Origin of the sequence: Streptomyces sp. NPDC002795, assembly GCF_042888725.1 — a bacterium.
Lineage (GTDB): Bacteria > Actinomycetota > Actinomycetes > Streptomycetales > Streptomycetaceae > Streptomyces.
On sequence record NZ_JBIAQB010000011.1, the window covers coordinates 1 to 56,526 of the forward strand.

General features: G+C 70.8%; 49 protein-coding genes (1 of these 49 only partly in view). 20 read left to right on the top strand and 29 right to left on the bottom strand.

Features of this window, described 5'->3' with window-relative positions; genetic code table 11:
• On the top strand, positions 1–292 hold a 292-nt coding region (locus ACFYWS_RS29900; RefSeq protein WP_389281598.1), incomplete at its 5' end, for a hypothetical protein.
• Positions 293–420: 128 nt separating this feature from the next.
• Here the strand turns inward: ACFYWS_RS29900 and ACFYWS_RS29905 are convergent.
• Complete coding sequence (locus tag ACFYWS_RS29905) at positions 421–1,428, bottom strand: stage II sporulation protein M (RefSeq protein WP_389281600.1); 1,008 nt, start codon at positions 1,426–1,428, stop codon at positions 421–423.
• A gap of 105 nt (positions 1,429–1,533) precedes the next feature.
• On the opposite strand from ACFYWS_RS29905, the gene ACFYWS_RS29910 reads away from it, so the two are divergent.
• Positions 1,534–2,481 carry an RDD family protein gene (locus tag ACFYWS_RS29910; protein ID WP_389281601.1) on the top strand — a complete coding sequence of 316 codons (948 nt, stop codon included), beginning with the start codon at positions 1,534–1,536 and terminating at the stop codon, positions 2,479–2,481.
• Between the two features lie 10 nt (positions 2,482–2,491).
• On the opposite strand, the gene ACFYWS_RS29915 is transcribed toward ACFYWS_RS29910, so the two are convergent.
• A complete protein-coding gene (locus tag ACFYWS_RS29915) occupies positions 2,492–3,106 on the bottom strand; it encodes a hypothetical protein (RefSeq protein ID WP_389281603.1) in 615 nt (204 codons plus the stop codon).
• 225 nt (positions 3,107–3,331) lie between these two features.
• Complete coding sequence (ahcY, locus tag ACFYWS_RS29920; RefSeq protein WP_389281605.1) at positions 3,332–4,795, bottom strand: adenosylhomocysteinase; 1,464 nt, start codon at positions 4,793–4,795, stop codon at positions 3,332–3,334.
• Positions 4,796–5,241: 446 nt separating this feature from the next.
• On the opposite strand from ahcY, the gene ACFYWS_RS29925 reads away from it, so the two are divergent.
• The gene (locus tag ACFYWS_RS29925; protein ID WP_389281607.1) at positions 5,242–7,281 is read left to right on the top strand and encodes a fructose-specific PTS transporter subunit EIIC; all 2,040 of its coding nucleotides are present in this window, start codon (positions 5,242–5,244) and stop codon (positions 7,279–7,281) included.
• A gap of 133 nt (positions 7,282–7,414) precedes the next feature.
• Here the strand turns inward: ACFYWS_RS29925 and ACFYWS_RS29930 are convergent, their stop codons facing one another.
• From ACFYWS_RS29930 to ACFYWS_RS29960, 7 genes are all read right to left on the bottom strand, one after another.
• On the bottom strand, positions 7,415–8,392 hold the full coding sequence (locus ACFYWS_RS29930) for a cation diffusion facilitator family transporter (protein WP_389281609.1): 978 nt from the start codon (positions 8,390–8,392) through the stop codon (positions 7,415–7,417).
• Positions 8,393–8,477: 85 nt separating this feature from the next.
• On the bottom strand, positions 8,478–9,629 hold the full coding sequence (gene manA / locus ACFYWS_RS29935) for a mannose-6-phosphate isomerase, class I (protein ID WP_389281611.1): 1,152 nt from the start codon (positions 9,627–9,629) through the stop codon (positions 8,478–8,480).
• A gap of 78 nt (positions 9,630–9,707) precedes the next feature.
• The gene (locus ACFYWS_RS29940) at positions 9,708–10,835 is read right to left on the bottom strand and encodes an SIS domain-containing protein (protein ID WP_389281612.1); all 1,128 of its coding nucleotides are present in this window, start codon (positions 10,833–10,835) and stop codon (positions 9,708–9,710) included.
• A 38-nt stretch (positions 10,836–10,873) separates the two neighbouring features.
• Positions 10,874–11,044, bottom strand: coding sequence for a Trm112 family protein (locus tag ACFYWS_RS29945; RefSeq protein WP_351343026.1), 171 nt, complete (start codon positions 11,042–11,044; stop codon positions 10,874–10,876).
• 258 nt (positions 11,045–11,302) lie between these two features.
• A complete protein-coding gene (locus tag ACFYWS_RS29950) occupies positions 11,303–12,673 on the bottom strand; it encodes a phosphomannomutase/phosphoglucomutase (protein ID WP_389281614.1) in 1,371 nt (456 codons plus the stop codon).
• Positions 12,674–12,820: 147 nt separating this feature from the next.
• Positions 12,821–14,437: an L-lactate permease gene (locus ACFYWS_RS29955; RefSeq protein WP_389281616.1), complete on the bottom strand. Its 1,617-nt coding sequence runs from the start codon at positions 14,435–14,437 to the stop codon at positions 12,821–12,823.
• Positions 14,438–14,554: 117 nt separating this feature from the next.
• Positions 14,555–14,932: a DUF3499 domain-containing protein gene (locus ACFYWS_RS29960; RefSeq protein ID WP_389281618.1), complete on the bottom strand. Its 378-nt coding sequence runs from the start codon at positions 14,930–14,932 to the stop codon at positions 14,555–14,557.
• A gap of 321 nt (positions 14,933–15,253) precedes the next feature.
• On the opposite strand from ACFYWS_RS29960, the gene ACFYWS_RS29965 reads away from it, so the two are divergent.
• Positions 15,254–15,748: a metallopeptidase family protein gene (locus tag ACFYWS_RS29965; protein ID WP_389282022.1), complete on the top strand. Its 495-nt coding sequence runs from the start codon at positions 15,254–15,256 to the stop codon at positions 15,746–15,748.
• A gap of 21 nt (positions 15,749–15,769) precedes the next feature.
• Here ACFYWS_RS29965 and ACFYWS_RS29970 read toward each other — a convergent pair whose 3' ends face one another.
• The 3 genes from ACFYWS_RS29970 to ACFYWS_RS29980 form a co-directional block, all read right to left on the bottom strand.
• Positions 15,770–17,230 (bottom strand): DUF5719 family protein, encoded by a 1,461-nt coding sequence (locus tag ACFYWS_RS29970; RefSeq protein WP_389281619.1) that lies wholly within the window; start codon positions 17,228–17,230, stop codon positions 15,770–15,772.
• Positions 17,227–20,931: a glycosyltransferase gene (locus ACFYWS_RS29975; RefSeq protein ID WP_389281620.1), complete on the bottom strand. Its 3,705-nt coding sequence runs from the start codon at positions 20,929–20,931 to the stop codon at positions 17,227–17,229. The genes ACFYWS_RS29970 and ACFYWS_RS29975 overlap by 4 nt, the downstream gene beginning before the upstream one ends.
• A 190-nt stretch (positions 20,932–21,121) precedes the next feature.
• Positions 21,122–21,385 carry a WhiB family transcriptional regulator gene (locus tag ACFYWS_RS29980; protein ID WP_127831770.1) on the bottom strand — a complete coding sequence of 88 codons (264 nt, stop codon included), beginning with the start codon at positions 21,383–21,385 and terminating at the stop codon, positions 21,122–21,124.
• A 612-nt stretch (positions 21,386–21,997) separates the two neighbouring features.
• On the opposite strand from ACFYWS_RS29980, the gene ACFYWS_RS29985 reads away from it, so the two are divergent.
• Genes ACFYWS_RS29985 through ACFYWS_RS29995 form a run of 3 tightly spaced genes read left to right on the top strand, consistent with a single transcriptional unit; the run spans position 21,998 to position 24,838 of the window.
• Positions 21,998–22,492: a cysteine dioxygenase gene (locus ACFYWS_RS29985; protein WP_389281621.1), complete on the top strand. Its 495-nt coding sequence runs from the start codon at positions 21,998–22,000 to the stop codon at positions 22,490–22,492.
• Positions 22,493–22,535: 43 nt separating this feature from the next.
• Positions 22,536–23,507: a 2-phospho-L-lactate transferase gene (gene cofD, locus ACFYWS_RS29990; protein WP_389281623.1), complete on the top strand. Its 972-nt coding sequence runs from the start codon at positions 22,536–22,538 to the stop codon at positions 23,505–23,507.
• A complete protein-coding gene (locus ACFYWS_RS29995; RefSeq protein ID WP_389281625.1) occupies positions 23,504–24,838 on the top strand; it encodes a coenzyme F420-0:L-glutamate ligase in 1,335 nt (444 codons plus the stop codon). Before cofD ends, ACFYWS_RS29995 begins: the two co-directional genes overlap by 4 nt.
• Positions 24,839–24,878: 40 nt before the next feature.
• On the opposite strand, the gene ACFYWS_RS30000 is transcribed toward ACFYWS_RS29995, so the two are convergent.
• The 3 genes from ACFYWS_RS30000 to ACFYWS_RS30010 form a co-directional block, all read right to left on the bottom strand.
• A complete protein-coding gene (locus tag ACFYWS_RS30000; RefSeq protein ID WP_389281626.1) occupies positions 24,879–25,793 on the bottom strand; it encodes a DNA-3-methyladenine glycosylase family protein in 915 nt (304 codons plus the stop codon).
• A 170-nt stretch (positions 25,794–25,963) separates the two neighbouring features.
• Entirely contained in the window at positions 25,964–27,046 is a 1,083-nt protein-coding gene (locus tag ACFYWS_RS30005; protein ID WP_389281628.1) for a sugar phosphate nucleotidyltransferase, read from the bottom strand.
• A gap of 91 nt (positions 27,047–27,137) precedes the next feature.
• On the bottom strand, positions 27,138–28,409 hold the full coding sequence (locus tag ACFYWS_RS30010; protein ID WP_389281629.1) for a peptidoglycan recognition protein: 1,272 nt from the start codon (positions 28,407–28,409) through the stop codon (positions 27,138–27,140).
• Between the two features lie 129 nt (positions 28,410–28,538).
• Between ACFYWS_RS30010 and ACFYWS_RS30015 the strand changes: the two genes are divergently transcribed.
• The 4 genes from ACFYWS_RS30015 (at position 28,539) to ACFYWS_RS30030 (ending at position 34,424) form a co-directional block, all read left to right on the top strand.
• A complete protein-coding gene (locus tag ACFYWS_RS30015; RefSeq protein WP_389281630.1) occupies positions 28,539–29,294 on the top strand; it encodes a TIGR03089 family protein in 756 nt (251 codons plus the stop codon).
• A gap of 126 nt (positions 29,295–29,420) precedes the next feature.
• A complete protein-coding gene (locus ACFYWS_RS30020) occupies positions 29,421–30,674 on the top strand; it encodes an LCP family protein (protein WP_389282023.1) in 1,254 nt (417 codons plus the stop codon).
• 277 nt (positions 30,675–30,951) lie between these two features.
• Positions 30,952–32,661 (top strand): LCP family protein, encoded by a 1,710-nt coding sequence (locus ACFYWS_RS30025; protein ID WP_389281632.1) that lies wholly within the window; start codon positions 30,952–30,954, stop codon positions 32,659–32,661.
• Between the two features lie 86 nt (positions 32,662–32,747).
• Positions 32,748–34,424, top strand: a complete 1,677-nt coding sequence (locus tag ACFYWS_RS30030; RefSeq protein WP_389281634.1) for an LCP family protein — start codon at positions 32,748–32,750, stop codon at positions 34,422–34,424.
• Positions 34,425–34,494: 70 nt separating this feature from the next.
• Here the strand turns inward: ACFYWS_RS30030 and ACFYWS_RS30035 are convergent, their stop codons facing one another.
• Positions 34,495–35,541, bottom strand: coding sequence for a glycosyltransferase family 2 protein (locus tag ACFYWS_RS30035; RefSeq protein WP_389281636.1), 1,047 nt, complete (start codon positions 35,539–35,541; stop codon positions 34,495–34,497).
• Positions 35,542–35,865: 324 nt separating this feature from the next.
• On the opposite strand from ACFYWS_RS30035, the gene ACFYWS_RS30040 reads away from it, so the two are divergent.
• Positions 35,866–37,230, top strand: coding sequence for an LCP family protein (locus tag ACFYWS_RS30040; protein ID WP_389281638.1), 1,365 nt, complete (start codon positions 35,866–35,868; stop codon positions 37,228–37,230).
• 47 nt (positions 37,231–37,277) lie between these two features.
• On the opposite strand, the gene ACFYWS_RS30045 is transcribed toward ACFYWS_RS30040, so the two are convergent.
• Positions 37,278–37,817, bottom strand: coding sequence for an acyl-CoA thioesterase (locus ACFYWS_RS30045; RefSeq protein WP_389281640.1), 540 nt, complete (start codon positions 37,815–37,817; stop codon positions 37,278–37,280).
• A gap of 108 nt (positions 37,818–37,925) precedes the next feature.
• On the opposite strand from ACFYWS_RS30045, the gene ACFYWS_RS30050 reads away from it, so the two are divergent.
• The 3 genes from ACFYWS_RS30050 to ACFYWS_RS30060 are packed head-to-tail and all read left to right on the top strand — an operon-like array spanning position 37,926 to position 40,710.
• A complete protein-coding gene (locus ACFYWS_RS30050) occupies positions 37,926–39,197 on the top strand; it encodes an LCP family protein (protein WP_389281641.1) in 1,272 nt (423 codons plus the stop codon).
• Positions 39,198–39,216: 19 nt separating this feature from the next.
• Entirely contained in the window at positions 39,217–39,960 is a 744-nt protein-coding gene (locus ACFYWS_RS30055; RefSeq protein ID WP_389281643.1) for an SDR family NAD(P)-dependent oxidoreductase, read from the top strand.
• 12 nt (positions 39,961–39,972) lie between these two features.
• Positions 39,973–40,710: an SAM-dependent methyltransferase gene (locus ACFYWS_RS30060; protein WP_389281645.1), complete on the top strand. Its 738-nt coding sequence runs from the start codon at positions 39,973–39,975 to the stop codon at positions 40,708–40,710.
• A gap of 5 nt (positions 40,711–40,715) precedes the next feature.
• Here ACFYWS_RS30060 and ACFYWS_RS30065 read toward each other — a convergent pair whose 3' ends face one another.
• Complete coding sequence (locus ACFYWS_RS30065) at positions 40,716–41,255, bottom strand: hypothetical protein (RefSeq protein ID WP_389281647.1); 540 nt, start codon at positions 41,253–41,255, stop codon at positions 40,716–40,718.
• A gap of 83 nt (positions 41,256–41,338) precedes the next feature.
• Positions 41,339–42,496: an acyl-CoA dehydrogenase gene (locus ACFYWS_RS30070; RefSeq protein WP_389281648.1), complete on the bottom strand. Its 1,158-nt coding sequence runs from the start codon at positions 42,494–42,496 to the stop codon at positions 41,339–41,341.
• Positions 42,497–42,688: 192 nt separating this feature from the next.
• Here ACFYWS_RS30070 and ACFYWS_RS30075 point away from each other — a divergent pair, with 192 nt between their 5' ends.
• Positions 42,689–44,014: a UDP-glucose dehydrogenase family protein gene (locus ACFYWS_RS30075; protein ID WP_389281650.1), complete on the top strand. Its 1,326-nt coding sequence runs from the start codon at positions 42,689–42,691 to the stop codon at positions 44,012–44,014.
• Positions 44,015–44,035: 21 nt separating this feature from the next.
• Here ACFYWS_RS30075 and ACFYWS_RS30080 read toward each other — a convergent pair whose 3' ends face one another.
• Entirely contained in the window at positions 44,036–44,539 is a 504-nt protein-coding gene (locus ACFYWS_RS30080) for a CGNR zinc finger domain-containing protein (RefSeq protein ID WP_389281652.1), read from the bottom strand.
• Positions 44,540–44,626: 87 nt separating this feature from the next.
• Here ACFYWS_RS30080 and ACFYWS_RS30085 point away from each other — a divergent pair, with 87 nt between their 5' ends.
• Both ACFYWS_RS30085 and ACFYWS_RS30090 read left to right on the top strand, forming a co-directional pair.
• Positions 44,627–44,989 carry a VOC family protein gene (locus tag ACFYWS_RS30085; protein ID WP_389281654.1) on the top strand — a complete coding sequence of 121 codons (363 nt, stop codon included), beginning with the start codon at positions 44,627–44,629 and terminating at the stop codon, positions 44,987–44,989.
• A 23-nt stretch (positions 44,990–45,012) separates the two neighbouring features.
• Complete coding sequence (locus ACFYWS_RS30090; RefSeq protein WP_389281655.1) at positions 45,013–45,402, top strand: VOC family protein; 390 nt, start codon at positions 45,013–45,015, stop codon at positions 45,400–45,402.
• Here the strand turns inward: ACFYWS_RS30090 and ACFYWS_RS30095 are convergent.
• From ACFYWS_RS30095 to ACFYWS_RS30110, 4 genes are all read right to left on the bottom strand, one after another.
• Positions 45,399–46,499, bottom strand: coding sequence for a dipeptidase (locus ACFYWS_RS30095; protein ID WP_389281657.1), 1,101 nt, complete (start codon positions 46,497–46,499; stop codon positions 45,399–45,401). The two genes, ACFYWS_RS30090 and ACFYWS_RS30095, sit on opposite strands and share 4 nt — an antisense overlap.
• Positions 46,500–46,817: 318 nt before the next feature.
• Positions 46,818–47,993: a dipeptidase gene (locus tag ACFYWS_RS30100; RefSeq protein WP_389282025.1), complete on the bottom strand. Its 1,176-nt coding sequence runs from the start codon at positions 47,991–47,993 to the stop codon at positions 46,818–46,820.
• Positions 47,994–48,013: 20 nt separating this feature from the next.
• Positions 48,014–48,550, bottom strand: coding sequence for a 5-(carboxyamino)imidazole ribonucleotide mutase (gene purE, locus ACFYWS_RS30105; protein WP_389281659.1), 537 nt, complete (start codon positions 48,548–48,550; stop codon positions 48,014–48,016).
• Positions 48,547–49,770, bottom strand: a complete 1,224-nt coding sequence (locus tag ACFYWS_RS30110) for a 5-(carboxyamino)imidazole ribonucleotide synthase (protein WP_389281661.1) — start codon at positions 49,768–49,770, stop codon at positions 48,547–48,549. Before ACFYWS_RS30110 ends, purE begins: the two co-directional genes overlap by 4 nt.
• Before the next feature lie 70 nt (positions 49,771–49,840).
• Here ACFYWS_RS30110 and ACFYWS_RS30115 point away from each other — a divergent pair, with 70 nt between their 5' ends.
• The gene (locus tag ACFYWS_RS30115) at positions 49,841–50,368 is read left to right on the top strand and encodes a GtrA family protein (protein WP_389282026.1); all 528 of its coding nucleotides are present in this window, start codon (positions 49,841–49,843) and stop codon (positions 50,366–50,368) included.
• An 11-nt stretch (positions 50,369–50,379) separates the two neighbouring features.
• Here the strand turns inward: ACFYWS_RS30115 and ACFYWS_RS30120 are convergent, their stop codons facing one another.
• Both ACFYWS_RS30120 and ACFYWS_RS30125 read right to left on the bottom strand, forming a co-directional pair.
• Positions 50,380–51,654, bottom strand: a complete 1,275-nt coding sequence (locus ACFYWS_RS30120) for an ATP-binding protein (protein WP_389281663.1) — start codon at positions 51,652–51,654, stop codon at positions 50,380–50,382.
• Positions 51,655–51,752: 98 nt separating this feature from the next.
• On the bottom strand, positions 51,753–52,430 hold the full coding sequence (locus ACFYWS_RS30125) for a response regulator transcription factor (protein WP_266710971.1): 678 nt from the start codon (positions 52,428–52,430) through the stop codon (positions 51,753–51,755).
• A gap of 458 nt (positions 52,431–52,888) precedes the next feature.
• On the opposite strand from ACFYWS_RS30125, the gene ACFYWS_RS30130 reads away from it, so the two are divergent.
• On the top strand, positions 52,889–54,388 hold the full coding sequence (locus ACFYWS_RS30130; RefSeq protein ID WP_389281664.1) for a peptide MFS transporter: 1,500 nt from the start codon (positions 52,889–52,891) through the stop codon (positions 54,386–54,388).
• A 162-nt stretch (positions 54,389–54,550) separates the two neighbouring features.
• Here the strand turns inward: ACFYWS_RS30130 and ACFYWS_RS30135 are convergent, their stop codons facing one another.
• A complete protein-coding gene (locus ACFYWS_RS30135; RefSeq protein WP_389282028.1) occupies positions 54,551–55,834 on the bottom strand; it encodes a hypothetical protein in 1,284 nt (427 codons plus the stop codon).
• Positions 55,835–55,893: 59 nt separating this feature from the next.
• Positions 55,894–56,526, bottom strand: partial view of a hypothetical protein gene (locus ACFYWS_RS30140; RefSeq protein ID WP_389281665.1) — the 3' portion only. The gene runs 525 nt beyond the window's last position; 633 of the gene's 1,158 nt are visible here — the last part of the coding sequence; its start codon lies beyond the right edge, outside the window; its stop codon occupies positions 55,894–55,896.

Consider the following 56,526-nt stretch of genomic DNA (forward strand, 5'->3'; position numbering starts at 1 on the left):
GGCGTTGATTTTTGGCACGCTGTTGAGTTCTCAAGGAACGGACGCTTCCTTTGTACTCACCCTCTCGGGCTTTCCTCCGGGCGCTTCCCTTCGGTATTTCGTGTTTCCAACCTTACCAGATCCGTTTTCCGTTCCGTTTCCGGTTCGGAATTTCATTTCCGGTGGCCGTTGGAGGGCCTTTGCCTTTCGGCGGTGCCGACTTTATCAGAAGTTTTGGGCCGGGCTGACCGACTCAAGGTTTCCGATTAATCGGGGGGCTTCTCGAAGAATTGGAATTCGTGAAGCGCGCTAGACACTAGCCGTTGCAATCGAACCTGTCTAGTTCGGGGCAACTGTTCGAATCTACCTCCCCGGTCTGTCCGTGTCAACGGTCTTTCCGGGGCGAAGAGGAGACTAGCAGGTCAGCGGGGCGCTCGCACATCAGGCGGCCGTGGGCAGCAGCGCGCTGCGCTCGTCCGTGCCCACGTCTCCCGTTTCACCCTCGCGAACCGCTCGGCGGCCGAGGACATAGACGTACGTCAGGAATGCCAGTTCTGCCGCGATGCCGATGCCGATGCGTGCCCACGTCGGGAGGCCGGAGGGGGTTACGAAGCCCTCGATGGCCCCGGAGATGAAGAGGACCAGAGCCAGTCCGATGGCCATGCCGAGGGCCGCGCGGGCCTCTTCGGCCAGGGCCGTTCTACGTGGGCGAGGGCCCGGGTCGATCACTGTCCATCCGAGGCGGAGTCCGGTCCCGGCCGCTACGAAGACCGCGGTCAGTTCGAGCAAGCCGTGCGGGAGGATCAGCCCCAGGAAGGTGTCGAGACGGCCGACGGAGGCCATCAGGCCGATACCCACACCTACGTTGAGCATGTTCTGGAAGAGGATCCACAGGACCGGCAGGCCCAGGAAGACACCCAGGACAAGGCACATGGCAGCGGCCTGAGCGTTGTTCGTCCAGACCTGGGCGGCGAACGAGGCGGCCGGGTGGCTCGAGTAGTACGTCTCGTACTGGCCACCGGGGCGGGTCATCTCGCGGAGTTCGGAGGGGGCCGCGATGGATGCCTGGACGTCGGGGTGGGTGCCGATCCACCAGCCGATGAGGGCGGCTATCGCGGTGGACAGCAGTGCGGTGGGGACCCACCAGTGGCGCGCCCTGTAGACCGCTGCCGGGAAATCGTGGGTCAAGAAGTGCGTCGCGTCGCGCCATGAAGCCCGGCGGGTGCCTGTCACGGCACTACGCGCGCGGGCCACTAGTTGCGTGAGGCGGCCGACCACCCGGGGGTCCGGTGCGCTCGACTGGATGAGCGAGAGGTGAGTGGCGGTGCGCTGGTACAGGGTCACCAGTTCGTCAGCCTCTGTGCCGGTGAGTCGGCGTCGGCGGCGCAGCAGAGCGTCCAGTCGGTCCCACTCGGCCCGGTGGGCGGACACGAAGACGTCGAGGTCCATCCGGTCTGCTGCTCCTCGCTTTCCGGCACCTGTACGGCGCGATGGTCCTTCAGCTTGGCAGACTGGCGGTTCCTGGGGCAGTCCGTTGAAGGGTGGGTGGCCGGCGTGAGTGAGCTGGTGACGGGTGAGGCGGTGGCGCTGGAGCTGCGGCCCGCGAAGTTGCCGAGTCGGGCGCTTGCCGTGCTCATCGATCTGGCGGTGGCTTTCGCCGTCTATATCGCGGTGACCATGGCGTTCGCGGCTGCGACCGCCTCGCTCGACGACGCGGCGGTCGCGGCCGTCGCGGTGGCGACGTTTCTGTTGGTCCTGGTCGGGATCCCGATCGCCGTGGAGACGTTGAGCCATGGGCGGTCGCTGGGGAAGCTCGCGTGCGGCCTGCGCGTCGTGCGGGACGACGGCGGGCCGATCCGGTTTCGGCACGCGTTGGTGCGGGGGGCCGTCGGGGTCGTGGAGATCCTCATGACCTTTGGGGTCGTGGCGTGCATCGCTTCACTCGTGTCCGCGAGGGGCCGGCGGGTCGGGGATGTGTTCGCCGGGACCCTTGTCGTACGGGAGAGGGTGCCGACCGGGCAGTCGGCGTTCGTGCCGCCTCCCCCGCCGTGGCTGGTCGGAAGGTTCGCCGAGCTGGATCTGTCGGCCGTACCGGAGGGGCTGTGGCTCGCGGTGCGGCAGTACCTGACGCGGATGGGGCAGCTGGATCCGCAGGTGGGGTGGGGGATGGCCGAGCGGCTCGCGGGCGAGCTCGCCGCGCACACCGGGGCGCCGGTGCCGAGTGACATACCGCCCGCCGCGTTCCTGGCTGCCGTGACGCACGAGCGGCAGTCGCGGGAGGCCCAGCGTGCGTTCGGAGCGAGCGCCGCGGGTGGTCAGGCTGCGTCAACCGTGGCTGGTGCCGCTCCGGGGTCGTTCAGCGGATACGGGGAGGCCGCAGGGCCCGTGCCGCCCGTGGTTCCTGCCGCTCCTCCGGCCCCCGCGTCCGGTCCGGCCGGCAATCCCCCGACGGGGTCCGGGAGTTCGGACGGGCCGGCCACCGGGTTCGTGCCTCCGGCCTGAGCGCGCGGCGTCAGCGGAAGGCCGACGGCGGGGTCTCGAGGTTTTCCAGCTCGATGCCGGGGGCCGCGAGGACCACGTCGCCGCTGATGTGGACCGCCTGCTGCTCCCCCGTGTCCAGGGCTGTGACCTGGTATTCGTCCACGGTCAGCGGTCCGTTGTCAGTGGCGTGTGCTTCGCTGTTCAGCAGGGTCCAGGACTGGTCCACCGTGAGTGGTGCGAGGACGGGGTCCGTCAGGGCGACGAGGCAGACGCGGGTCGGAGGGGAAGCGGGGGTGAGACCGAGCAGTCGGGCGGTGGCGATGAGGAACGCGGGGGATGTTCCCGTGAACGCGTGCGCGGGGGCGTTTCCTTCGGAGGCGTGAGTGCCCGTCGGGTCGGTGCGGACCCACGTGACGCCCTCCAGGGCGGCACCTCTCACCTGCCAGCTCGCCGCGTTCAGTTCGAGGCGGAGGGGGCGGCCGAGTTCGTCGAGGGCGAGGTCGATCGAGCCGGCGTGGTCGCCGGAGGGGGTGGTCCGTTGCGCTACATAGCGCCAGCCGGAAGGGCCGGGCGCGCACTGGAAGTGTTCTTCACCGATGGGGGTGTGATCGTGCAGATCGTGAAGCGAATAACGGCCGCGGGGCATGGCGTTCGTGGGGTCCTCTGTCTGGCCTGGTGACGGCCGCCGTCGCGTACGAGGCGGGCGGACGTCGAAGGGCGTGTCCACCGTAGCCAGCGGTGTGCGCGGACACGGGACAGGCCCCCGACACGGGGGTGCGGGGGCCTGTCCTGCGAGGCGGTCAGCCGACGGGCGGCTGGTGCGCGGTGCCGGGTCGAGCGGTCAGGAGACGCGCGATCGGCAGGCGCGTGCTCAGTAGCGGTAGTGGTCCGGCTTGTACGGGCCCTCGACCTCGACGCCGATGTACGAGGCCTGCTCCGGGCGGAGCGTCGTCAGCTTCACGCCGAGCGAGTCCAGGTGCAGGCGGGCGACCTTCTCGTCCAGGTGCTTGGGCAGCACGTACACGCCGGTCGGGTACTCGGTCTGCTTGGTGAAGAGCTCGATCTGGGCCAGCGTCTGGTCCGCGAACGAGTTGGACATCACGAAGGACGGGTGGCCCGTCGCGTTGCCCAGGTTCAGCAGGCGGCCCTCGGAGAGCACGATGAGGACCTTGCCGTCGGGGAACGTCCAGGTGTGGACCTGCGGCTTGACCTCGTCCTTGACGATGCCGTCGATCTTCGCCAGGCCGGCCATGTCGATCTCGTTGTCGAAGTGGCCGATGTTCCCGACGATCGCCTGGTGCTTCATCTTGGCCATGTCGGAGGCCATGATGATGTCCTTGTTGCCGGTCGTCGTGACGAAGATGTCGACCTTGTCGACGACCTCGTCGAGCGTCGTGACCTGGAAACCGTCCATCGCCGCCTGCAGTGCGCAGATCGGGTCGACCTCGGTGACGATCACGCGGGCGCCCTGGCCGCGCAGCGACTCCGCGCAGCCCTTGCCCACGTCGCCGTAGCCGCAGATGAGGGCGGTCTTGCCGCCGATGAGGACGTCCGTGGCGCGGTTGATGCCGTCGACGAGCGAGTGGCGGCAGCCGTACTTGTTGTCGAACTTCGACTTGGTCACGGCGTCGTTCACGTTGATCGCCGGGAACAGGAGGACGCCGTCGCGCTGCATCTCGTACAGGCGGTGGACGCCGGTCGTGGTCTCCTCCGTGACGCCGCGGATCTCGGAGGAGAGCTGGGTCCACTTCTGCGAACCGTTCGAGATCGTGCGGTTCAGGAGCTGGAGGATGACGCGGTGCTCGTCGGACTCGGCGGTGTCGACCGAGGGGACCTTGCCGTCCTTCTCGTACTCGACGCCCTTGTGGACGAGGAGGGTGGCGTCACCGCCGTCGTCGAGGATCATGTTCGGGCCGCCGGTGGGGGTGTTCGGCCAGGTCAGAGCCTGCTCCGTGCACCACCAGTACTCCTCGAGCGTCTCGCCCTTCCAGGCGAAGACCGGGATGCCCTGGGGGTTGTCCGGCGTGCCGTTCGGCCCGACGGCGATGGCCGCGGCGGCGTGGTCCTGCGTGGAGAAGATGTTGCAGGAGGCCCAGCGGACCTCGGCGCCGAGGGCGACGAGGGTCTCGATGAGGACGGCCGTCTGGACCGTCATGTGGAGGGAGCCGGTGACGCGGGCGCCGGCGAGCGGCTGGGCGGCGGCGTACTCCTTGCGGATCGACATCAGGCCGGGCATCTCGTGCTCGGCGAGAGTGATCTCCTTGCGGCCGAAGGCGGCGAGGGAGAGGTCGGCGACCTTGAAGTCCTGGTCCTGTCGGTTGGCGACAGAAGTCATAAGTGAGCTGCTCCTCGGTGCTGTTGCAGTCGGTCGAGGTGGGCTGAGGCGCCTGCCCGCGATACGGGTGGGTGCGCGCATGGCTGACCTGCGGAGTCCTGGGACACAAGTGTCCCCTGGCGTTCGCAGCGCAGTCCGTCGGAGGCCCTCTCTCCCTCGGCCGACCCGGCGTACGGGCCGCCCGACCGCCATCAGCAGCGACGTCTGGCTCGGTACAAAGCTACACCGATCGGCCCAGCTGAACCCACCCCGCCTGTCGATCCGGTCGGGCGCGTTCCGGACCGTCCCTTCGCGGAGGGAAAGAAGGGGGCAGAAATAGGGATACATGACAACGGACCACTGGATCCGGGACCTTTGAACGGTCGGCCCTGGGTACGTGTTGCACCATGCTGGGAGAGCCGCAAAGATTTGCGCGCTCTTGCACGGAACGCTTGAAGGAGAGCCACGTGACCAGTCCGGCCGACCCCCACGCGGGCGGAGGGGCCGTCGAGCAGCAGAAGAAGTTGAAGCTGCTCGCGGTAACCGCATGTCCGACCGGCATCGCGCACACCTACATGGCGGCGGAGAAGCTGCAGCAGGCAGCGGACGCCGCAGGTATCGACATGAAGGTGGAGACGCAAGGGTCCATCGGGGCCGAGAACGTCCTCACCGACAACGATGTCAGAGACGCCGACGGCGTCATCATCGCCGCCGACAAGGACGTCGACCGCGCCCGGTTCGCCGGTAAGCGGGTGCTGTCGGTCGGCGTGTCGGAGGGCATCAGCCACCCCGAGCAGCTGATCGAGCGCGTCCAGAGTGCGCCCGTGGCCGGCTCGGAGGGCGGTGCGGCGCAGGAGGCCGCGGCGTCCGGCGGCAAGGAGCGCAGCGCGGCGTACAAGGCGCTGATGAACGGCGTCAGCTTCATGATCCCGTTCGTCGTGGTCGGCGGTCTGCTGATCGCCGTCTCGCTGGCGATCGGCGGTCACGCGACGCCTGACGGCATCCAGATCCCCAAGGACACGTTCTGGTTCAACGTCAACGCGCTCGGCACGCTCGGCTTCAAGCTGATGCTGCCGATCTTCTCCGGCTATATCGCCTTCGCGCTCGGTGACCGCCCCGCACTCGTGCCCGGCATGATCGGCGGCTTCCTCGCCGCCGACGCCAGCATCTACGGCTCGGACGCCAACGCGGGCTTCCTCGGCGCCATCGTGACCGGTTTCCTCGCGGGCTACATCGTCCTCGCGATCCGGAAGATCAAGGTTCCGAAGGCCATCCAGCCGATCATGCCCATCATCGTGGTCCCCATCGCGTCCACGCTGGCCGTCGGCCTCGCCTTCATCTACATCCTCGGTGGGCCGATCTCCTGGGTGTTCACGCACCTCACCGACTTCCTCGGCGGGATGACCGGGTCGAGCGCGGTACTGCTCGGCGCGCTCATCGGCCTGATGATCGCGTTCGACATGGGCGGCCCGGTCAACAAGACCGCGTTCCTGTTCGCCGTCGGACTGATCGGGACGAACAACGCGGTCATGGGCATGGCCGCCGCGGCCATCCCGGTGATGCCGCTCGGTCAGGGCCTCGCCACGATGATCCGTCGCAGGCTCTATACCGACGCGGAACGCGAAGCCGGCATCGCGGCGTTGTTCATGGGTTGTTTCGGCATTTCCGAAGGTGCCATCCCCTTCGCGGCGGCGCGTCCCGCGCAGGTCATCCCGGCGAACATGCTGGGTGGCGCGGTCGCCGGTGCGATCGCCGGGCTCGCGGGCGTCGAGGACTCGGTGCCGCACGGCGGTCCGATCGTCGCGGTGTTCGGCGCGATCAGCGGTCTCGCCATGTTCTTCGTCGCGATCGTCGCGGGCACGGTGGTCACCGCCGTGACGACGAACGCGCTCGTCGGCGTGAGCAATCGGCGTGCCGCCGCGAAGCAGGCCGGCTCCGCCGAGTCCGAGGCCGGAGCCACCCCGGCCCCTGTGGCCCGCGGCGCGGCCACTGGCGCCACCGCCACGGCCACCACCACCGCCACCGCCACCGCAGTGGCCACCGAAGCTCCCGAGGTCCTCTCCGGATACCTCACCGGCCGGACCGTCAAGGTGCAGCTGGACGCGCAGGACAAGGAAGCGGCCATCCGCGAGTTGGCGGGTCTCGCCGCCGGCACCGGCAAGGTCGCCGACGTGGACGAGCTCGTACGGACCGCGCTGCGCCGTGAGGAGCAGGGCACGACCGGGCTCGGCGAGGAGATCGCCATCCCGCACGCCAAGACGGACGCGGTGACCGCCCCGGTCGTCTGCTTCGCACGGTCCGACGAGGGCATCGAGTGGGGTTCGCTCGACGGCACGAAGGCCAGGCTCGTCTTCATGATCTCGGTGCCGGAGGCCGCCGCGGGCGACGAGCATCTGCGGATTCTGGCGCTGCTGTCGCGCAAGCTGATGGACACGGACTTCCGGGCGCGGCTGCAGGCGGCCCCGGACGACGCGGCGATCCTGCGGGTGCTGGCGGAGGTTCAGTAGGACGGAGCCGATACGGGGGCGGGGCCGGCGAGTACGTACTCGCCGGCCCCGCCCCCGTAGAGCTCCCACCCCGGTACGCAGGTGGGGGCGCGCCAAGAACATCGGCGCGCCCCCACCTGCGTACGAGGATCGCTCAGTGCTCCGGAGCCGGCGTCGGGCCGCCGGGGCGGGCCTCCGGGTCGGAGCCCTTCGTGGCCTCGGTCTCGCTGTAGATGTCGGGTTCGAGGTAGATGACGCGGGCGATCGGGACGGCGGCGCGGATGCGGGCCTCGGCATCGTTTATGGCGCGGGCGATCTCGGCGGCCGTGTCGTCGTGCTGCACGGAGACCTTGGCGGCGACGAGGAGTTCCTCGGGGCCGAGGTGGAGCGTGCGCATGTGGATCAGGCCGGTGACGGTGTCACCGTCGACGACGGCCTTCTCGATCTTGGCGACCTCGTCGGCGCCGGCGGCCTCGCCGAGCAGCAGCGACTTGGTCTCCAGGGCGAGGACGATCGCGATGGCGATCAGCAGGACGCCGATGCAGAGCGTGCCGATGCCGTCCCAGACGGCGTCGCCGGTGGCGAGGGTCAGGCCGACGCCGCACAGCGCGAGGACCAGACCGATGAGCGCGCCGAGGTCCTCCAGGAGGACGACGGGCAGCTCAGGCGCCTTGGCGCGCTTGACGAACTGGCTCCAAGTGAGCTTGCCGCGCAGGGCGTTGGACTCCTTGATGGCCGTACGGAAGGAGAAGCTCTCCGCGATGATCGCGAAGACGAGCACGCCGACCGGCCAGTACCAGTGCTCCAGATCGTGCGGGTGGCTGATCTTTTCGTAGCCTTCGTAGACGGCGAACATGCCGCCTACGGAGAAGAGGACGATCGACACCAAGAAGGCGTAGATATAACGCTCGCGTCCGTACCCGAAGGGGTGTTGCGGAGTCGCCTCACGCTGGGCCTTCTTGCCGCCCACCAGCAGCAGGAACTGGTTGCCCGAGTCCGCGAGCGAGTGGACGGCCTCGGCGAGCATCGACGAGGAGCCGCTGAAGAGGAACGCCACGAATTTCGCTACCGCGATCGCTAGGTTGGCGACCAGCGCCGCCACGATCGCCTTGGCTCCGCCTGAAGCACTCATGTCGTTCCTGGTGTCCTTTCGAGGTTCTACGTTCGTCCCGTGCGCGGTGGGTCATTGTTGCAGCACGGGACGTCGTAGGTGCCTCTCAGGCCACCACGGTCGCGCGGAAGAGCGTGCCGGATCCGGACACATTCACCTTTTCGCCCGCCGGAACGAAGGCCGATTCGCCGGGTGCGAGCGCGAGCGCGCCGGCCCGGACGGTGCCCGCCGTGCACAGCAGGACCTGCGGCGTCGCGGCCGTCAGGTCGTGGTCCGCGCCGCTCTCGGGCAGCACGAAGCGCGAGAGACGGAACTCGTCGATGGGGGTGTCGTAGACCTCTTCGCCGTTGGGCGAGGCCTCCGGGCGCAGCACGCCGGGGTCGGTGGCCTCGAAGCGGACGATGCGCAGCAGCTCGGGCACGTCGACGTGCTTGGGGGTGAGGCCGCAGCGCAGCACGTTGTCCGAGTTGGCCATGATCTCGACGCCGAGGCCGTCGAGGTAGGCGTGCGGGACGCCGGCGCCGAGGAACAGGGCCTCGCCGGGCTGCAGTTGTACGAAGTTGAGCAGCATCGCCGCGATGACACCGGGGTCGCCGGGGTAGTGGTGGGCGATGCCCGCGTACGGCTCGTAGGCGCCGCCGATGCGCTGGGCGGCGGCGGTGGCCTCGGTGACGGTGCGCTCCATGTCGGTGGGGTCCGCGCTCAGTACGGCGGTGAGGACCTCGCGCAGCGCCGCCTCTTCGGGGTGGGCGCGCAGTAGATCGGCGTACGGCTTGAGGCTGTCGACGCCGAGGCCTTCGAGCAGTTGTGCCGCTTCCTCGGGCGCGCGGAATCCGCACAGGCCGTCGAACGGCGTGAGCGCGCAGATCAGTTCGGGCTTGTGGTTGGCGTCCTTGTAGTTGCGGTGCGGGGCGTCGATGGGGACGCCGCGCCGCTCCTCGTCCTCGTAACCCTCCTTCGCCTGCTGGAGGTCGGGGTGCACCTGGAGGGAGAGGGGCGCGCCCGCGGCGAGGAGCTTGAGGAGGAACGGGAGGCGGGGGCCGAACTTGGCGACCGCCTCGGGGCCGAGCTCCGTCTCCGGGTGCGCGTCGACGACCTCGTTCAGCGGGCCGCGCTCGGTGCGCGAGGGGGCGCCCGGGTGCGCGCCCATCCACATCTCCGCCTGCGGTTCACCGGTCGGGCTTGCGCCGATGAGCTGCGGGATGGCGGTGGTCGAGCCCCAGGCGTAGGGGCGGATGGTGTTGGTGAGGCGGTCCATGAGGGGGTTCTTTCGGTACGCGGTCCAGGGCGGGGCGGCCGGGCGCCGTCGGCCGGCCGGGGAAAGGGTCGGTCCGGGTCAGGCCCGCGAGGTGAGGCCCAGGTAAACCGCGGCGAAATCCGTGACGGCGATCAGCTCCGCGAGGGTCTCCAGATCGCTGCCCTCCTCCGGTTCCAGTTCGCTGAGGGCGATGTCGTGCGAGAGCGCGAGTTCGCGGGCCGCGGGCGCGGCGGTGTGGCCGCCCGCGGGCCGGTCGCGCAGCAGGACGACGCGGGCGCGCAGCATCTGGACCTCCTCGACGCGGTCGCGGAAGAAGTCGTCGGGGTCGGCGCCCGCGGCCAGGTCTCCGGTGAGGAGCGCGCCGTGGGCGGGCATCGCCTCGGGCAGGTCGGCTGCGAGCGCGGCGCGTCCGGCGAGCTCGGCGAGGGCGGCGGCGAAGCGGCGGCCCGCCGGGCCCGCGGCGGCGCCCTCCGTCCAGATCAGCGGGAGCGCCTCCGCGAGCTCGGCGGCGAGTGTCTTGGCCGGGTTGCTGTACGTGGCGATGGCCGGGCCGCAGCGCTCCGCGACCTGGTCGAGGCGGTCGGCGACCTTCTCGAGCGTGTCCGGCGCGGCCGACAGGAGGCCCGTGCGGTCGAGCAGCGCGAGGAGGGGCGTGAGCAGTGCCCAGAGTGCGCCCGGCGCGGAGGCGGCCGCGGGCTCGTCCTGCTCGTACGGGGCCGTGGCCATCGGTACGGACAGTCCGTGCGCCCCTGCGACCGACTCGGTGAGCGGGGCGCCCGAGGGGCAGACCGCGACGACCGCGACGCCGCGCCGGTACGCCTGCTCCACGAGGAGCGAGAGGCTCGGCTCCGTGCCGTCCGGGGTGGCGATCAGGAGGAGGTCGACCGAGCCCGCCCAGCCCGGCAGCTCCCAGCGCAGCGCGCCCGGCGCGGGGGCCACGCCGGTGGGGCGCAGGCGGACGACCGGGCAGGCCGCGCCGGCCAGGCGCGTGATGAGGTCGGCGACGCCCACGGCTGCCGTGCCGGGGCCCGCGATCAGGACGGCGCGGGGGCGGCCGTCGGGCTTCAGCTCGGCGATGCCGGCCTCGGCCGCGTGCCGGGCCGCCGTGCGGACTCGGGCGCCGGCCTCGGCGGCGCCGCGCAGCAGGCCGCGGCGGTCGATCCTGGCCAGCGCGTCCGGGTCGTCCAGGAGCGATTCGTCGAACATGGGCGTCGGGCCTCCTGCGAGCGGCGTCTTTTCGGGGGTTACGCGGGGCGGCGCGCCTCGTCGATCAGGAGGACGGGGATGTCGTCGCGGACCGGGTAGGCCAGGCCGCAGTCCTTGCCGGTGCAGATCAGCTCGGCGTCGGCCTCCTTGAGCGGGGCGTGGCAGGCCGGGCAGGCGAGGATCTCCAGGAGGCCGGCTTCGAGCGGCATGGTTCCCTCCGGGGGGGGTGGGTGGGGTTCGGGTGCGCTGCACCGGGGCGCGGTGGCCGGGTGGCCGACCGGGGTGCGACGCTGATCACCAGCCTACCGGCGGGGGCACGAGTTGTGCGGTGGCCTCCGGCGAGAGCGTGCCGAACCGGAGGCCGCCCTTGGCAGCGGACTGCCCGGGGCGACGGGAGGCCAGGTCCACCCGGGCTTGACGCCGCGGGGCTCCGCCCCGGACCCCGCTGCTCAATCGCCGCAGGGGCTTTATGTACCCCGGATGATCGCCAGGGCCTCGTTTCTGACCTTCTCCATCGTTGGCGTGTCCCGCGCCTCCGCGTTCAGGCGCAGCAGCGGTTCGGTGTTGGACGGGCGGACGTTGAACCACCAGTCGGCCGCCGTGATCGTCAGGCCGTCGAGCTCGTCCGTGGTGATGCCTTCGCGGCCCGCGTACGCCGCCTTGATCGCGGCGAGGCGGTCGGTCTGGTCGGCCACCGTGGAGTTGATCTCGCCGGAGGCCGCGTAGCGGTCGTAGGAGGAGACCAGAGCGGAGAGCGGACCGTCCTGGCCGCCGAGCGCCGCGAGGACGTGGAGCGCCGCCAGCATGCCCGTGTCGGCGTTCCAGAAGTCGCGGAAGTAGTAATGCGCGGAGTGCTCGCCGCCGAAGATCGCGCCGGTGGTGGCCATCTCCTGCTTGATGAACGAGTGGCCCACGCGCGTGCGCACGGGCGTGCCGCCGTTCTCCTTCACGACCTCCGGCACGGTCCAGGAGGTGATCAGGTTGTGGATGATCACGCCCGAGCCGCCGTTTCGCGCGAGTTCGCGGACGGCGACCAGGGCGGTGATCGCGGACGGGGACACCGGGTCGCCGTACTCGTCCACCACGAAGCAGCGGTCCGCGTCGCCGTCGAAGGCGAGGCCGAGGTCGGCGCCCTCGGCACGCACGCGTGCCTGGAGGTCCACGATGTTCGCCGGGTCCAGCGGGTTCGCCTCGTGGTTCGGGAACGTGCCGTCCAGCTCGAAGTACATCGGCACGACGTCCAGCGGCAGGCCTTCGAGGACCGTCGGGACCGTGTGCCCACCCATCCCGTTGCCCGCGTCCACCACGACCTTCAGGGGGCGGATCGCCGTCAGGTCGACCAGGCCGCGCAGGTGCGCCGCGTAGTCGTTCAGCGTGTCCCGCCGCGTGACGGTTCCGGGCGTGGCGGCCGGTTCGGGGGCGCCCGACGCGCTCCACTCCTCGGCAAGGCGGCGGATCTCCGCGAGGCCGGTGTCCTGCCCGACCGGCGCGGCGCCCGCGCGGCACATCTTGATGCCGTTGTACCGCGCCGGGTTGTGCGAGGCCGTGAACATGGCGCCGGGCAGGTCGAGCGCGCCCGACGCGTAGTACAGCTGGTCCGTCGAGCACAGGCCGATCTCGGTGACGTCCGCGCCGAGGGCGGCGGCCCCGTGCGCGAACGCTCCCGTGAGGCCGGGCGACGAGGGCCGCATGTCATGACCCACGACGATCGCGTCGGCGCCGGTCACCCGCACGAACGCGGCGCCGAACAGCGCGGCGAGCTCCTCGTCCCACTGGTCCGGGACCACCCCACGCACGTCGTACGCCTTAACGATCTGCGACAGATCAGCAGCAGCCACGGTCTGCCCAGCCCTCCTGGAGTCCTGCACGGACCCACAAAGTACCTGGCCGCACTGACAGTGGATCGTGAACCCCTCGTTCCTCCCTGGAATCCCGCCCGCCCGCATCCTCACTGGTCACAGCAGTACCAAGCGTGCCGACTCTGCTCACGGCAGCATCCACGACAGCACGGACGTGCTCTGCCCCCACACGATCAGACACATCACCAGGAGCAGACCGAGGCTCCACGGCAGCACCTTGCGCAGCAGGTCGCCCTCCCGGCCCGCGAGGCCGACCGCCGCGCAGGCGATCGTCAGGTTCTGCGGCGAGATCATCTTGCCGAGGACGCCGCCCGAACTGTTCGCCGCGGCAAGGAGTTCGGGCGAGAGGCCCGACTGCTGGGCGGCCGTCACCTGGAGGGCGCCGAAGAGTGCGTTGGCCGAGGTGTCGGACCCGGAGACGGCGACGCCGAACCACCCGAGAACGGGCGACAAGAAGGCGAGCCCGGCGCCAGCGGCCGCCACGAAGTGCCCGATGGTGGCGGCCTGTCCGGACAGGTTCATGACGTACGCGAGGGCCAGCACGCTGGTCACCGTCAGGATCGCGAACCGCAGTTCGTGCACGGTGGCGAGCCATTCGCGCACAGCGTCGCGCGCGTGCACCCCGATGACGATCGCTGTGAACAGTCCCGCGATCAGTACGAGCGTGCCGCCGGTGGAGACGATCGGCAGCGTGAAGATGTTGCCGCCCACGGGCTTGCCGCTCGGGTCGGCGACGTTCAGGAAGGGCCAGTCGAAGACCCAGTTGGCCTTGGCGAGGAGGTCCTTGATGGCGGGGATCTGCGCCAGGGAGAAGATCACGACGATGAGCGCGTACGGGGCGTAGGCGCGCAGCACCTCGGGCCGCGTGTCCTCCTCGTCCAGGTCCTCACTGCGTACGCCGGTCAGGACTGCGGCGCGTACGGGTTCGGCGGCCGGCCTGCGCGCGTGCGGCACCGCGACGAGGGCGCCGGCGCCCACCAGGGCGGCGCCGATGTCGGCGAGTTGGGCGGACACGTAGTTGGAGGCCACGAACTGGGCGACGGCGAAGGCGAATCCGCACGCGAGGGCGGGCACCCAGGTCTCGCGCAGGCCCCGCTTGCCGTCCACCAGGCCGACGAGCACGAGCGGCACCACGAGGGCGAGCAGCGGCGTCTGACGCCCCACCACGGAGGCGACGACGTCCAGCGGCAGGCCGGTCACCTGAGCCAGCGTCACGACCGGCGTGCCCATGGCCCCGAAGGCGACGGGCGCCGTGTTGGCGACGAGCGCGACGACCGCGGCCTTCACGGGGTCGAAGCCGAGCGCGACCAGCATCACCGAGCAGATGGCGACCGGCGCACCGAACCCGGCGAGCGCCTCCAGGAGTGCGCCGAAGCAGAACGCGACGACGAGCGCCTGGATGCGCGGGTCGTCGGAGAGTCGCCCGAAGGAGCGGCGCAGGATGTCGAAGTGCCGGGTGCGCACCGTCATCCGGTACACCCACAGGGCGTTGACGACGATCCACATGATGGGGAAGAGCCCGAACACCGCACCCTGTGCGGCGCTGGAGACGGTCTGCCCCAGGGGCATGCCGTACGCGAGCCAGCCGACGGCGGCTGCCACGGCGAGACCGATCAGGCCCGCCCGGTGCGCCTTCATGCGCACGGCGCCGAGCAGGACAAGGACGGTCACGAGCGGCAGGGCCGCGACGAGGGCGGACAGGCCGAGCGAGCCGCCTACGGGCTCCAATTGCTGGACGAACACGTGCGCCTCCCGGAATCCCGGAGTCGGGTGGCGAAATCGTCGTGTCCTCAACAATCACGGGTCAACGCGTACGACTGTGAAGATCCCGTGAAGTGGCCTGATCTACAAGGAAATTGATCAGTTGTCGGGCGAGCGCAGCACACGGAGGTGGCCGCGGCGCGCGACCTCCATGGGGTCCGCGGTGCGCGCCCCCGAGCCACCGGCCCCGGCCGCGCGCTCCTGCGGGCGGGCCGCCTCGCGCACGGCGTTGGCGAGGGCCTCCAGGTCGTCCCCGCTGGGGCGGCTGGGGCCGCTGCCGCCGGAGAGCCGGACGACCTCCCAGCCGCGCGGCGCGGTGAGGCGCTCGGAGTGCTCGGCGCACAGGTCGTAGCAGTGGGGTTCGGCGTAGGTGGCGAGCGGACCGAGGACCGCGGTCGAGTCGGCGTAGACGTACGTCAGCGTCGCGACGGCGGGACGGCCGCAAGCGGTGCGCGAACAGCGACGTACAGGGCTCACAGCGTTGGACGGTACCGCACTCTTGAGCGGGCCGCGACGACTCTCCCCGAGGTCACCCCACCGTGTCGTGGCGCGACACGGCGCACACCACCGCGCGCGGGCGCCCCGGTGACCTGCGCCGACCCCCGGTTGTGCGCCCCCAAGGGCAGTTGAAAGCGGTCACCACTCAGGGCATATAGCGCCAATTGCCGCGAGATCATCGATCCGGGAGAGAAGTTGAATCAGCCCCAAGATTGGCTTGATCGGTCAGGAAGCGACATGGAACGCCCCGTCGGGCGCCGCCCCGCTTCCGGCGCCGCGGAGGACTACGCTGCGTCAGTGATGGAAAGGCCAGTCAACACAGACGACGCGGTTTCGCCGCCCTCCGGGGAGCCGCGCCCGCCGCGCCGGCGCGACCGGCACGGCCGGGGCATGCGCGGGCCCGTGGCGCCCCCGCAGGTGCCGCTGTCCGCGAGCCGCGCCGAGGCCTTCTCCGACCTCGTACAGGACTCCGTGGAGCGCCTGGAGCGGCGCTGGCCGCAGCTCTCCGAGGTCGACTTCCTGATTCTGGACGTGCCCCGGCTGACGGCCGAGGACGAGGCGATGACCGGTGGCACGGTGCCGCTCGGCGGCACGGTCCCCGCTCGGGACGACACCCCCGCGCGCGTGGTCATCTACCGGCGCCCCGTGGAGATCCGCACCAAGGGGCGCGAGGAGCAGGCGGCGCTCGTGCACGAGGTCGTCGTCGAGCAGGTCGCGGAGGTCCTGGGGCTCACCCCGGAGACCGTGGATCCCCGCTATGGGGACTACGGAGACTACGGAGACGGCGAGGACTGACCCCGCCGCCCCCGTAGGCGGCTACTTCTGCACCACCGAGAGGTCCTCGTCGGCCTTCGGCACCGACACCATGCCGCGGTCGTCCGGCAGCGTCTGCACGGTGAACGCGGGGACGGAGCCCTGCTTCTTCTCCAGCATCCGCGAGCCATGGACCGGGCCGCCCGACACCGGCTCCACCGTCAGCGCGTACGAGCCCTTCAGGCCGGACGGGACGGGCGGGGTGACCGAGAGGGTCGTGCCGCCCTTGACCGTGTACTCCTTCGTGGTCGCCGTGCCGCCCTCGGTGCCCGGGGAGGCGGTGACCTTGACCTTGCCGGTCGACCCGGGGGCGGTCAGGGCGAGCGTGGTGCCCTTGGAACGGTTGTCGGCGACCGTGGCGCGCGCGCCGATGCTCCGGGTGGCCGGGATGAACGCGGTCTCCTGGTCGGCGCCCTTGCCGCGCGTGACGCGCAGGGCGGCCACGACCGGCACGGAGCCCTCGGAGGGCGTCAGGATCAGCGAGCCCGCCTCGCCGCGCGTCACGGCGCCGAGGTCGGCGGCCGTGGTCATGCCCGACTTCAGGTGCAGCGTGTCGTGCCCGGCGGGCGCGATCTTGCCGCTGGAGGTCGCGAGCTGGACCTTCAGGTCGGCGTCGTCCTGACCCGGCGCGAAGGCGACCAGGCGCACGTTCTTGGCGTCCTTCGGGATGCCGGGCAGCACCAGGGACGCGGCCGGGTCGGCGGAGGCGGGCAGCCAGTCCCCGCCCTGCTTCTCGTCCGCGTCCGACACGGCCGCCCCGACCCGGCCGCTGCGCGCGGTCACGTGCAGCGTGAGGTTCGTTTCCGCCTTGTCGGTCAGCGTCGAGAGCAGCACCGGGACGCTGGAGTGCGGTCCCACGGTGATGCCCTCGCCGACCTCGGACTTGACGGCCCCTTCGGGGCCGTACATCTGCACGTCCACGACCGCGGCCTCGTCGTCCGGGTTCGTGAGGTGGACGTAGTCGCTGCGGCCCTTGGCGGTGCTGGCGCCGGGGAAGTAGAAGTCCGTGTCGGGCTCCGAGCAGTTCACACCGAGCAGGCCGCGGCCCGAGCCCGCGGTCACGCTGGTGGTCTGCTGGACGGTCCAGCCGGGCGCGAGGGCCCCGTCGGCGGTGCCGGTCAGGGCGGGCGCCTCGGCCCCCGTGGCGTCGCCCGCGACGGGCGTGCCGGGCTTCTTCGGGGTGACGACCGCCTTGCCCTTCTTGCCGCCCTTGGCGGGCGTCAGCTCCGCCGTACCGGCGCCCTCGGTGCCCTTCGTCTCAGGTGTGTACGAGGTGTACGCGGTCTCGGCCAGGTCGGACTGGCTCGGCTGCGGACACAGCAGGCTGGAGCGCTCGACCGGGAGGCGCGCGGCGGCCGCCTTGCCGGAGGTGTCGTCCCCGCCGGGCGTCGTGGCGGCGGCGAAGCCCGTGACGGCGGCCAGGGCGGTCACGGCGGCGATCAGGGACAGGGTCGTGCGGTTCACTGCTGGCTCCCGTCGGGGCGCTCATTGTCGGCGCCGTTGCCGTGGCCGTGCTGCTGCTCGTATGCGGGGTCGTACGTCGGGTCGTACGTGGGGTCGTACTGCTGGGGCTGCTCGTACCCGCCTCCGTAGGCGTACGGGTCGTACTGGCCCGCCTGGTAGGGGGCGGCCTGCTGCGGGTCGTACCCGTAGGCACCGCCCTGGTACTGCTGCTCCCCCGCCGCGTACGTGCCGTACTCGGCGCCCGCGTAGCTGGGCTGGTCCCACTCCGCGTACGTCTGCTGCTGCGGGAAGCCCGCCACTGGGGCCTCCTCCGGAGGAGGAGGCACGGCGGCCCCGGGGACCGGCTGGGGCGCCGGCTCCGGCTGGGCCGCCTGCTCGGCCTCTGCCTGGGCCCGCAGGCGGCGGGCCCTTCGGCCGTCGCCCGCGAGGTCCTGTGCGGTCACCACGGGCTCGTCCGGCAGGTCGTCGTCGACGTCCTGGCGCCGGCCCGGCAGGGCGAGCACCACGAGGACGAGGGCGAGCGCGCCCTGTGCCCACAGCCAGGCGGTGTGCGTGATCGGCGCGTCGTACGTGACGTCCAGCGTGCCGCCCGACGCGGGCAGTTCGAAGCCCTGCGCCCAGCCGTCGACGGTGGTCTTCGTCAGAGGCGCGCCGTCCAGCGTCGCGGTCCAGCCCTCGGCGGACTGGTCGGCGAGGCGCAGGATGCGGCCCTCCTTGCCCTGCGGCACCTTCGTGTGCAGCTCGACGGGGCCCGCCGCGACCGGTACGGCCTCCTCCGCCGTGGAACCGGCGTCGGCCTTCGGCAGGACGACGGCCCGCGCCACCTGCCGGTCGACGCGCCACAGCGCCGTGCCGTCCTGCTGACTGAGCCGGGTCAGGCCGGGCGTCGCGTCGAGGACGCGGCTCATCTCGCGCGGCGCGCCGCCCCGTACGAGGACGTAGCGCACGGCGAAGCCGCCGAGCTGGTCGGCCTGGTCGGCGCCGGAGCCGGCGACCAGGTTGGCGACGACCTTGTCGAGCTTGGAGTTCTCACCGGCGGCCTCGGTCAGCTCGCCGTCACCGAGACGCGCTCCCGCGCCCCGGACCAGCGAGTACGCGACGTCGCCCGTGGAGCCGTCCATGACGAGCGTGCGGGCCTGGTCGCGGGTGCCGGCCTCCTCGGCGACGAACGCGGGCACCTGCACCGGGTCGCGTCGCTCCACGGGCCCGTCGGCGCCGCCGATCATCCAGCCCGCGGCGAGCAGCACTGGGCCCGCCGCCGCGGCGAACGCGATGAGCGCGGCCACCGGCTGACGCCAGCCGAAGCTCTGCTCGGCCACCCGCGAGCGGGCGCCGTCGGCACCGAGCGCGGCAGCGGCCAGGAGCGCGATGCCGTACACGAGGGTGGCGGGTCCGGCCCACGCCGAACCGTTCGACAGGGCCGCGAAGACGAGCGCCACGACGGCGACGGACCAGGAGGCGATGATCGCGCGGCGGCGCTCGTGGCGCAGCAGAGCGGCCAGCGCCGCGAGGACGATGCCGACGAGCAGCAGGCTGCCCGTGGTCCCGGCGCCGCCGGGCGACGCGCCGAGCAACCCCAGCCCGGTCGCGGACCCCGCCCCGTACGGGATTCCGGCCTCCTTGAAGAAGCCGAACGGGAGCAGCGAGAGGGACCACGGCGCGAGCATCAGCAGCGGTGTGCCGAGCGCGGCCAGGAAACGCAGCCCGTAGGCGGTGATGTCGGAGCGCCGCACTACAAGGAGGGCGATGCCGAGGACGAGCGCGACCGGCCACACGATCGGCGTGAACGCCGTCGTGATCGTGAGCAGCAGCGCGTACGCCCAGGTGGCCCGCCAGCTGCCGCGCCCGCCCTGAGTGTGCGTCAGGCCCGAAGCGGCGAGGCCCGCGCGCGCGAGGAGCGGCAGCAGGATCGCCAGCACGGCGGTGCCGATGCGGCCGCCCGCGAGGGCGCCCGTGACGGCGGGCAGGAAGGCGTACGCGACGGCCGCCCACGCGCGCAGCAGGCGCGAGGTGACGAGCGGCCTGGACGCGAAGTACGCGGTGAGACCGGCGAGCGGCACCGAGCCGACGAGCAGCACGGTGACCGCGAGCCCGGTGGAGCCGAACAGTACGGAGGCGAAGGTGGCGAGCAGCGCGAGGTACGGGGGCGCCGCCTGGGTGCCGCCCGTACTGGTGGCGTGCCAGGCGTCGGCGTACCGCGCCCACAGTTCGGACGCGTCGGCGGGAGCCGGCAGCAGTGCGCCGCCCGCGAGCGCTCCGCCGCCCAACAGCCCTCTACAGGCGATGAGGGAGACGAAAAGCAGCACTACAAGGAGCATCGGCCCGGGGTTGCGGGCGATGCGCTTGAGGCGCGCGAACCGCTCGACCCGGACGAACTCGGCGTCGTCGGGCGACTCGAGGCCACCGCCACCGTGCCGGCCCGCCCTGGCGGTCTCCGGGTCGGAGCCCTCGAAGAGGTTCCCCGCCACCTGTTCGACGGTGAGCCGCACCGTCGCGCCCGGCGGCGGGAACAGCGGACGCAGTTCCTTGGAGTCGACGACTCCCTTGCCGCGCTGCCTCCGGGCGGCGAGGATCCGCCCCGGCCGCAGCAGCGTCGCCAGCAGACCGGTGATCTCGTCGAAGGCCTGACCCGGCACCTTGCCGACGAGGTACGCGAGCGTACGCAGCAGCGTGCCGAACACGAGGCGGAGCAGGGCCCACGGAAGCGTCGCCCCGCGCGCGTTGGCGAGCAGCGTGTAGACGGCGCCCGCCTTGTCGACCTTGTGCGGCGACGTGGCGGTGCGGCCGACGCAGTCGACGGTGCGGCGCTCGCGGGAGGCGGCCTCCGCGTGCCGCACGACGGCTTCGGGGGCGACGACGACCCGGTGGCCCGCGGCCTGGGCGCGCCAGCACAGGTCGACGTCGTCACGCATCAGCGGCAGCCTGCGGTCGAATCCGCCGAGCTGCTCGAAGACGTCACGCCGGATCAGCATGCCCGCGGTGGACACGGACAGCACGGGCCGCACATGGTCGTGCTGCCCCTGGTCCTGCTCGCGGCGGTCGATACCGGTCCAGCGGCGCCCGGAGTGGGCGATGGAGACGCCGACCTCGAGCAGCTGCCTGCGGTCGTACCAGCCGCGCAGCTTGGGTCCGACGATGGCGACATCGCTGCCTGCCTCGCGCTCCATCTCGACGACGCGCAGCATCTGGGCGAGCGCGTCGGGGTCGGGCGCGCAGTCGTCGTGCAGCAGCCACAGCCACTGCTCGGGTTCGCCGTGCGGCAGGTCCGGCAGGTCGTACGCGTCGTCGCGCCAGCTGCGGCTGACGGGGTCCCAGCCGCTGGGGCGCTTCAGGTACGGCAGCTCTTCAGGGCTGAGGACGCCCGCGCTGCGCACGGCCTCCTCGACGGCCTGGCCGAAGCCGGTGCGGCGCGCGAGGTGCAGCACGCGGTCGTCACCGATGGCCCGCGCGACCAGCGCGGCGGAGTCGTCGGCGCTGCCGGTGTCGGCCGCCATCGCGTTCTGTACGGGGCGCTCCTGGGAGAGCAGTCCTGACAGAACGTCGGGCAGCCAGCGCGCCCCGTCGTGCGAGACGACGACGGCGGTGACGACATGCCTGGGGAACTCGGGGGCGCTGCTCGGGTCGACCCCTGCTGCGGGCCCCGGGTTGAACGCGGCGGCGGCAGTACCGAATTGGTCTGCCGAGTGGCTGTGCACGGACATCGAGGTACGGGCCCCGGTTCGTTGGACTGCGGTGGACGCCCGCGCCCGCTGGGGACACGGTGGCGTCCGGGACGGGGCCCCACACTAACGGCTGCCAACAACAGCGGCCCGCCGCCTGTGGACAACCACGGGCAGCGGGCCGGAAAGCACCGCACATCTCGGGGGGAATGGCCCTGGACAGCGGCCTGCTTCAGACAGCGGCCTTCTTCAGGCGGCGGCGCTCGCGCTCGGAGAGGCCGCCCCAGATGCCGAAGCGTTCGTCGTTGGCGAGCGCGTATTCGAGGCACTCGGAGCGGACCTCACACGCGAGGCAGACCTTCTTGGCCTCTCTCGTGGAGCCGCCCTTCTCGGGAAAGAAGGATTCGGGGTCGGTCTGGGCGCACAGCGCGCGCTCCTGCCAGCCGAGTTCTTCTTCCGCGTCCTCGACCAGCAGATCCTGAAACGACTCGGTCATAGTGCGCCCCTCGTCTGTCCGTGCGTCCCCGTGATGTTGCCGTTGCCGATTTCGGCTGAACGACACGAGTGAAATTACAAGTGTGCCGATCCGGGGCAGTCAAGCCGAGATCTGCTATTGGGCCCGTTATTCACTCTGCGGAACCAAGGCTATGCGGAAAGTGTTCAAATCGCCAAAAACCATGACACTTGCCCGCGGCTCATGTGGAGCCGACCGCACTCCGTGCGGCCGCCCCTCCTTCGATGAACCACTACAAGAAAGGACGTCGCAAAGATCGCTGACGTTCCGGCGTTTGCGCGCCGGGTTGCTGCGCCACATGTCCGGCCATCCCGCTGCACAAACCTTTCGCCTGCCAACGGCACCGGATGAGGTGAACCATATTCCACAATCCGGACATTGGGTTGACAACGTGGGCATGACCAGCTGTCCTGGTGGGCATGTTCGCGATTTCGGCACCCTCGACGACCGGCACCGCCGGGTCCGTTCGCGCTGCCCTCGCGTGCTGTTGCTGTTCCAGCTGTTGAGTCGTTGAGCCCGTCGGCTCCGACCACGCTTCTTCTCATTCCAGTACGGCCCTGTGCACCGCACTCCCTTGAGGAACACCACCACCCCATGAACAGCGACAGCGACCTCCAGATCGCCGGCGACATCCTCGAAGTACCGCACCTGCTGCAGCCCGTCCGTGAGCACCCCGGGACGGTGGCCGAATTCGTCGGCCTCGCGCGCTCCATCGCCGCCGACCGCTCCCAGTGGGAGCACCTCGTCGAGTACGACGCCACGACCCGCTGGTACCACCGTCTGCGCACCGGCCCGGGTTACGAGGTGTGGCTGTTGTCGTGGGTGCCGGGTCAGGGCAGCGGGATGCACGACCACGGCCTGTCCTCCGGCGTACTGACGCTGCTGCAGGGCGAACTGACGGAGCGTACGCAGGGGGGCGTGCGCGCGCTCGGCACCGGCGCGCAGCGGGTTTTCGCGCCGGGCTACGTCCATGAGGTCGTCAACGACTCGATCGAGCCCGCGGTCAGCCTGCACGTCTACTTCCCCGGCCTCACCCAGATGCCCATGTACACCCCGACCTGCTCGGTCGCCGAAGGCTCCACTGTCTGAGACCGGCCGACGCGTTGTCAGAGGTGCCTGAGATGCTGGGCACATGCGCATTGTGGTTCTGGCAGGCGGCATCGGTGGTGCCCGGTTCCTTCGCGGTCTCAAGCAGGCCGCGCCGGACGACGCGGCCATCACGGTCATCGGCAACACCGGGGACGACATCCACCTCTTCGGCCTCAAGGTCTGTCCGGACCTCGACACGGTGATGTACACGCTGGGCGGCGGCATCAACGAGGAGCAGGGCTGGGGACGTACGGACGAGGCGTTCACGGTCAAGGAGGAGCTCGCGGCGTACGGGGTCGGACCCAAGTGGTTCGGGCTCGGCGACCGGGACTTCGCGACCCACATCGTCCGTACGCAGATGCTGAGCGCCGGCTACCCGCTGAGCGCGGTCACCGAGGCGCTGTGCGAGCGATGGCAGCCGGGCGTGCGGCTCCTGCCCATGACGGACGACCGCGTGGAGACGCACGTGGCGGTCGATGTGGACGGTGAGCGCAAGGCCGTGCACTTCCAGGAGTACTGGGTGAAGCTGCGCGCCTCCGTGGACGCGCAGGCCGTCGTGCCGGTCGGTGCCGAGCAGGCGAAGCCCGCGCCGGGCGTCCTGGAGGCCATCGCCGAGGCCGACGTGATCCTCTTCCCGCCGTCGAACCCCGTGGTGAGCGTCGGGACGATCCTGGCGGTGCCGGGGATCCGGGAGGCCATCGCCGAGGCCGGCGCGCCCGTCGTCGGGCTCTCGCCGATCGTCGGTGACGCTCCGGTGCGGGGCATGGCCGACAAGGTGCTCGCGGCCGTGGGCGTCGAGTCCAGCGCGGCCGCCGTCGCCGAGCACTACGGGGTGGGTCTGCTCGACGGCTGGCTGGTCGACACCGTGGACGAGAAGGCCGTGGAGCGGGTCGAGGCGGCCGGCATCCCGTGCCGGGCCGTACCGCTGATGATGACGGACCCCGTGGAGGGCACCGCCGCCGCGGAGATGGCGCGTGAGGCGCTGAAGCTCGCGGAGGAGGTGCGCGGCGCGTGACGACGACCCCTGACGTCCCCGGCACCGCTGCCGCCCCCGGCTTTCGCGCGTGGGCGCTCCCCGGCATCCCCGAGGTGCGGGAGGGCGACGACATCGCGAAGCTGATCGTCGCCGCCGAGCCGGGGCTCGTCGACGGTGACGTGCTGCTGGTCACCTCGAAGATCGTCAGCAAGGCCGAGGGGCGCGTGCTCCGGGCCGACGACCGGGAGGCCGCGATCGACGCCGAGACCGTACGGGTCGTGGCGCGGCGCGGCACACTGCGGATCGTCGAGAACAAGCTGGGGCTCGTGATGGCCGCGGCAGGGGTCGACGCCTCCAACACCCCGGCCGGGACAGTGCTGTTGCTGCCCGAGGACCCGGACGCCGCCGCGGCCGCGATCCGGGACGGCGTGCGGGACGCGCTCGGGGTGGACGTCGGGGTCGTCGTCACCGACACCTTCGGCAGACCGTGGCGGAACGGGCTGACGGATGTCGCCATCGGAGCGGCAGGCGTGCGCGTACTCGACGATCTGCGGGGCGGTACGGACGCGTACGGGAATCCGCTCAGCGCCACCGTGGTGGCCACCGCCGACGAGCTGGCGGCGGCGGGTGACCTCGTGAAGGGGAAGGCCGGGGGGCTGCCGGTCGCCGTGGTGCGGGGGCTCGACGCGGTCACCGGTGAGGGCGAACAGGGCGGTTCCGCCAGGGAGTTGGTGCGGGTCGCGCGCGACGACATGTTCCGGCTCGGCACGTCGGAGGCGGTACGGGAGGCCGTGACGCAGCGGCGGACCGTGCGGGCGTTCACCGACGAGCCGGTCGACCCGGGGGCCGTGCGGCGGGCCGTCGCGGCGGCCGTCACGGCGCCCGCGCCGCATCACACGACGCCGTGGCGGTTCGTGCTCCTGGAGTCGCGGGAGTCGCGGGAGCGGCTGCTCGACGCGATGCGGGACGCGTGGATCGCGGACCTGCGGCGGGACGGCAAGAGCGAGGAGTCGATCGCGAAGCGGGTGCGGCGGGGGGATGTGCTGCGCAACGCGCCGTACTTGGTGGTGCCCTGTCTCGTGATGGACGGGTCGCACACGTACGGGGACGCGCGGCGGGATGCCGCCGAGCGGGAGATGTTCGTGGTGGCCACCGGGGCCGGGGTGCAGAACTTCCTGGTCGCGCTGGCCGGCGAGCGGCTCGGTTCCGCGTGGGTCTCGTCGACGATGTTCTGCCGGGATGTCGTACGGGACGTGCTCGATCTGCCGGAGTCGTGGGATCCGATGGGGGCCGTCGCGGTGGGGCATGCCGCGGGGGCGCCGGGTGAGCGGCCGGAGCGGAGCGTCTCCGACTTCGTGGAGGTCCGGTAGGGCCCGGCTGCTGTGACGTCGGGCGTCGCCCCACCTCACCTCACCACTCCGCGATGTTCACCCTGCGCATCTTGGGTTGCCTGCGCGACGGTGAGACGCCGCTGAGCATGATCAGGCGGGCCGCCCGGTGGCGCTGGCCCGCGTACGGGGCCAGGAGTTCCAGCATGTCCTCGTCCGTCGCGTCCCGGTTGGCCGCGAGGGCGTAGCCGACGATGCCGGGCAGGTGCAGATCGCCCGTCGTCACCTCGTCGGGGGCGCCGTGCGTGCGCTGGACCGTCTCCGCGGAGGTCCAGGGGCCGATGCCGGGGACCAGTTCCAGGCGGGTGCGGGCCTCCCCCGGCTCCATCCGCACCGCCTCCTCCAGGCGGCGGGCCACCTTTGCCGCGCGGATGATCGTCGAGGCGCGCTTGTTGTCCACGCCCGCCCTGTGCCACTCCCAGGAGGGGATCAGCGTCCAGGTGCGCGGGTCCGGCATCACGCGCATCCGCAGGTCCTCGCCAGCCGGGCCCGGGGCCGGTTCGCCGTACTTGTTCAGGAGCAGGCGCCAGGCGCGGTACGCCTCGTCCGTCGTGACCTTCTGTTCCAGGATCGACGGGATCAGGGATTCGAGGACCAGGCCGGTGCGGGTGAGGCGGAGGCCGGGGCGGCGGCGGGTCGTCTGTGCGACGAGGCGGTGGCGGGGTTCGAAGGCGGTCGGGTCGTCCGACTCGCCGAGCAGGTGCGGGAGCCGGGACAGGAACCAGTCGGCTCCCTCGCCCCAGGCCCGGGCCCGGACCGCGCCGTCGCGCTCCTCTGTGACCTGGAGGGTGGCCGGGCCCTGGGGGGTGCGGCTGGATCGCCATACCGAGCCGTCCGGGGTGGTGCGGAAGGTGGGGTCCGCGGGGCCTCTGCGCAGGGGGCTCAGGGTGAGGCCCAGGTGTAGAGGGGTTTCGGTGGGGTATCGGCGGCCGGCCACGGGGTCCTTCTGGTGGGCGGGTGGTGGGGCGGGGGTTCTTCGAGGGTAAGTGGTTTTCTCCCCCAACCCGCCCCTTCCCGAAATTGCCCCTTCGGGGCGCCGTGGTTGACGTCTCGGGGCTCCGCCCCGGACCCCGCTGCTCAATCGCCGCAGGGGCTCAAAAAGCTAGGTCACTGGTCCGACGAGAAGCGGATCGAGGCCGGGGGCAGGGTTGTGTCGCACCAGACGCGGACGCCTGACTGGAGTTCGTTGTCCGCGCCCACGTGGGCGCCGTCGCCTATCACCGCGTCCTTGAGGGTCGTGCGGGCGCCGACCCGGGCTCCGGTGCCGACCAGGGAGTCCGTGATCACCGCGCCCGGTTCGATCACGGCGTCGGGCAGGATCGCGGAGCCGGAGACGCGGGCGCCCTCGCCGATCCGCGCGCCCTCGCTCACGACCGTGCCCCCGGTGAGCTTCGCGTCCGGGGCCACCCGTGCCGTCGGCAGGACCAGGCGGTCGCCGCGGCGGCCGGGGACGGCGGGCGACGGGGCGCGGCCCATGACCAGGTCGGCGGAGCCGCGGACGAAGGCCTGGGGGGTGCCGAGGTCCAGCCAGTAGGTCGAGTCGACCATGCCCTGGAGATGGGCCCCGGAGGCCAGGAGGTCCGGGAACGTCTCGCGTTCCACCGAGACCGGTCGGCCCGTCGGGATCGTGTCGATGACCGAGCGGCGGAAGACGTACGCGCCCGCGTTGATCTGGTCCGTGACGATCTCTTCGGGGGTCTGGGGCTTCTCCAGGAAGGCCGTCACCCGGCCCGTCGAGTCCGTGGGCACCAGGCCGTACGCGCGCGGGTCCTCGACCCGCGACAGGTGGAGCGAGACGTCCGCGCCGGTCGTCTCGTGCTCGTGGACGAGCGCGCCGATGTCCAGGCCCGTCAGGATGTCGCCGTTGAAGATCAGGACCGGCTCGTCGGGCGCCGAGCGCAGGCGCGAGGCGACGTTGCGGATGGCGCCGCCGGTGCCGAGAGGCTCGACCTCGGTGACGTATTCGAGGTGGAGACCGAGGCTGGAGCCGTCGCCGAAGTAGGGCTCGAAGACCTCGGCCAGGTAGGAGGTGGCCAGAACGATGTGGTCGACGCCCGCGGCCTTCGCGCGCGCCAACTGGTGCGTGAGGAACGGCACGCCGGCCGCCGGGACCATCGGTTTCGGCGTGTTCACCGTGAGTGGCCGGAGTCTGGTGCCCTTGCCGCCGACCAGGAGTATCGCTTCAGTCACCTGTCGTCTCTGCTTCCTGCTGGGGCCGGCCGAACTGTCTTTCGGCCGGCCAGTGTATGCAGACCGTGCGAGGCGCCCAGGCCGGCCGGCGTCAGCGACCCTGGAGGCGGGCGGAGCTGCTGCGGGCACTGCCGAGCTTGTTGTAGAGGCGGCGTCCCGGACATTCGGTCGCGAATCCGTCCCTGTGCCCGGAGATCACCTTGAGTCGTACATTCTTTCCCTTGCGGTAGAGATTGCTACCGCCCGACTTCAGATATGTCGACCCGCGTGGATTCGCGCCGGTGAGACCGAGCTTCCAGGCCGTGAGTCGCGCGATGGCCCTGACGGCCGCGGAGGGCGGGTTGGAGCTGCCGAACGAGCCCAGAACCGCGATGCCCGTGCTGTTGGTGTTGAAACCGAGGGTGTGTGCGCCCATGACCGGCTTGGTGACACCACCGGCCCGGCCTTCGTAGATGTTGCCGCACTTGTCCACGAGGAAGTTGTAGCCGATGTCGCGCCAGCCACTGCTCTTGACGTGGTAGCGGTAGATACTGCGGATGACGGAAGGGGCTTGCGAGCAGCGGTAGTTGTTGCCGGAAGCGCTGTGGTGGATGAAGGCGGCCTTGACGGTTCTGGTGTAGCCGAGTTTGCGTTCCCGGAGTTTCTCGTTGGCGCCCCAGCCCTTGCGCTTGATGATGCGCGGGCGCGGGCCGATGAACGGGCGGGACTGTGCCGCGGCCGCCTTGCCGCCGCGGGCCTCGATCAGTTCGTCCTCCGTCTGCTTCTTGTCGAGGGCGGGGATGACGTCGGCGCCGACCCCTTCCGCGCGGGAGCCCTGCGCGGGCTCTTCGCCTGGGTCGACGAGTTCGAGGCGCAGGCCCTCCGGGAGGGTGGCCGGGTGCGCGTCGCGCTCGGTCTCGGCCTCTTCCGCCTTGACGCGTACTTCCACGCCGTCGCTGTTCCCGACCCAGAGCGGGGCGGTCGCGCCGTGCAGGCTGCCTGCGGTGCGCTCGGGGGTGCCCAGGTCGGGGGCGTCGTCGTTGTGGGTCTCCACGTCCTGCCAGGCGGACCAGCGGGTGGTGTCCGTGGTGCGCGTACGCACCTGTACGTGGCCGTGGAGTTGGGCGTCCGGGTCGTCCCAGACGACGCCGACGAGGGAGAAGGGGCGCACGTCGCGGCGTGTGAGCCCTTGTTCTTGGGGGACGCCGGCGGCGCGCGTCGACGTGCTGCCGGGCGACGATTCGAGGGGCAGGGACTGGGTGCTGCCGGGGACCGCTTCGCGCGTCGGGGACGGCGCGGCGTGCGAGGCCGTGGGCAGTGTGAGCGGGAGGGCCAGGGCCGCCGCGCAGGTGACACCGATCGATGAAGCTAGGAATCCACGCATGCGCACGATCGTGTGCGGATCCTTGGGCATCGGCCATCGGGGAGAGTCATACGGGTGTTGGGCGGGGCCTCGCGCACCGCTGGGCGGGCGGGGGGACCCGGCGCCACGGGCGTGCGTAGGCTGGCTGGTGTGAATGCTGCTGCTCGTACTCCCGCCGCTCTGCTTCAGACCGCTCTCGCCGATGATCCGGGGCGGCCGCTCGTCACCTTCTACGACGACGCGACCGGGGAGCGCGTGGAGTTGTCCGTGGCCACGTTCGCGAACTGGGTGGCCAAGACCGCCAATCTGCTGCAGGGCGACCTGAACGCCGAACCCGGCGACCGCCTCGCCCTGTTGCTGCCCGCCCACTGGCAGAGCGCGGTGTGGCTGCTGGCCTGTTCGTCCGTCGGCGTCGTCGCCGATGTGGGCGGGGATCCGGGCGGCGCCGATCTCGTCGTGAGCGGGCCCGACACGCTCGACGCGGCCCGTGCCTGCTCCGGGGAGCGGGTCGCGCTGGCGCTGCGGCCGCTCGGCGGGCGGTTCCCGCAGCCGCCCGAGGGCTTTGTCGACTACGCCGTCGAAGTGCCGGGGCAGGGCGACCGGTTCGCCCCCTTCGCACCGGTCGACGCGGACGAGATCGCGCTGGTCGTGGCCGGCGCCGAGTGGACGGGCGCCGAAGTGGTGGAGAAGGCGGCGGCCGACGCCACCGGGCTCGGCCTGAGCGGGCCCGGTTCGCGGCTGCTGTCCGGCCTGTCGTACGACACCTGGCAGGGGCTCGCCGCGGGGCTCTACGCGCCGCTGGCCACCGGCGGTTCCGTCGTGCTGTGCCGCAACCTCGACCGGCTCGACGAAGAGGCCCTCGCCAAGCGCGTGGAGAGCGAGCGCGTCACCGCGACCGCCCGCTGATCTCGTAGGAATCCCGGATCGCCCGTTCGGCGCAGCTCTCCCGGCCCGTGCGCGCGGAGGGGTCCATGGTCGTAGGTACGCCTACGTTTCCATGAGGGGGACCTGTACGTGACCGACTCCGCTGCCATGCCCCCGGACCACGGGCCGGCCCACGGATCCTCGCCGACCGGCGCGGGGCGTGCGCGGCGGCGGGGGCGATGGCTGCGGTACTCGGCGATCGGCGCGGCGTTCCTGGTGCTCGTGGCGGGCGGCGTCGGCTGGATCGCGTACGACAGGCTCAACGGGAACATCACCGAGGACACGGACACCGCCGCCGAGCTCGCGCGCTACGAGAAGGAACGGCCCACCGTGCTGGCCGAGGGCGCGCAGAACCTGCTGCTCATCGGCTCCGACTCGCGGGCGGGCAAGAACGGGAAGTACGGCCGCAACGACGGCACCCAGCGCTCCGACACCACGATCCTTTTGCACGTCGCGGCGGACCGGAAGAGCGCGACGGCCGTCTCGTTCCCGCGCGACCTGATGACCGACGTGCCGGCCTGTCGGCAGCAGGACGGCTCCCGGCACGAAGAGATGTTCGCGATGTTCAACTACGCCTTCGAGGTGGGCGGTTCGGCCTGCACGATCCGTACGGTCGAGAAGATGACGGGAGTCCGGATCGACCACCACATGGTCGTGGACTTCGACGGGTTCAAGGACATGGTGAACGCCGTCGGCGGCGTCACGGTCTGCCTGGACCGGCCGATCGACGACGACGACGCGCATGTGCGGCTGGCCGCGGGCACCCACCATCTGAACGGCGAGCAGGCCCTGGGCTACGTACGCGCCCGCAAGACCCTCGGCGACGGCAGCGACACCGACCGGATGGACCGTCAGCAGCGGTTCCTCGGCGCGCTCGCCGAGAAGGTGCAGAGCAACGGCGTGCTGCTGAACCCGACCCGGCTCTACCCCGTGCTCGACGCCGCCACCTCCTCGCTGACCACCGACCCCGGGCTCGCCAGCCTGCGCGGGCTCTACGACCTGGTGCGCGGCATGCGCGGCATTCCGGCCGAGCGGATCCAGTTCCTGACGGTGCCCCGCGAGTCGTACGCCTACAACGCCAACCGGGACCAGCTCGTCCAGCCCGCGGCCGAGCGGCTGTTCACGCAGCTGCGCGAGGACACCCCCGTGAAGGTGGCCGAACAGGCGCCCGCGGAGGAGGAGTACGGCGCCCAGGACGAATCCGGCACTGACGGCGAATCAGACGGATATTCCGACGAATACGACGAATACGGTACGTATGACGGCGGCGAGGAGGGTGACGAGGCGAGCGACGGGAAACCCGGCGCGTCCCCCGCCCCCACCTTCCGCGGCAACACGGCAGGACAGGCCTCCTGCGGCTGAGACCGGACGCCCGGACGACGCCCCAACCGCCCCTGGGTAAAGCGGAAGTCATCAGCTGACTCACAGGTTCAAAGAAATGGCCCGGATTGCCCAGTTGTAGGGGAGTGGAATTTGTCACCGTCCTCGCTTGACGCTGAACTGGGCGGATAGTGTGAGCGATCCGGTGCACCCGGCCATGCTTGCGAGCCCGGTCGCGCACTACTGACCGACTTGACCGGGCGCCCGCTTTTAAGGGGGGTGGGGCGCCGCGTGGCCCCGACGGAGGACACAGACAACCGTGGACGCGCAAGGCCGTGGGCGGGCTGAGAACATCGACCCCGCAGATCAGTGGGTGCTCAACCCCCACACCGGTGACTACGAACTGCGACTGACCCCCTCCGCTGGGCAGTCGGCAGTCCCGAGCCCCCGCCGCGCCGCCCCGCGCGGTGGCGGCCAGCGCCGCGGCAGCCCGCAGGGCGGCGGCGGCCGGCGCGACGTTCCTCCGCAGCGCAGACGCCGCGAGGCGCCGGCGGCGCAGGAGCAGGGCTCCGGCCGGCGGCGTTCGCGGCCGAAGAAGAAGTCGAAGGCCAAGAAGGTCATGCTGTGGACGGCCGGCGGCATGGCCATGGTCGTCCTGGTGGGCGCCGGAGTCGGCTACTGGTACTGGGAGCACCTCAACGGCAACATCACCTCGCAGGACGTGGTCGGCGCCAAGAACGGCTTCGCCAAGGACGAGGCGATCAACGTCCTCGTCATGGGCACCGACAAGCGCACCGGCAAGGGCAACGAGGGCTACGGCGACAAGGGCAGCGTCGGCCACGCCGACACGAACGTGCTGCTGCACGTCTCCAAGGACCGTACGAACGCGACCGCGTTGAGCATTCCGCGCGACCTCGTCGTGGATGTGCCGGACTGTCAGGCGAAGCAGAAGGACGGCACGCTCAAGACCATCAAGGGCACGCCGAACAGCCGCTTCAACACCAGCCTCGGGCAGTCCGACCGCGACGCCGGCTGTGTGATGAAGACCGTCAAGGCGGTCACGGGCATCACCGTCGACCACTTCATGATGGCCGACTTCAACGCGGTGAAGACGCTGTCCAGCGCCGTGGGCGGAGTCAACGTCTGTGTCGGCAAGGACGTCAACGACCCGGACTCGCACCTCAAGCTGTCCGCGGGCACCCACAATCTGCAGGGCGAGCAGGCGCTGGCCTTCCTTCGCACCCGGCACAGCTTCGGCAACCAGGGCGACCTGGACCGGATCAAGGTGCAGCAGCAGTTCCTCGGTTCGCTGGCCCGGAAGATGAGTTCGAGCGACACGCTCACCAATCCGCGCAAGCTGACGAACCTCGCGGAGGCCGCGACCAAGGCGCTCACCGTCGACAAGGGCATCGGCAGCCTGAGCGCCCTCAAGGACCTGGCCCTGGAGATCAGGAAGGTGCCGCCGAAGAACCTGTCGTTCACCACGGTGCCCGTGATCGACAACCCGGCGGAGCCGACGCCCGTGACCGTCGTCGTGAACCCGGCGACCGGGCCGCAGGTCTTCTCCGCGATCAAGAACGACGTGTCCCTCACGGAGACGAAGAAGAAGCAGAAGCAGGCCCAGGCGGCGAAGCTCAAGGGCCCCAAGTCCGCCGCCTCCGCGGTCCGCGTCAACATCTACAACGGCAGCGGCAGGACCGGCGCCGCTCAGGAAACTCTCACGGAACTGCAGAACACTGAGGGCGTACTGAAGTCGAGCCAGATGGGCAACAAGCCGAATCAGGCGAAGACGAGTCTCGAGTACGCGCCGGACCAGGCCGACCAGGCCCGGCGGCTCGCGGACATCATGGGCCTTCCGGCGTCCGCGCTGAAGGAAGGCAAGAGCGAGACCAACGACCAGGGGCTGCCGGCGATGACCCTCATCCTCGGCGGCGACTTCAAGGGTGCGGGGACACCCGTCGACGGAGCCTCGGCGAAGGCGCCGGAGGTCGACAAGACAACAGCGGACAAGGCTGTGTGCGCCAAGTGACCAACCTCGGCCGCCTGTTGACTGTCTAAGCAAGTGACAGAGGGCGGCCGAGTCGCTGTCACAGGGCGGGGAGGGCGGGGTACGACATGGGGCGAGGCACGGTGCGTGGGGAGCGCACACAGCGGCCTGCCGGGCGGGGTGAACCACCGGACCAGGCGTCCGACCTGGGGTGGGACGACAGCCTGTACGAGGATGCTCCGGGCGGGGACGACGCGGACAGCCGCGGCCGAACCACCCGCAGCAGGCAGCGCGCGGCCGTCCGGCCGCGCCGCCGCAGACGACGAATACTTCGCTGGACCGCGGGCGTTCTCGCGTTCCTGATCATCGGCACGGCGGGCGCCGGCTATCTCTACTACCGGCACCTGAACGGCAACCTCGACACGGGCAAGCTCAACCTCGGCGAGCACAAGGTCCCCGAACCGACGCCGAACGCGGCGGGCCAGCGCCCGCTGAACATCCTGCTGATCGGCTCCGACAGCCGGAACACCAAGGAGAACCTGAAGCTCGGCGGGCACAAGCAGAGCGTCGGCTCCGCACCGCTGGCCGACGTACAGATGCTGCTGCACCTGTCGGCCGACCGCAGCAACATGTCCGTGGTGAGCATGCCGCGCGACACCCTGACCAGGCTGCCCCAGTGCACCGACCCGAAGTCCGGCAAGGTGTACGAGGCGACGGTCTCCCGGCAGATGGTGAACTCCTCGCTGGCCCGCGGCGGCCCCGGCTGCACGGTCGCCACCTGGGAGGAGATGACCGGCATCCACATCGACCACTACATGATGGTCGACTTCGCGGGTGTCGTGTCGATGGCGGACGCGATCGGCGGCGTACCGGTCTGCGTCAACGCCAACGTCCGCTCCAGGAACAGCTCGGGCGAGGGCTCGGGCCTGAAGCTGAGAAAGGGCACGACGTCCGTCAAGGGCGAGCAGGCCCTGCAATGGCTGCGCACCCGGCACGGCTTCGAGGACGGCAGCGACATCGCGCGCGCCAAGGCGCAGCACATGTACATGAGTTCGATGGTGCGCGAGCTGCGCGAGAACGCGACGTTCAGCCACCCGGCCAAGCTGCGCACGCTCGCCGAGAAGGCGACGAACGCGCTCGGCGTCGACGACGGCCTCGACACGGTCAAGAAGCTGTACGACCTGAGCAACGAGCTGAAGCGGCCCGCCCCGAAGCGGATCACGATGACGACGATGCCGTTCGTGTACGAGGGTGCGCGCGTGGTGCCGAAGGCGAAGGACGCCGACGCGCTGTGGCGCCTGCTCCGGGACGACATCGCGCTCGACGGCAAGGACAAGGCCGACAAGAAGAAGCCGAAGGACGAGACGTCCGACGATCCGGCCGCGGCCGACGGCGAGATCGCGGTGCAGGTGCGCAACGGCACGCGGACCGCGACGACACCCGCGGCGCCCGGACGGGCCGCGCAGGTGGCGCAGGCGCTCACCGCCCAGGGCTTCACGCAGACGGTCCCGGATCAGGCGCAGTCCCTCGTCGAGGACAGAACGGTGATCCGCTACCCCTCGGCCGATCTGGAGGGCGACGCCCAGGCGGTCGCCAAGTCCCTCGGGATTCCGCTGAGTTCGGTCCAGGAGTCGACGGAGGTGTCCGGTGTGACGCTGATCGTGGGCGCCGACTGGAAGACGGGCAGCGCCTACCCGAAGTCCACGGACGACGAGGACGCGGGCAAGGCACTGGACAAGGAGCAGACGCAGAACGGCGCGGACGACTCCACGTGCATGAAGGTGGAGCCGGGCTACACCTGGTAGCGCGCCTGGTGGCTCCTACGAGAGCGGGGCGCGGGAGTCGAACTCCCGCGCCCCGTAAGGAAACTGACGGTCAGTTGACCGCGGGCTCCTGCGGCACGGCCGGCCTGCGCGACGCGATGACCTTCTTGGCGAGGGACTTCGGGCTGGTCAGAAAGCCCCAGCCCCACGTCATGTGCATCGTGGCGAGCGCGACGGGGATCTGGGCGCGCGCCTTCAGCGGCAGCCCCTTGCCCGCCGGGAGCGAGCCCGCGACGATCGCCGCGAGGTAGCCGCCGGGGACCACGAAGCCCCACGGCGTGAGGGCGACGCCGACCACGACGCCCGCCGCGATCGCGCACACGGCGGTCGGCGGAGCGAGATAGCGCAGGTTGATCGAGCCGGAGTGGAAGCGGGCGACGACGTGCCGCCAACGCCCGTAGTTCCGGTACTGCTTGGCGAGTTCTCTGACGCTCGGCCGGGGCCGGTAGTCGACCAGCAGGTCGGGCGAGAACCAGATGAGGCCGCCCGACTCGCGGATCCGGAAGTTCAGCTCCCAGTCCTGCGCGCGGATGAACTCCTCGTTGTACCCGCCGAGCTTCTCGAGCATCTCGCGCCGGAAGACGCCCAGATAGACCGTCTCGGCCTGCTGCGCCTCGCCGCCCGTGTGGAACGCGGCGTTGCCGACACCGATCTTCGAGGTCATCGCGGCGGCGACGGCCTGCTCCCAGGCGTTGGTGCCCTGGGCGTGCATGATGCCGCCGACGTTCATCGCGCCGGTCTCCTCCATGAGGCGGACGGCGGTGGCGATATAGCCCGGCGAAAGCGCGGCGTGGCCGTCGACGCGGACGATGACCGGGTGGCGGGAGGCCTTGATCGCGGCGTTCAGGGCGGCGGGGGTGCGGCCCGTCGGGTTCGGCACCGTGGACACCTTGGGGTGCTCGGCGACGAGCCGCGCGGCGACCTCGTCCGTACGGTCGGTGGAGGGGCCGAGGGCGAGCACGACCTCCATCTCACCGTCGTACTCCTGCGTCAGGATCGCCTCGACGGCCTCCTTCAGATGCCGCTCCTCATTGAGGATCGGCATGATCACGGAGACGGCCGGGAGCTGCCGGTCGGGATTCGTGTTCTGGGTGTCCATTTCCTCTTTCTCGGCCAGGGGTCCGGGGGTTGCCCCCGGGAAATGCAGCCGCGGCCGGGGGTCCGGGGGTTGCCCCCGGAAAGTGCAGCATCGCGGGTCACGTTACCGCTAATGGGGGACACGGGCGCGCGCCGCCGAGTCGCTGCCGCGGTCAGCAGATCGTATGGGCCTACTGTGCTCGCGTCCCACGCCCACCGTCGCGGAGGTGTCCCCCCGGTGCCCACGCCGCCCCGCTCCCCCGACCGCCCGCAGCGCCCCTCCCGTTCCCGGGGGCAGGCCCGCGGGTCAGGCCGGACGGCGCTCAGGAAGAAGTCCCGGTGGGCCATGCGGGCGGCGACGGCGCTCTCGGTGACGGTGCTCGCCGCGGCCGGCGTCGGGCACGCCCTTGTCTCCGGAATCGACGCCGGGATCCACCGGATCGACCCCTTCAGGGACATGAAGAACCGGCCCGCGGCGGGCGACGGCATGAACGTGCTGCTCGTCGGCACCGACGGCCGCGACAGGATCAGCGAGGAGGAGCGCCAGAAGTACAAGCTCGGCGGCGCTCCCTGCCACTGCACGGACACCGTGATGATCGTCCACATCTCGGCGGACCACGAGCGCGCCTCCGTCGTCTCCCTCCCCCGCGACAGTTACGCGGAGATCCCGGCGCACACCGACCAGAACAGCGGCGAGAAGCACCACCAGCACCCCGTGAAGCTGAACGCGGCGTACGCGGAGGGCGGGCCGCAGCTGACACTGCGCACGGTCGAGCACATGACGAAGGTGAAGCTCGACCACTATCTGGAGGTCGACTTCACCAGCTTCATGAAGACGGTCGACGAGCTCGGCGGCGTCGACATCTGCACGGCCTCCCCGCTCCAGGACTCCTACACCGGCCTCGACCTGGACGCCGGCACGCACCGGCTGAACGGCGGGCAGGCCCTGCAGTACGTACGGGCCCGGCACATGGACAGTGCGGGCGACCTCGGCCGGATGCAGCGCCAGCAGCGGTTCATGGCCGCGCTGATCTCGAAGGCGACGTCGTCGGGCGTGCTGCTCAATCCGGTCCGGTTCCGCGGTGTCTCCCGTACGTTGCTCAGCTCGGTCCGTGCCGACAAGGGCTTCGGGTCTGACGAGATGGTGGACCTGGCGCGGGCCATGCGGAACTTCTCGCCGTCGTCCTCCGAGTTCACGACCGTGCCGATCGGGAACATGAGCTATCCCGTGCCGAACATCGGCTCCACGGTGAAGTGGGACGACAAGAAGGCCACGGCGCTGTTCAAGGCGCTGCGCGAGGACAAGCCGCTCGCTCCGCACCGGCCGAAGGCGAAGAAGGCGGCCGTGGTCGACGTCGCACCGAACGAGATCCGCGTCCAGGTCGAGAACGGGACGGAGTCCGCGGGGCTCGGCAAGAAGGTCGACTCCGCGCTGAAGAAGACGGGGTTCCGGACGACGGGGGCGCCCGTCAACGCGGACGACCTCACCGCGAAGCGGACGACCGTGCTGTACGACCCGGGGTGGGACCGGTCGGCCAAGTCCTTGGCGGCGTCCCTGCCGGGGGCGGAGATGAAGCCGGTGGACGGTCTTGGGCCGCTGCTGAAGGTCGTCGCCGGGGCGGATTACGAGGGGGTGCGGGCGGTGCGTGCGCAGGACGCTGCCGCTGGGGCGTACGGGGCGGTTACCGGGGACCAGGTGGTGTGTCCTTGACCTGGGCCGGGGTTGCGGTCGCGGGGCTCTGCCCCGGACCCCGCGCCTCAATCGCCGGCGGGGCTTGAACTGCGTAGTTCCTTGATGGCGCGGCGCTTTGCCAGGCGGTGTTGGCGGCGGATCTGGGCTTCCTGGTAGCGGCGGCGGTCGCGGTCGGTTTCTGGTTCCACCGGGGGGACCGTGCGGGGCTTGCCGTCCGCGTCGACCGCGGCGAAGACCAGGTACGCCGAGCCGACCTGCTGTGCGGGGGTCGACTCGTTCCAGCGCTCGGCGAGGACCCGCACGCCCACCTCCATCGACGTGCGCCCCGTCCAGTTCACCTGCGCCTTCACGTGCACCAGGTCACCGACGCGCACCGGCTCCAGGAACGCCATCTCGTCCATGGAGGCCGTCACCGCAGGTCCGCCCGAGTGCCGACCGGCCACGGCACCCGCCGCGTCGTCCACCAATTTCATGATCACGCCACCGTGCACCGTGCCGAGGAGATTGGTGTCGTTGTGCGTCATGATGTGCGACAACGTTGTGCGGGAAGCGGAAGTCACCTTGCCCGGAATATCCGATTCCGCGCCGTGAGCCTGGTCTGTCATGCCACCAACCTTATGCGCGCACCGAATGTGTTAGCTCTGCAACAGCCATGGTGCGATTTCCCTTCAGGGCTTGTAAGGCACGTATTCGAGCACGGCACACTGAGCCCTATGAATGATTGGCCCGACGGGCGGAGCGACAGGCAGGGCGGCGCGGGCCGCGGCGGATACGGCCGTGGCAGCGGCAGCGACCGCCCCGAAGGCGCCCGTGTCATGCGACACGTGCAGCGCCCCGTCCCGCAGCAGCAGCCGCCGCCCGCGTACGACGGTGGCGGGCACGGCCCGTCGTACGACGACGGCTACAACACGGGCCAGGTCTACGGCCAGCCGAGCGGCCGGGGCCGGGGTCCCGGCTTCGGCGACGGTGGCGACTACGGGCCGCCGACCGGCCGCCCGGTGCGGCCCCCCAACTGGGGCAAGCGCATCAAGCGGACCGCCCTGGCCGTGGTCGTCGTGGTGGTCGTCGCGAGCGTCGGCACGTACTTCTGGGCCGACTCCAAGCTGCACCGCGACGTCGACCTGTCGAAGGTCATCGACCGGCCCGAGGCCGGCGACGGCACGAACTACCTGATCGTCGGCACCGACAGCCGTGAGGGCATGTCCGCCGAGGACAAGAAGAAGCTGCACACCGGCTCCGCCGCGGGCAAGCGCACGGACACCATGATGATCCTGCACGTCGGCTCGGGCGGGGACACCCTCGTCTCGCTGCCGCGTGACTCGAACGTGGAGGTCCCCTCGTACAAGGGCGCCGAGTCCGGCAAGACGTATCCGGCCACCGGGCGTCAGACGAAGCTGAACGCCACGTACTCGGAGGACGGTCCGACGCTGCTCGTGCGCACCGTCGAGGCCAACACCGGGCTGCACATCGACCACTACGCGGAGATCGGCTTCGGCGGCTTCGCGAGCATCGTGGACGCGGTCGGCGGCGTCGAGATGAACCTGAAGGAAGGCTTCAAGGACAAGTGGTCCGGGGCCGACTTCCAGAAGGGCAAGCAGACCCTGGACGGCCAGCAGGCCCTCGCCTTCGTCCGTACGCGGCACGCCTTCGCCCAGTCCGACCTGCAGCGCACCAAGAACCAGCAGCAGTTCCTCGGGGCGCTCGCGCACAAGGTCTCCTCGCCCGGGACGGTCCTCAACCCGTTCACGCTGTACCCGACGATGGGCGCGGGCCTGGACTCGCTCACCGTCGACAAGGACATGAGCCTGTGGTCGCTGGGCAAGATGTTCCTCGCGATGAAGGGCGTCAACGGCGGCGACGGCAAGTCCATGAACATGCCGACGAGCGGCAGCGTCGGCGGCAACCTGCTGTGGGACAAGGCCAAGGTCAAGCAGCTCGTCGACCAGTTCAACAACGGCGAGAAGGTCACGGTCTCCAGCGACTGACCGGCGTCAGGATGTCGTCATGGCATCCGCTCTCGTACTCGGTGCCGCCGGTGGGGTCGGCCGGGCGATCGTCGCCCGGCTCGCCGCCGGCGGTTCGCATGTGGTCGCGGTCGACCTGGACCCGGCGGTCCGTCAACTACCGGGCAGCTACGCCACGTTGAAGGCGGACGCCACCGAACCGGCCTCCCTCGCGCGGGCCTTCGACGCCGCACCCGAACCGCCCTCCGTGCTCGTCCACGCGCTGTTGCACGAACTGCGGGCTCCGCTCGGGGAGTTGAGCCCCGCGCAGTGGCACAAGGTCTTCGACATCGGGCTGGTCTCCGCCTGGCAGGCCGCCGCCGAGCTGGTGCGGCGCAAGGGCGCGGGGCCCGCGTCCGTGGTCCTCGTCGGCTCGGTGCACGCGCACGGTGCGGCGCCCGACTGCGCCCCGTACGCCGTCGCGAAGGCGGGCCTCGGCGCCCTCGCCCGCGCGGCGGCGATCGAGTGGGGGCCGCTGGGGGTGCGCACCAACGTCGTCGAGCCGGGCTTCGTGCCCGTCGAGCGCAACGCCCACCGCTGGCGCGAGCCCGCCGCGCGCGCCCGCGTCGAGGCCGACTACCCGCTCGGCCGCCTCTGCTCCCCCGAGGAGATCGCCGACGTCGTCGCCTTCCTCGCCGGGCCCTCCTCCAGTTACGTCAACGGGGTCTGCCTGCCCGTGGACGGCGGCTACCTCGCGGCGCTCCCGGAAGTCACAAAAGGTGGTGCGGCGGGCCCGCTCCCCTGACACTCTGCGCCGATGGATCGCGAAGAGATCTCCCGCATCGCCCACACCGACCACCCCATCAAGGCACCGCTCGGCGACACTTCCGTACGCGAACTGCTGCGCCACGCCCTGCCCCGCGGCGACGCACGCGTCCTCGACCTCGGCTGCGGCCCCGCCGAATGGCTCCTGCGCGCCCTCGCCGCACATCCGGGTGTGCGGGCCGACGGCGTCGACCTGTCCGAGGGCTCCCTGGCCGAGGCGCGCGAGCGGGCGGAGGCGGCCGGCGTGGCCGACCGGCTCGCGCTGCACCACAAGGCGGCCGAGGACTTCAGGCCGGAGAAGCCGTTCGACGCGGTGCTCAGCGTCGGCGCCGCGCACGCCTTCGGCGGCCTGCTGCCCACCCTCGACGCGGCCCGCGCGCACCTGGCGCCGGGCGGCCGGGTCCTGATCGGCGACGGCTACTGGGAGGCCACGCCCTCCCCCGAGGCCATCGACATGCTCGGCGACTTCGCCGACCTGGCGACCACCCTCGACAAGGTCTCCGACGCAGGCTGGACCCCGGTCGCGGCGCACCTCAGCACGCGGCACGAGCTCGACGCGTACGAATGGTCCTGGCTCGGCTCCGTCGCGGACTGGTCCCTCGACCATCCGGAAGACCCAGCCAGCGCCGACCTCCTGGACCTGGTCGCCGAGCGCCGCACGGAATGGCTGCGCGGCTACCGCCACTGCTTCGGCTTCGCGTGCCTGGTGCTGCGCAGGACGCGGCCCTGACGTGGTTACGCCCAGTCCGGGCGGGGCGCGCTGTACGGGAGACGCTGCGGGAAGGTGCGGCCGACGGCGTGCGATCCGTCGCTGGTGAACAGGACGGTCGTCCAGGAGCCGTCGGTGAAGCCGAACTCGTGGTGGTACGCACCGGCGCTCGCGACGAGGACGTGACCGGGGTTCTCCAACTTGCGCGGCACGAGGGCCCGCACCAGCAGACCGGCCGCCGACTCCCAGTCGCCGCGCATCGCCTCGCGCTCCTTGCCGCCGCGGACCAGGGCGTTGACGGGGTTGAGCCGGAACAGCCGGTCGTCGATCTCCCCGGCGCGTGCCAGCAGCCCCGGCGATCCGTCGAAGGCGTTCGGCCGCAGCCGGGCCGGGGGCTGCGGCACCTGGGAGTCGACCTGTACGAGGTGAGCCGCGGACGGCTCGGCGCTCTCGCCGGGAGGCAACGCGCTCAGCGCGAGCTCCTTGGCCCTGGCGGCGGTCTCCTTGGCGTCCGCGGGCGCGAGCCAGTCCTTCACCGCCCGCCACAGCCGGTCCTGTGTGCGCATGGTTTCCCTTTCCGCCTTCCCCAGGACCGAGCCCAACGCGAACGGCCCCCGGCACGCTACCGGGGGCCGTTCGCGGGAGTGGGTTACGGCAGGTTCCTCGCCATGACGATGCGCTGGACCTGGTTCGTGCCCTCGTAGATCTGCGTGATCTTGGCGTCGCGCATCATGCGCTCGACCGGGTAGTCACGGGTGTAGCCGTAGCCGCCGAGCAGCTGGACCGCGTCCGTGGTGACCTCCATCGCGACGTCCGAGGCGAAGCACTTGGCGGCGGCGCCCTGGAACGTGAGGTCCTTGTCGCCGCGCTCCGACTTGGCGGCGGCCGCGTACGTCAGCTGGCGGGCGGCCTCGATCTTCATGGCCATGTCCGCGAGCATGAACTGGATGCCCTGGAAGTCGCCGATCGGCTTGCCGAACTGCTTGCGCTCCTGGACGTAGCCCTTGGCGTAGTCGAGGGCGCCCTGCGCGACACCGAGCGCCTGCGCGGCGATCGTGATGCGGGTGTGGTCGAGGGTCTTCATCGCCGTGGCGAAGCCGGTGCCCTCGGCGCCGATCATGCGGTCGGCGGGGATCCGCACGTTGTCGAGGTAGACCTCGCGGGTCGGCGAGCCCTTGATGCCGAGCTTCTTCTCCGGGGCGCCGAAGGAGACACCCTCGTCGGACTTCTCGACGACGAAGGCGGAGATGCCCTTCGAGCGCTTCTCGGGGTCGGTGACCGCCATCACCGTGTAGTACTCGGACTCGCCGGCGTTGGTGATCCAGCGCTTCACGCCGTTGAGGATCCAGTGGTCGCCGTCGCGCACGGCCCGCGTCTTCATGCCCGCGGCGTCCGAGCCCGCGTCCGGCTCGCTCAGGCAGTACGAGAACATGCCGTCGCCCTTGGCCAGCGGGCCGAGGTACTTCTTCTTCAGCTCCTCGGAGCCGGAGATGATGACGGGCAGGGAGCCCAGCTTGTTCACCGCCGGGATCAGGGAGGACGAGCAGCAGACGCGCGCCACCTCCTCGATCACGATGACCGTGGCGAGCGCGTCGGCGCCGGTGCCGCCGTACTCCTCGGGGACGTGCACCGCGTGCAGGTCGGCCGCGGTGAGCGCGTCAAGGGCCTCGCGCGGGAAGCGCGCCTCCTCGTCCACCGCGGCGGCGAACGGGGCGATCTTCGCCTCGGCCAGCGCGCGGATCGACTCGCGGAGCATGTCGTGCTCCTCGGACGGGCGGTACAGGTCGAAGTCAGCCGATCCGGCCAAGGTCTCTCACGCTCCAAGCCACGCTTCTACTGATGCTAATTACCGTTAAGTAACCCGAATCTTAGGTCGCGGCCCACTGCACGGATACGTGAGCTATGCGACAACGGTGAAGTTGCCCGGTGGGGCGCCTCCACATGCCACAGCTATGCTCGGCAGCGCCCTGAAGCACCCACACCTCTGGAGCCCCCCGATATGGCCCTCAAGATCACCGTGATCGGCACCGGCTACCTCGGCGCGACGCACGCCGCAGCCATGGCCGAGCTCGGCTTCGAGGTGCTCGGCCTGGACGTCGTGCCCGAGAAGATCGACATGCTGACGCGGGGCGAGGTCCCGATGTACGAGCCGGGCCTGGAGGAGCTCCTGCGCCGGCACGTCTCGGGGTTCGAGGGTTCGAGCGGACGGCTGCGCTTCACGATGGACTTCGCCGAGGCCGGCGAGTTCGGCGATGTGCACTTCGTGTGCGTGAACACGCCGCAGAAGCACGGCGAGTACGCCTGTGACATGAGTTACGTCGACGCCGCCTTCACCTCGCTCGCCCCGCATCTGAAGGAGGGCGCGCTCGTCGTCGGCAAGTCGACCGTGCCGGTCGGCTCGGCGGCCCGCCTCACCGAACTGCTGCCGGCGCACGCGGAGTTGGCGTGGAACCCGGAGTTCCTGCGCGAGGGCTTCGCCGTGAACGACACGCTGCACCCCGACCGGATCGTGGTCGGCGTGAACAGCGAAAGCGCCGAGAAGCTGCTGCGCGAGGTGTACGCGAAGCCGCTCGCCGAGGGCACGCCGTTCATCGTGACGGACTACCCGACCGCCGAGCTGGTGAAGACGTCGGCGAACTCCTTCCTCGCCACGAAGATCTCCTTCATCAACGCGATGGCCGAGGTCTGCGAGGCGGGCGGCGGCGACGTCGCGAAGCTCGCCGAGGCCATCGGCTACGACGAGCGGATCGGGCACAAGTTCCTGCGGGCCGGGATCGGCTTCGGCGGCGGCTGTCTGCCGAAGGACATCCGGGCGTTCATGGCGCGCGCCGGTGAACTGGGCGCCGACCAGGCGCTGACGTTCCTCCGCGAGATCGACTCCATCAACATGCGGCGGCGCGGCGCGATGGTCGAGATGGCGCGCGAGGCGCTGGGGGGCGGGGCGTTCCTGGGCAAGCGGGTCGCCGTCCTCGGCGCCACGTTCAAGCCGGACTCCGACGACGTACGCGACTCCCCGGCGCTCAATGTGGCCGGGCAGATCCACCTCCAGGGCGGCCAGGTCACGGTCTACGACCCGAAGGGCATGGACAACGCGCGGCGCGTGTTCCCGACGCTCGGCTACGCGGACTCGGCGCTCGAAGCGGTGCGCGGGGCGGACATCGTGCTGCACCTCACCGAGTGGCGCGAGTTCCGCGAGCTCGACCCGGCGGAGCTCGCCAAGGTGGCGGCGAACCCGTTGCTCCTGGACGGCCGCAACGCGCTGGACAGTGCGCTGTGGCGGGCGGCCGGATGGACGTACAGGGCGATGGGCCGCCCGTCCGCCTGACCCATTGGTCGACTCGGTCGACTACTTGGCGCGATAGCGCCGCATCTTCGCCCGGGCCCCGCAGACCGCCATGTCGCACCAGCGACCGCGGCCCGCGGGGCTCCGGTCGTAATACGCCCAGTGGCAGTCGGCTGCCTCGCAGGCCTTGAGCCGTGCCCAGGTGCCGCCCCCGCGCGCCTCGGCGATGGCTGCCGCCACGCGTCCGGCCAGGGACGCGCCGTGCACCGGGACCAGGCTCGCCGCGCCGTTCCGGTCGTCGACGGCCACCCGCAGCGGCGCCCGCGCGAGCAGCTGGCCCAGTGGGGTCACGGTGCGGTGCGGCGGGTGGCCCGCGTGGGCGAGGCAGGCCGCGCGCAGCGACTCGCGCAGTTCGCGCGCCTCGTCGAGCCCGCCCGCCACGACGCCGAAGCGCTCGCGCACCTCGGCCCGGTCCAGCGCGTCCTCGCCCGTCGTGATGTCGAGCAGCGTGTTCACCAGGTCCTCGATCAGGGCGAGGCCGCCGGGTGCGGGTTGGCGGGCATTCATGGTTGCGACGTTACCCCCCGTGCGGGAGTATGCAGTAACGCCGAAGTTACCTGTTAACCCCGCATAGGGGTAACACGAGGAGGCATCATGCCCATCGCACAACTCGGAGTCGTCGTCCTGGACTGTCCGCGGCCGCGCGAGCTGGCGGAGTTCTACGCCGCCGTACTCGGCGGCAGCGTCACCGGGGACGAAGGGGAATGGGTCGACGTGACGGCGCCGGGCGGCCACCGCCTCGCGTTCCAGCAGGCGCCCGGGTACGTGGCCCCCTCCTGGCCCGCGCCGGACGCGTCCCAGCAGTTCCACCTCGATCTGACCGCCGAGGACCTGGACGCGGCCGAGAAGGAGGTGCTCGCGCTGGGCGCCACGGTGCTCGACGCGGAGGACCGTTCTCGTAGCTGGCGGGTTTACGCGGACCCCGCGGGGCACCCGTTCTGCCTCTGCGCCTGCTGATCCTTCCGACCAAGGGAGCCGTCATGGCCTTCGCGAAAATCGGCACCGTCGCCTACGACTGCCCCGACCCCGTAGCGCTCGCCGGGTTCTACGCGGCCGTGCTCGGCGGCGAGATCGAGAACTACGAGGGCAAGGGCTACTGGTACAACCTGCACGTGCCGGGTGGGCAGCAGCTCTCCTTCCAGCGCGTGCCGGACCACAAGCCCCCGCGGTGGCCGGCCGCCGACCACGACTCGCAGCAGCTCCACCTCGACCTGGACGTGGAGGACATCGAGGCCGCGCAGGAGAAGATCCTCGCGCTCGGCGCGGTGCCGCTCGACCTGGACGACGAGGGCGGCACCCGCGACTTCCGCGTGTACGCGGACCCGGCGGGGCATCCGTTCTGCTTGATACGACCGGATACGGCGAGCTAGGGCCGCTGGCGGTGTTGCGCGGCGCGGGAGACGAACTCCGTGCTGCGCAGCACCCGTTGGGCGTTGCCCCAGGTGAGCAGGGCGAGGTCGGCGTCGGTCCAGCCGCGGCCCTGGAGTTCCGCGATCAGGGCCGGGTAACCGGCGACGTCGGTGAGGTCCTCGGGATGCGCGTCCCCGGTGTCGTACGTCCCTGACAGGCCCACCGACTCGGGGCCCGCGAGGCGGCGCACATGGTCGACGTGGTCGGCCACGTCGCGCAGGGCGGGACCCGTGCGGTCCGCGGAGCACGGCACCAGGCACAGCCCCCTGCTCTCGCCGAGCGCGGCGAGGAGGTCGTCCGGGGCGTTGTCGGGGTGGTGGTTCAGGGCGTGGGCGCCGGAGCGGGTCAGGGCGACCGGGGCCTTGGAGACGGCGAGGACGCGGGTGGCGGTCGCGGCCGAGGCGCCGGTGAGGTCGATGAGCATGCCGATCCGGTTCAGCTCCCGTACGACCTGTTCGCCGAACCGGTTCAGCCCGTCGTCCGAGGCCCATGACGTGCCGCTCAGCGTGAGGGCGCGCAGGCCGAGGGCGTGCAGGGAGCGCAGCGTGCCGAGCGAGTCCGCGGCCGCCATGGCCGGGGCCGGGCCGATGAGGACGGCGATACGGCCGTGGGCGCGGGCGTCGGCGGTGTCCGAGACGGAGCGGGCGAGGCGGAGGTCCTCCGGGTGGCGGGCGACGACGTCGGTGATCAGGTCGATCTGTTCCAGCGTCGTGGCGACCGGTGCTTCCGGGTCTACGTGGGGTGCCCACAGCTGAGCGCCGGTGCCACCTGCGCGGAGCCTCGGCAGATCGGCCTCCACGGCACTCTCTCCCAGCTCCAGGTCGTACCAGGGGAGGGTGCGCAGGACCTGCGGGAGGCCGCAGTATCCGTCGGCCACGGGGTGGCGGGCGAGGAGGTCGTGCGGGGCGGTGGGAGTCGCGGGTGTGGGAGTCGCGCTGCCCGCGTCGGCCGGGACATGGCCTGCGGGCGCGGGTCTCGCGAGGTCGGCGGCAGGCCTGGCGGCTTCCAGGTCGCCCGCTTCGGCGGGGGCGTCGAGCTCGTCCTGTAGGTCTGCCATGGCAGGGCTCCGGACGTCGGTGGGACAGTCGTTCGGACCACCGTTGCACGCGCCGCGAGCGGGGTCGCGGCGAGCGGTGCCGTTCGGGTGGGCGGGGGTGTGGTCGCGCGGGACCGGGTCCCGGACCTGTACCGGGACCGGCGGCTGCCCTGCCCGAGGGCTGGGGGGCTGGGGGGCTGGGCGAGGCGAGGCGGCGGCAACCGGATGGGGGAGCGCACCACTCGGCGGGCCGCTGAAAGCCACGGGCCACCCGAAACCGTGGGTGACGCGCGCCCCCGACAGCGCGGCAGACGTACGAACCGGCCCGACCGGCCCGCGCTACCCGTCCAGCTGGGACAGCGTCGCGTTCGACGGCCCCCGGCGGGACCGGAGGTCGGACGCGACCGATTCCGCGTCGCCCAGCACCCGCACCGCGTTGCGCCACGTCAGCTTGGCGAGGTCGGCGCGCGACCAGCCGCGGCCGACCAGCTCCGCGATCAGGTTCGGGTAGCCCGAGACGTCGTCCAGGCCCTCCGGCAGGAACGCCGTGCCGTCGTAGTCGCCGCCGATCCCGATGTGGTCGACGCCCGCGACCTCGCGCATGTGGTCGAGGTGGTCCGCCACGGTCGAGACCGTCGCGATCGGGCGCGGCCGCGCGTCCTCGAAGGCGCGGTGCAGCTTCATCGCCTCCGGGGACGTGTCCAGGTGGTGGAAGCCGTGGGAGCGGAGGTTGTCGTCCGCTGCCGCTGTCCAGTCGACGGCCGCCTGCAACACGAACTTCGGGACGAAGGTGGCCATCGCCACTCCCCCGTTCCCGGACAGCCGTTCCAGCACGTCGTCCGGGATGTTGCGCGGGTGGTCGCACACCGTGCGGGAGGAGGAGTGGGAGAAGATCACGGGCGCCTCGGACACGTCGAGCGCCGCGCGCATCGTCGTCGCCGCGACGTGCGAGAGGTCGACGAGCATGCCCTCGCGGTTCATCTCCCTGACCACCTCGCGGCCGAAGGCGGAGAGGCCGCCGACGCCGGGCCCGTCCGTCGCCGAGTCCGCCCACGCGATGTTGTCGTTGTGCGTGAGCGTCATGTAGCGGACGCCGAGCGCGTACAACGCGCGCAGCGTGGCGAGGGAGTTGTTGATGGAATGGCCGCCCTCGGCTCCCTTGAGCGAGGCGATGCGGCCCTCCTTCCGCGCCGCTTCCATGTCGGCCGCGGTCCGCGCCTCCCGCAGCTCACCCGCGTACCGGGCGATCAACTGGTCGACGCAGTCGATCTGTTCGAGCGTGGCGCTGACCGCCGCGTCGCCCGACAGGTCGGTGCGCACGTACACGGACCAGAACTGCGCGCCGACGCCACCGGCCCTCAACCGGCCCAGGTCCGTGTGGAGATGGGCGCTCTGGTCGGTGGCGATGTCGCGCGCGTCGATGTCGTACGTGACCTGCTCGCGCAGCGCCCACGGCAGGTCGTTGTGCCCGTCGACGACGGGGAACTCGGCGAGGATCGAGCGGGCTTCCTCCATGGACGCGGCGTTCACGCGCGTCACTTCCCGAAGCCGAAGCCGGTACCCGCGCCCTCGACCTTGGCCCGCAGCCGCTTGCCCTTCTCGGTCGCCTGGTCGTTCAGCTCCTGCTGGAAGTCCTTCATCCGGCCGAGGAGTTCCTCGTCGTGCGCGGCGAGGATGCGTGCCGCGAGCAGGCCCGCGTTGCGCGCGCCACCGACCGAGACGGTGGCGACGGGGACACCGGCCGGCATCTGCACGATCGACAGCAGGGAGTCCATGCCGTCGAGGTACTTCAGCGGCACCGGCACGCCGATCACCGGCAGCGGCGTCACCGACGCCAGCATGCCGGGCAGGTGGGCCGCGCCGCCCGCGCCCGCGATGATCGCCTTGAGGCCGCGTCCGTCGGCCTGCTCGCCGTACGAGATCATCTCGTGCGGCATCCGGTGCGCGGAGACGACGTCGACCTCGTAGGGGATCTCGAACTCGTCGAGGGCCTTCGCCGCGGCCTCCATGACGGGCCAGTCGGAGTCCGAGCCCATGACGATGCCCACCACGGGGCTCACTGCGGAAGTCATTCGGTGATCGTTCCTCGGAGGTAGCCGGCTGCGTGACGGGCGCGCTCCAGCACGTCGTCCAGGTCGTCGCCGTAGGTGTTGACGTGTCCGACCTTGCGGCCGGGCTTCACGTCCTTGCCGTACATGTGGATCTTGAGCTGCGGGTCGCGGGCCATGCAGTGCAGATACGCGCTGTACATGTCCGGGTAGTCGCCGCCCAGGACGTTGCACATGACCGTCCAGGTCGCGCGCGGGCGCGGGTCGCCGAGCGGCAGGTCGAGGACGGCGCGGACGTGGTTCGCGAACTGGGACGTGACCGCCCCGTCCTGCGTCCAGTGGCCGGAGTTGTGCGGGCGCATCGCGAGTTCGTTGACCAGGATGCGGCCGTCACGGGTCTCGAAGAGTTCGACCGCGAGGTGGCCGACCACGCCGAGTTCCTGCGCGACGCGCAGCGCCAGCTCCTGCGCCTCGCCCGCCAGGGCCTCGTCGAGCTCGGGGGCCGGGGCGATCACCGTGTCGCAGACACCGTCGACCTGCTGGGACTCGACGACGGGGTACGCGACCGCCTGGCCGTGCGGAGAGCGGACGACGTTGGCCGCCAGCTCCCGTACGAAGTCGACCTTCTCCTCGGCGAGGACCGGCACACCCGCCTTGAACGGGTCGGCGGCATCGGCCGCGGAGCGTACGAACCACACGCCCTTGCCGTCGTAGCCGCCGCGCACCGTCTTGAGGATGACGGGGAAGCCCTCGCCCTCCTCGGCGAAGGCGGCCACGTCGGCCGGGTCCTTCACGATGCGGTGGCGCGGGCACGGCACGTCGAGCGACGTGAGCTTCGCGCGCATCTCGCCCTTGTCCTGGGCGTACAGCAGCGCGTGGGGCCCCGGGCGGACGGGGATGCCGTCCGCCTCCAGGGCCCGTAGGTGCTCTGTCGGTACGTGCTCGTGATCGAAGGTGATCACGTCGCAGCCTCGCGCGAACTCACGCAGCGTGTCCAGGTCGCGATAGTCGCCGACCACGACATCGCCGACGACCTGCGCCGCGGAATCCTGCGGGGTGTCACTGAGGAGCTTGAACCTGATGCCGAGCGGGATGCCTGCCTCGTGTGTCATACGAGCGAGCTGTCCACCGCCGACCATGCCGACTACGGGGAACGTCACACCTACAGGGTATCGGCCAGGTGTCCAGTACCCGTACCGCGTCCTGAAGAGCACAGGCACCGAGCGAAGGCGCGTGGTTAGCATGGCTGGGTCGGTCACGACCGGATCCGACACGACGGGCACGACGGACGGCACGGGGGCTGGGGCGAGAATCATGGGCATCACGGGACGGACCGGCCGCATCGGCGCACTGCGACAGCGCCTGGCGGGCGTGGCCCGTGAGGTCGCGAAGTTCGGTGTCGTCGGCGCCCTGGGCGTCCTCGTGAACTTCGCCGTCTTCAACCTCATGCGGCACGGCACCGACCTCCAGGTGGTGCGCGCCAGCGTGATCGCGACGGTCGTCGCCATCGCCTTCAACTACGTGGGGTTCCGCTACTTCACGTACCGCGACCGCGACAAGAGCGGCCGCACCAAGGAACTCACGCTGTTCCTGCTGTTCAGCGCGGTGGGCCTGGTCATCGAGAACGGGGTCCTGTACGCGGCGACGTACGGGTTCGGCTGGAACAGTCCGCTGCAGAGCAACATCTTCAAGTTCCTCGGCATGGGCCTCGCGACGCTGTTCCGGTTCTGGTCGTACCGGACGTGGGTGTTCAAGGCGCTGCCCGCGAGGGAGGCCGTGGCCAGCGCGGAATCGTTCCTCGGCGACTCGCGGTCGACGCCGCCGGTGCAGCGCGTGAAGTGACCGCGTGACCGCTACCTGATCATCTGGTCCTCGTCGCCGCCCGCCGTCTTCTTCAGCGGCGTACGGGAGAGGAACAGGCCGAAGACCGCCGGGCTGCCCTGGAGCATTTCGAGGCGGCCCCCGTCGGCCTCCGCCAGGTCGCGGGCGACGGCGAGGCCGATGCCCGTCGAATTGCGGCCGCTGATGGTCCGCTCGAAGATCCGCGAGCCCAGCTCCGGCGGGACCCCGGGGCCCTCGTCCGTGACCTCGACGATGGCCTGGCTGCCGGTGACACGGGTGCGCAGGGCGACCGTGCCGCCACCGTGCATCAGGGAGTTCTCGATCAGCGCGGCGAGGACCTGGGCGACCGCGCCCGGGGTGCCGACCGCCGTGAGGTGGCGCTTGCCGGATGAGACGATCGCGCGGCCCGCGCTGCGGTAGGCGGGCCGCCACTCCTCCAGCTGCTGCTTGATCACCTCGTCCAGGTCGAAGGGGACGGCGGACCCCGTGCGCGGGTCGCGGGAGTTGGTGAGCAGCCGCTCGACGACGTCGGTGAGCCGCTCGACCTGCGCGAGCGCGATCGTCGCCTCCTCCTTCACCTCGTCGAGGTCCTCGGTCATCGTGATCTCCTCCAGGCGCATGGAGAGCGCCGTGAGGGGCGTACGCAGCTGGTGCGAGGCGTCGGCCGCGAGGCGCCGCTCGGCCGTCAGCATGCGGGCGATGCGCTCGGCGGAACCGTCGAGGACGTCGGCGACGCGGTCGAGCTCCGGGACGCCGTAGCGCTTGTGCCGGGGCCGCGGGTCGCCGGACCCGAGGCGCTCCGCCGTGGAGGCGAGGTCCGTGAGCGGCGACGCGAGGCGGTTCGCCTGGCGTACGGCGAGCAGGACGGCGGCGACGATCGCGAGCAGGGCCACGCCCGCGATGATCAGGAGCGTGCGGCCGACCTCCGTGGTGACGGTGGAGCGGGCCTCCTCGACGGTGACCTTCTCGCCCTGCTCGCCCGTGGCCGTGTAGGAGATGACGTCGCCGACGGGTTCCGTGCCGATGATGATCGGCCGGCGGCCGGGCATGTCGATCTCGGCGTAGCGGTCCCCTGCGACCTGGTCCTGGAGGATGCTGCCGCTGATCTGTTCCTCGCCGAGGATTCTGCTGTCCACGATGGAGGCGAGGCGGACGGCCTCCGACTCCACGCGTTCCTGGGCGCTGTTGGTGATGGTCCGGGTCTCCACGATGACCAGGGAGACGCCGAAGACGGCGATCACTACCAGGACCACGGCGAGGGTGGAGTTGATCAATCGGCGGCGCATGTCTCTTAGTGTCCCGGATGCGTCGGCGGCACCGGGGTCACGGACACGGGGCTCCGCCCCGGACCCCGCTGCTCAATCGCCGCAGGGGCTTGATCGGGTCAGCTCTTCTCGAACCGGAAGCCGACGCCTCGCACCGTCGCGATGTAGCGCGGGTTCGCCGCGTCGTCGCCGAGTTTTTTGCGGAGCCAGGAGATGTGCATGTCGAGGGTCTTGGTCGACGACCACCACGTCGTGTCCCAGACCTCGCGCATCAGCTGGTCGCGGGTGACCACGCGGCCCGCGTCCCGTACGAGGACCCGCAGGAGGTCGAACTCCTTTGCCGTGAGCTGGAGTTCCTCCTCGCCCATCCACGCGCGGTGCGACTCGACGTCGATCCGGACGCCGTGCGTGGCCGGGGCCTGGACGGGTTCGGTGGCGCCGCGGCGCAGCAGGGCCCGGACGCGGGCGAGCAGCTCGGCGAGGCGGAAGGGCTTGGTCACGTAGTCGTCGGCGCCGGCGTCGAGGCCGACGACCGTGTCCACCTCGTCCGCGCGGGCGGTGAGGATCAGGACCGGCACCGTGTGCCCCTCGGCGCGCATTCTGCGGGCCACCTCCAGGCCGTCCATTCCCGGCAGTCCGAGGTCGAGCACGACGAGGTCGATGCTTCCCTGCAGTCCGGCGTCGAGGGCGGTGGGACCGTCCTCGCGCACTTCCACCTCGTAACCCTCGCGGCGCAGGGCGCGGGCCAGCGGCTCCGAGATGGACGCGTCGTCCTCGGCGAGCAGTACACGGGTCATGAGGTGATGGTAGTCCGCGGCGGACGACGCCCGTGGGGTGATCGGCCACTGCGACGCTCAGCGCCTTACGGAATCTTTGCCTCCGGGTTCGCGCCCTGCGGTGCCCGGGTGCCATCGTGGGGAACACCTTTGAAACAGTGCGGACGGTTCCGTGAAGGCCTGTGATCCATCTCTCAAGTCCTTCCATATGCCGTTGAGTCGTTCGTAAGGTGATTCAACGCCTGATGCACTACTGGGGGACCTTTGGAGCGCACCGCGCACCCAAGGTCCCTTTCGTGTGTGAGCTGACTTGCGTCAGCATTTTAGGAACGACCTGTGGCCGGGCCCCGCGTGTAAGGAAGCGCGCCGGGGTGTGGATCTCGGGCCCGCCGCATCGGCGGGCTCCGGTGCCGGCCCTCCCCCACGCGGGCGCCCGCTCCCCACGAAGGTGCAGCGTCCCGAGCGAGCAAGGAACCCCCATGGCGTCCAGCCTGACGAAGGAAGCCACCGCGCCCGGCGCCGGTGAGAAGACCTTCCTTGGCCACCCTCGCGGCCTGGCCTTTCTGTTTCTGACGGAGATGTGGGAGCGGTACAGCTTCTACGGGATGCGCGCGCTTCTCGTGCTGTACCTGTCGGCCGGTGTGATCGACGGTGGCCTCGGCCTCAACATCGCCACGGCGACCGCGATCTACTCCGTCTACAACGCCCTTGTGTACCTGCTTGCTCTGCCGGGCGGCTGGCTCGGCGACCGCATCTGGGGTCCGCGCAAGACGACCGCGGTGGGCGCCGTGATCATCATGCTCGGCCACTTCACGCTGGCGCTGCCCTGGGCCGGCTCGTTCTACCTCGGCCTCGGCCTCATCGCCGCCGGTTCGGGTCTGCTCAAGGCCAACATCTCGACGATGGTCGGCCACCTGTACCCGGAGAAGAACGACCCGCGTCGTGACGGCGGCTTCTCGATCTTCTACATCGCGATCAACGTCGGCGCCTTCTTCGCGCCGCTGACGATCGGCACGGTCGGCCAGACGGTCAACTGGCACCTCGGCTTCGCGATGGCCGGTGTAGGCATGGCACTCGGCCTGGTGTGCTTCCTGTTCGGCTTCCGTTACCTCTCGGGCGAGTCCAACGTCGTCCCGGCGCCGATGAGCGACGACGAGAAGCGCGCGATCTGGAAGAAGTCCGCGATCTGGGCCGCCATCGCGGTCGTGTTCTACGCCGCCGCCGGTGCCGGTGGCCTGCTGACCGTGAACTGGCTGCTGTGGCCGCTCACCATCCTCGGCCTGGTCCTGCCCGTCTGGTACCTGGTCAAGATGAAGCGCGACCGTGAGCTGAGCGACACCGAGCAGTCCCGCGTCTCCGCGTACATATGGTTCTTCGTCGTGGCCGCCGTGTTCTGGGGCATCTACGACCAGACCGGTTCCACGCTGACGCTGTTCGCGCAGAACGACACCACCAACACGCTGTTCGGCTTCGACTTCCCGTCCAGCTGGTTCCAGTCCCTGAACCCGCTGTACGTGATGGCGCTCGCGCCGGTCGCCGCCTGGCTGTGGCTCTGGCTCAACAAGCGGGGCAAGGAGCCCAGCACCCTCACGAAGTTCGCCAACGGCGTCTTCCTGATCGGTATCTCCTTCTTCGTGATGATGCTCGCCCAGGCCGCGGCCTCCGGCGACGCCAAGGTCACGCCGCTGTGGCTGTGCTCGGTCTACCTGATCCAGACCATCGGTGAGCTGACGCTCTCCCCGGTCGGCCTCTCTCTCACCACGAAGCTGGCGCCGGAGAAGTACGGCTCGCAGATGATGGGTGTCTGGTTCCTGGCCGTGACCGCCGGCGACTCGGTCATCGCCCTGCTCCAGCTGATCGGCGCGCCGACCGACACCGAGTGGTGGTTCGCCTCCCAGGGCGCCCTCGCCGTCCTCGCGGGTGTCGCGGTCTTCATGTTCCGCAAGAAGGTCAAGCCGCTCATGGCGGGCGTGCACTAACGCTCCGCTCGGCCACGTGGAAGGGGTCGGTCCGCACCGTTTCGGTGCGGACCGACCCCTTCTCTTCTGCGTGTGCGTCCCCCGGGACCCGACCTCGGGGCTCTGCCCCGGACCCCGCTGCTCAATCGCCGCAGGGGCTTGATGGGCCGGTGCCGGATGTGGCTACCGCCTGACCACCCGCCGTGCCCGCGGCAGGAACGTGAACACCGCGCCGCCCAGGAGGATCACCGTGCCGGCCGCCAGGCCGAGGGCGCGCAGGGCGCCGTCGCTGGAGGAGCCGGTTTCGGCGAGGCCGCCGCCGGTTGCCGCGGAGCCGCCGCCGCCCGCCGAGCCGCTCGCCGAACCCGCGCCGCCTGCCGCGCCGCCCTCCTGCTTGGACGTGTCGAGCTCCAGGGAGACCGGAGCCTTGCTCGGCGTGCAGGTGGTGGTCGTGCCCAGCGCCTTCACCGTGAGGACGCCCGGCGCGAGCGTCGACTTGCCGTCGGCGCCCGGCTTGTACGTGCCGGTCAGGTCAGGGATCTCCATCGGGTCGCCGGACTTGATGGGCTCCTTGTTGGTCGGGCCCTCGACGGGAACGGTGCCCTTGTCGGAGCCGCCCAGCTTGACCTCCATCGACGGTTTCACCGAGTCGGCCGGGATGTCGGCGGGACTGTCCATCACGGACCCCTTGAACTTCACCGTGAGGCCGAAGTTCCCGCCGTCCTTCTTGGCGTTGATCTGCACCGGTGACGTGGCGCTCTTGTCGCCGATGGGCGTCTTGCAGGAGTAAGGGACCTTGACCTCCTTGCCGGTGAAGTCGCTCTGGCCGCCGCTGTCGCCGCCGCCCGTGGTCCCGCCGGTGTCCTCGGAACCGCCCGAGTCACCGCCACCGGAACTTCCACCGGAACTCGAAGAGCCGCCCGAGGATCCGCCCGTCGAGGTGCCCGGCAGGCCACCGATGGCGCCGCCCGAACTCGCGGCCCCCTCAACGACCTTGATGACCGCCCCCGGGTCCACGGCCTCCTTCGGAGAACACTTGGTGTCCGTCGACATCGGCTTGCTGACGTTGATGTTGTACTTGTCCGGGGTCAGCTTCACGTCCCCCGGCTTCTCCAGCTTCAGCTTGCCCGTCATCGTGGACAGCTTCATCGGACTGTTCTTGGGGATCGCCGGGTTCTCGCGCGGCCCCTGCATGTCGATGTCACCGGTCTGCGCTCCGGCCGCCTTGAGCGTGCCGGTGGGCTGGACGGTGTTCTCGCTGAGGTCGAGGACGTCCGGGTTCTTCGACGCGCCCTGGATGAACTTCCAGGTCACATTGACCGTGTCGCCGACCTTCGCCGTGGCGGGCGCCGCGATCTGCGTGATCGTCGTGCCCTGCACCGGGTCGAGCCCGGAGATCGACGGCGGTATGCACTCCGTCTTGTACGAGATGTCGGCGGCCTGCGCGGGGGCCGCCGTCGCGAACATCAGCCCCGCCCCGCCCAGTATCAGGGCGACACCGGCCGCGCTCACTCTCCGTTGCGTACTCACGTATTTCCTTTCGTCGTCGGACTGTTCTCGGGCGGTGCGGAGAGTTGACCGGCCGCGGGCCGCTCCGGACCGGTGGGACCGGTGTCCGGGGTGAACCAGGGCAGAGTCGTGGTCTGTGTCGTGCTCGTCGGCGCGGTGGGCGCGTCGGAGGGCGAAGGCCGCTTCGGCTTCTGCTGCGGCATCCGCACCTTCGGAAGCCGTACGGTGTGCCCGCCCGCCGGCCTGGATCCCGTGGACCTCTTCGACCGGCGATCGCGCGGTCGTACGCGGTCCACGACCGCCATGCCGATCCGGAAGACGGCGGCCGGCACGACGACGCAGAGCAGGATCCAGAAGAGGGTGACGCCCCAGGGGCGGCCCACGCCCCAGGGCTGTTCGGCCAGTACCTTCCCGCCGTACTTGAGCGAGACGAGGTAGTCGCCGTGCGCGCCCGCCGACAGTTCGACGGGCAGTTTGATCTGTGCCTTCTGCCCCGGCTTGATCGTGCCGCGCCACTGCTGGTCCTCCCACTGCGGCGCGAACACACCGTGGGAGGTGCCGACTTGGAAGACGGGGTTCTTGACCGGGGTCGAGCCGACGTTGCCCACGGTGAACGTGAAGGACCGCGACGGCGGGGAGCCGAACCAGGT

Bases quoted from the DNA above. Each gene is read 5' to 3' on its own strand.
- ACFYWS_RS29905 (WP_389281600.1), bottom strand. From the start codon at position 1,428: ATGGACCTCGACGTCTTCGTGTCCGCCCACCGGGCCGAGTGGGACCGA.
- ACFYWS_RS29915 (WP_389281603.1), bottom strand. From the start codon at position 3,106: ATGCCCCGCGGCCGTTATTCGCTTCACGATCTGCACGATCACACCCCC.
- ahcY (WP_389281605.1), bottom strand. From the start codon at position 4,795: ATGACTTCTGTCGCCAACCGACAGGACCAGGACTTCAAGGTCGCCGAC.
- ACFYWS_RS29930 (WP_389281609.1), bottom strand. From the start codon at position 8,392: ATGAGTGCTTCAGGCGGAGCCAAGGCGATCGTGGCGGCGCTGGTCGCC.
- manA (WP_389281611.1), bottom strand. From the start codon at position 9,629: ATGGACCGCCTCACCAACACCATCCGCCCCTACGCCTGGGGCTCGACC.
- ACFYWS_RS29940 (WP_389281612.1), bottom strand. From the start codon at position 10,835: ATGTTCGACGAATCGCTCCTGGACGACCCGGACGCGCTGGCCAGGATC.
- ACFYWS_RS29945 (WP_351343026.1), bottom strand. From the start codon at position 11,044: ATGCCGCTCGAAGCCGGCCTCCTGGAGATCCTCGCCTGCCCGGCCTGC.
- ACFYWS_RS29965 (WP_389282022.1), top strand. From the start codon at position 15,254: ATGGAAAGGCCAGTCAACACAGACGACGCGGTTTCGCCGCCCTCCGGG.
- ACFYWS_RS29975 (WP_389281620.1), bottom strand. From the start codon at position 20,931: ATGTCCGTGCACAGCCACTCGGCAGACCAATTCGGTACTGCCGCCGCC.
- ACFYWS_RS29980 (WP_127831770.1), bottom strand. From the start codon at position 21,385: ATGACCGAGTCGTTTCAGGATCTGCTGGTCGAGGACGCGGAAGAAGAA.
- ACFYWS_RS29985 (WP_389281621.1), top strand. From the start codon at position 21,998: ATGAACAGCGACAGCGACCTCCAGATCGCCGGCGACATCCTCGAAGTA.
- cofD (WP_389281623.1), top strand. From the start codon at position 22,536: ATGCGCATTGTGGTTCTGGCAGGCGGCATCGGTGGTGCCCGGTTCCTT.
- ACFYWS_RS30010 (WP_389281629.1), bottom strand. From the start codon at position 28,409: ATGCGTGGATTCCTAGCTTCATCGATCGGTGTCACCTGCGCGGCGGCC.
- ACFYWS_RS30020 (WP_389282023.1), top strand. From the start codon at position 29,421: ATGCCCCCGGACCACGGGCCGGCCCACGGATCCTCGCCGACCGGCGCG.
- ACFYWS_RS30030 (WP_389281634.1), top strand. From the start codon at position 32,748: ATGGGGCGAGGCACGGTGCGTGGGGAGCGCACACAGCGGCCTGCCGGG.
- ACFYWS_RS30035 (WP_389281636.1), bottom strand. From the start codon at position 35,541: ATGGACACCCAGAACACGAATCCCGACCGGCAGCTCCCGGCCGTCTCC.
- ACFYWS_RS30040 (WP_389281638.1), top strand. From the start codon at position 35,866: ATGCGGGCGGCGACGGCGCTCTCGGTGACGGTGCTCGCCGCGGCCGGC.
- ACFYWS_RS30045 (WP_389281640.1), bottom strand. From the start codon at position 37,817: ATGACAGACCAGGCTCACGGCGCGGAATCGGATATTCCGGGCAAGGTG.
- ACFYWS_RS30050 (WP_389281641.1), top strand. From the start codon at position 37,926: ATGAATGATTGGCCCGACGGGCGGAGCGACAGGCAGGGCGGCGCGGGC.
- ACFYWS_RS30055 (WP_389281643.1), top strand. From the start codon at position 39,217: ATGGCATCCGCTCTCGTACTCGGTGCCGCCGGTGGGGTCGGCCGGGCG.
- ACFYWS_RS30060 (WP_389281645.1), top strand. From the start codon at position 39,973: ATGGATCGCGAAGAGATCTCCCGCATCGCCCACACCGACCACCCCATC.
- ACFYWS_RS30065 (WP_389281647.1), bottom strand. From the start codon at position 41,255: ATGCGCACACAGGACCGGCTGTGGCGGGCGGTGAAGGACTGGCTCGCG.
- ACFYWS_RS30075 (WP_389281650.1), top strand. From the start codon at position 42,689: ATGGCCCTCAAGATCACCGTGATCGGCACCGGCTACCTCGGCGCGACG.
- ACFYWS_RS30080 (WP_389281652.1), bottom strand. From the start codon at position 44,539: ATGAATGCCCGCCAACCCGCACCCGGCGGCCTCGCCCTGATCGAGGAC.
- ACFYWS_RS30085 (WP_389281654.1), top strand. From the start codon at position 44,627: ATGCCCATCGCACAACTCGGAGTCGTCGTCCTGGACTGTCCGCGGCCG.
- ACFYWS_RS30090 (WP_389281655.1), top strand. From the start codon at position 45,013: ATGGCCTTCGCGAAAATCGGCACCGTCGCCTACGACTGCCCCGACCCC.
- ACFYWS_RS30095 (WP_389281657.1), bottom strand. From the start codon at position 46,499: ATGGCAGACCTACAGGACGAGCTCGACGCCCCCGCCGAAGCGGGCGAC.
- ACFYWS_RS30100 (WP_389282025.1), bottom strand. From the start codon at position 47,993: ATGGAGGAAGCCCGCTCGATCCTCGCCGAGTTCCCCGTCGTCGACGGG.
- purE (WP_389281659.1), bottom strand. From the start codon at position 48,550: ATGACTTCCGCAGTGAGCCCCGTGGTGGGCATCGTCATGGGCTCGGAC.
- ACFYWS_RS30110 (WP_389281661.1), bottom strand. From the start codon at position 49,770: ATGCTAACCACGCGCCTTCGCTCGGTGCCTGTGCTCTTCAGGACGCGG.
- ACFYWS_RS30115 (WP_389282026.1), top strand. From the start codon at position 49,841: ATGGGCATCACGGGACGGACCGGCCGCATCGGCGCACTGCGACAGCGC.
- ACFYWS_RS30120 (WP_389281663.1), bottom strand. From the start codon at position 51,654: ATGCGCCGCCGATTGATCAACTCCACCCTCGCCGTGGTCCTGGTAGTG.
- ACFYWS_RS30125 (WP_266710971.1), bottom strand. From the start codon at position 52,430: ATGACCCGTGTACTGCTCGCCGAGGACGACGCGTCCATCTCGGAGCCG.
- ACFYWS_RS30130 (WP_389281664.1), top strand. From the start codon at position 52,889: ATGGCGTCCAGCCTGACGAAGGAAGCCACCGCGCCCGGCGCCGGTGAG.
- ACFYWS_RS30135 (WP_389282028.1), bottom strand. From the start codon at position 55,834: ATGTTCGCGACGGCGGCCCCCGCGCAGGCCGCCGACATCTCGTACAAG.